At 68.0% G+C, this 56,121-nt stretch carries 52 protein-coding genes, 1 tRNA gene and 2 pseudogenes; 21 read left to right on the top strand and 34 right to left on the bottom strand.

Translation table 11 applies throughout. The features are described 5' to 3' along the window. Window positions 1-66 precede the first annotated feature (66 nt). Entirely contained in the window at window positions 67-1,077 is a 1,011-nt protein-coding gene (locus AC5Y7E_RS20320; RefSeq protein ID WP_499950541.1) for a 4-hydroxy-3-methylbut-2-enyl diphosphate reductase, read from the bottom strand. Between the two features lie 89 nt (window positions 1,078-1,166). On the opposite strand from AC5Y7E_RS20320, the gene AC5Y7E_RS20315 reads away from it, so the two are divergent. Genes AC5Y7E_RS20315 through AC5Y7E_RS20300 form a run of 4 tightly spaced genes read left to right on the top strand, consistent with a single transcriptional unit; the run spans window position 1,167 to window position 4,439 of the window. Continuing rightward, window positions 1,167-1,766, top strand: coding sequence for a lipid droplet-associated protein (locus AC5Y7E_RS20315; RefSeq protein WP_499950540.1), 600 nt, complete (start codon window positions 1,167-1,169; stop codon window positions 1,764-1,766). Beyond that, the gene (xseA, locus tag AC5Y7E_RS20310; protein ID WP_499950539.1) at window positions 1,763-3,019 is read left to right on the top strand and encodes an exodeoxyribonuclease VII large subunit; all 1,257 of its coding nucleotides are present in this window, start codon (window positions 1,763-1,765) and stop codon (window positions 3,017-3,019) included. The genes AC5Y7E_RS20315 and xseA overlap by 4 nt, the downstream gene beginning before the upstream one ends. Then, a complete protein-coding gene (locus tag AC5Y7E_RS20305) occupies window positions 3,009-3,278 on the top strand; it encodes an exodeoxyribonuclease VII small subunit (RefSeq protein WP_499950538.1) in 270 nt (89 codons plus the stop codon). The genes xseA and AC5Y7E_RS20305 overlap by 11 nt, the downstream gene beginning before the upstream one ends. Window positions 3,279-3,338: 60 nt before the next feature. After that, entirely contained in the window at window positions 3,339-4,439 is a 1,101-nt protein-coding gene (locus tag AC5Y7E_RS20300) for a 3-beta-hydroxysteroid dehydrogenase (RefSeq protein WP_499950537.1), read from the top strand. On the opposite strand, the gene AC5Y7E_RS20295 is transcribed toward AC5Y7E_RS20300, so the two are convergent. The 3 genes from AC5Y7E_RS20295 to AC5Y7E_RS20285 are packed head-to-tail and all read right to left on the bottom strand — an operon-like array spanning window position 4,436 to window position 7,528. Next, window positions 4,436-5,974 (bottom strand): carboxylesterase/lipase family protein, encoded by a 1,539-nt coding sequence (locus AC5Y7E_RS20295; protein WP_499950536.1) that lies wholly within the window; start codon window positions 5,972-5,974, stop codon window positions 4,436-4,438. The two genes, AC5Y7E_RS20300 and AC5Y7E_RS20295, sit on opposite strands and share 4 nt — an antisense overlap. A gap of 25 nt (window positions 5,975-5,999) precedes the next feature. Then, complete coding sequence (locus AC5Y7E_RS20290; protein ID WP_499918341.1) at window positions 6,000-6,797, bottom strand: dienelactone hydrolase family protein; 798 nt, start codon at window positions 6,795-6,797, stop codon at window positions 6,000-6,002. 32 nt (window positions 6,798-6,829) lie between these two features. Next, window positions 6,830-7,528, bottom strand: coding sequence for a DUF4245 domain-containing protein (locus AC5Y7E_RS20285; protein ID WP_499918342.1), 699 nt, complete (start codon window positions 7,526-7,528; stop codon window positions 6,830-6,832). 55 nt (window positions 7,529-7,583) lie between these two features. On the opposite strand from AC5Y7E_RS20285, the gene glpX reads away from it, so the two are divergent. From glpX to AC5Y7E_RS20270, 3 genes are read left to right on the top strand one after another with little or no spacing between them, the layout of a single operon-like run. Next, on the top strand, window positions 7,584-8,663 hold the full coding sequence (gene glpX, locus AC5Y7E_RS20280; RefSeq protein ID WP_499918343.1) for a class II fructose-bisphosphatase: 1,080 nt from the start codon (window positions 7,584-7,586) through the stop codon (window positions 8,661-8,663). A gap of 26 nt (window positions 8,664-8,689) precedes the next feature. Next, complete coding sequence (locus tag AC5Y7E_RS20275) at window positions 8,690-10,096, top strand: class II fumarate hydratase (RefSeq protein ID WP_499950535.1); 1,407 nt, start codon at window positions 8,690-8,692, stop codon at window positions 10,094-10,096. 53 nt (window positions 10,097-10,149) lie between these two features. Further along, a complete protein-coding gene (locus AC5Y7E_RS20270) occupies window positions 10,150-11,166 on the top strand; it encodes a hypothetical protein (protein ID WP_499950534.1) in 1,017 nt (338 codons plus the stop codon). A 14-nt stretch (window positions 11,167-11,180) separates the two neighbouring features. Here AC5Y7E_RS20270 and AC5Y7E_RS20265 read toward each other — a convergent pair whose 3' ends face one another. The 5 genes from AC5Y7E_RS20265 to AC5Y7E_RS20245 form a co-directional block, all read right to left on the bottom strand. Then, window positions 11,181-12,623: an adenylate/guanylate cyclase domain-containing protein gene (locus AC5Y7E_RS20265; RefSeq protein WP_499950613.1), complete on the bottom strand. Its 1,443-nt coding sequence runs from the start codon at window positions 12,621-12,623 to the stop codon at window positions 11,181-11,183. 144 nt (window positions 12,624-12,767) lie between these two features. Then, window positions 12,768-13,643 (bottom strand): polysaccharide deacetylase family protein, encoded by an 876-nt coding sequence (locus AC5Y7E_RS20260; RefSeq protein WP_499918346.1) that lies wholly within the window; start codon window positions 13,641-13,643, stop codon window positions 12,768-12,770. A gap of 57 nt (window positions 13,644-13,700) precedes the next feature. Next, a complete protein-coding gene (phoH2, locus tag AC5Y7E_RS20255; RefSeq protein ID WP_499918347.1) occupies window positions 13,701-15,002 on the bottom strand; it encodes an RNA 5'-3' helicase PhoH2 in 1,302 nt (433 codons plus the stop codon). A gap of 246 nt (window positions 15,003-15,248) precedes the next feature. Then, window positions 15,249-16,076, bottom strand: a complete 828-nt coding sequence (locus AC5Y7E_RS20250; RefSeq protein ID WP_499950533.1) for an acyl-ACP desaturase — start codon at window positions 16,074-16,076, stop codon at window positions 15,249-15,251. A 131-nt stretch (window positions 16,077-16,207) separates the two neighbouring features. Then, window positions 16,208-17,677: a glycine hydroxymethyltransferase gene (locus AC5Y7E_RS20245; RefSeq protein WP_499950532.1), complete on the bottom strand. Its 1,470-nt coding sequence runs from the start codon at window positions 17,675-17,677 to the stop codon at window positions 16,208-16,210. Window positions 17,678-17,792: 115 nt separating this feature from the next. Here AC5Y7E_RS20245 and coaA point away from each other — a divergent pair, with 115 nt between their 5' ends. Further along, window positions 17,793-18,731 (top strand): type I pantothenate kinase, encoded by a 939-nt coding sequence (coaA, locus tag AC5Y7E_RS20240; RefSeq protein ID WP_499918351.1) that lies wholly within the window; start codon window positions 17,793-17,795, stop codon window positions 18,729-18,731. A 26-nt stretch (window positions 18,732-18,757) separates the two neighbouring features. Here the strand turns inward: coaA and AC5Y7E_RS20235 are convergent, their stop codons facing one another. From AC5Y7E_RS20235 to AC5Y7E_RS20225, 3 genes are all read right to left on the bottom strand, one after another. Further along, on the bottom strand, window positions 18,758-19,180 hold the full coding sequence (locus AC5Y7E_RS20235; protein WP_499950531.1) for a hypothetical protein: 423 nt from the start codon (window positions 19,178-19,180) through the stop codon (window positions 18,758-18,760). 229 nt (window positions 19,181-19,409) lie between these two features. Further along, window positions 19,410-20,789: a hypothetical protein gene (locus tag AC5Y7E_RS20230; protein WP_499950530.1), complete on the bottom strand. Its 1,380-nt coding sequence runs from the start codon at window positions 20,787-20,789 to the stop codon at window positions 19,410-19,412. 39 nt (window positions 20,790-20,828) lie between these two features. Next, entirely contained in the window at window positions 20,829-21,617 is a 789-nt protein-coding gene (locus tag AC5Y7E_RS20225; protein ID WP_499918995.1) for a (2Z,6E)-farnesyl diphosphate synthase, read from the bottom strand. A gap of 175 nt (window positions 21,618-21,792) precedes the next feature. Between AC5Y7E_RS20225 and trhA the strand changes: the two genes are divergently transcribed. Beyond that, window positions 21,793-22,566: a PAQR family membrane homeostasis protein TrhA gene (gene trhA, locus AC5Y7E_RS20220; protein ID WP_499918354.1), complete on the top strand. Its 774-nt coding sequence runs from the start codon at window positions 21,793-21,795 to the stop codon at window positions 22,564-22,566. A gap of 19 nt (window positions 22,567-22,585) precedes the next feature. Here the strand turns inward: trhA and AC5Y7E_RS20215 are convergent, their stop codons facing one another. From AC5Y7E_RS20215 to mca, 4 genes are all read right to left on the bottom strand, one after another. Next, window positions 22,586-22,969, bottom strand: a complete 384-nt coding sequence (locus AC5Y7E_RS20215; protein WP_499950529.1) for a nuclear transport factor 2 family protein — start codon at window positions 22,967-22,969, stop codon at window positions 22,586-22,588. A 77-nt stretch (window positions 22,970-23,046) separates the two neighbouring features. Further along, window positions 23,047-25,062, bottom strand: coding sequence for a thioredoxin domain-containing protein (locus AC5Y7E_RS20210; protein WP_499950528.1), 2,016 nt, complete (start codon window positions 25,060-25,062; stop codon window positions 23,047-23,049). Continuing rightward, on the bottom strand, window positions 25,049-25,342 hold the full coding sequence (locus tag AC5Y7E_RS20205) for a hypothetical protein (RefSeq protein ID WP_499918357.1): 294 nt from the start codon (window positions 25,340-25,342) through the stop codon (window positions 25,049-25,051). Before AC5Y7E_RS20205 ends, AC5Y7E_RS20210 begins: the two co-directional genes overlap by 14 nt. Beyond that, window positions 25,339-26,211, bottom strand: coding sequence for a mycothiol conjugate amidase Mca (gene mca / locus AC5Y7E_RS20200; protein WP_499918359.1), 873 nt, complete (start codon window positions 26,209-26,211; stop codon window positions 25,339-25,341). Before mca ends, AC5Y7E_RS20205 begins: the two co-directional genes overlap by 4 nt. Before the next feature lie 113 nt (window positions 26,212-26,324). Between mca and AC5Y7E_RS20195 the strand changes: the two genes are divergently transcribed. Both AC5Y7E_RS20195 and greA read left to right on the top strand, forming a co-directional pair. Next, complete coding sequence (locus tag AC5Y7E_RS20195) at window positions 26,325-26,759, top strand: DUF4307 domain-containing protein (RefSeq protein ID WP_499950527.1); 435 nt, start codon at window positions 26,325-26,327, stop codon at window positions 26,757-26,759. Window positions 26,760-26,979: 220 nt separating this feature from the next. Further along, window positions 26,980-27,474, top strand: coding sequence for a transcription elongation factor GreA (greA, locus tag AC5Y7E_RS20190; RefSeq protein ID WP_067348672.1), 495 nt, complete (start codon window positions 26,980-26,982; stop codon window positions 27,472-27,474). Between the two features lie 31 nt (window positions 27,475-27,505). Here greA and AC5Y7E_RS20185 read toward each other — a convergent pair whose 3' ends face one another. From AC5Y7E_RS20185 to AC5Y7E_RS20170, 4 genes are all read right to left on the bottom strand, one after another. Next, window positions 27,506-28,672: a cystathionine gamma-synthase gene (locus AC5Y7E_RS20185; RefSeq protein WP_499950526.1), complete on the bottom strand. Its 1,167-nt coding sequence runs from the start codon at window positions 28,670-28,672 to the stop codon at window positions 27,506-27,508. 11 nt (window positions 28,673-28,683) lie between these two features. Then, the gene (locus AC5Y7E_RS20180; RefSeq protein ID WP_499950525.1) at window positions 28,684-29,418 is read right to left on the bottom strand and encodes an RDD family protein; all 735 of its coding nucleotides are present in this window, start codon (window positions 29,416-29,418) and stop codon (window positions 28,684-28,686) included. A gap of 87 nt (window positions 29,419-29,505) precedes the next feature. After that, window positions 29,506-30,912, bottom strand: a complete 1,407-nt coding sequence (locus AC5Y7E_RS20175) for a cystathionine beta-synthase (protein ID WP_499950524.1) — start codon at window positions 30,910-30,912, stop codon at window positions 29,506-29,508. Between the two features lie 63 nt (window positions 30,913-30,975). Next, window positions 30,976-32,043, bottom strand: coding sequence for an alpha/beta hydrolase fold domain-containing protein (locus AC5Y7E_RS20170; protein WP_499950523.1), 1,068 nt, complete (start codon window positions 32,041-32,043; stop codon window positions 30,976-30,978). A gap of 244 nt (window positions 32,044-32,287) precedes the next feature. Here AC5Y7E_RS20170 and AC5Y7E_RS20165 point away from each other — a divergent pair, with 244 nt between their 5' ends. Both AC5Y7E_RS20165 and AC5Y7E_RS20160 read left to right on the top strand, forming a co-directional pair. After that, window positions 32,288-33,250, top strand: coding sequence for an SGNH/GDSL hydrolase family protein (locus AC5Y7E_RS20165; RefSeq protein ID WP_499950612.1), 963 nt, complete (start codon window positions 32,288-32,290; stop codon window positions 33,248-33,250). Window positions 33,251-33,343: 93 nt separating this feature from the next. Next, window positions 33,344-34,561, top strand: a complete 1,218-nt coding sequence (locus AC5Y7E_RS20160; protein WP_499918367.1) for an acetyl-CoA C-acetyltransferase — start codon at window positions 33,344-33,346, stop codon at window positions 34,559-34,561. A gap of 137 nt (window positions 34,562-34,698) precedes the next feature. On the opposite strand, the gene AC5Y7E_RS20155 is transcribed toward AC5Y7E_RS20160, so the two are convergent. Further along, window positions 34,699-35,556, bottom strand: coding sequence for a Bax inhibitor-1/YccA family protein (locus AC5Y7E_RS20155; RefSeq protein ID WP_499950522.1), 858 nt, complete (start codon window positions 35,554-35,556; stop codon window positions 34,699-34,701). Between the two features lie 215 nt (window positions 35,557-35,771). Between AC5Y7E_RS20155 and AC5Y7E_RS20150 the strand changes: the two genes are divergently transcribed. The 3 genes from AC5Y7E_RS20150 to AC5Y7E_RS20140 are packed head-to-tail and all read left to right on the top strand — an operon-like array spanning window position 35,772 to window position 39,406. Beyond that, entirely contained in the window at window positions 35,772-36,818 is a 1,047-nt protein-coding gene (locus AC5Y7E_RS20150) for an enoyl-CoA hydratase/isomerase family protein (protein WP_499950521.1), read from the top strand. Window positions 36,819-36,832: 14 nt separating this feature from the next. Further along, window positions 36,833-37,615, top strand: a complete 783-nt coding sequence (locus AC5Y7E_RS20145) for an enoyl-CoA hydratase (protein ID WP_499950520.1) — start codon at window positions 36,833-36,835, stop codon at window positions 37,613-37,615. A 9-nt stretch (window positions 37,616-37,624) separates the two neighbouring features. Then, complete coding sequence (locus AC5Y7E_RS20140) at window positions 37,625-39,406, top strand: alpha/beta hydrolase (protein WP_499918372.1); 1,782 nt, start codon at window positions 37,625-37,627, stop codon at window positions 39,404-39,406. Here the strand turns inward: AC5Y7E_RS20140 and AC5Y7E_RS20135 are convergent. Both AC5Y7E_RS20135 and AC5Y7E_RS20130 read right to left on the bottom strand, forming a co-directional pair. Next, window positions 39,403-39,840, bottom strand: a complete 438-nt coding sequence (locus tag AC5Y7E_RS20135) for a rhodanese-like domain-containing protein (RefSeq protein ID WP_499918373.1) — start codon at window positions 39,838-39,840, stop codon at window positions 39,403-39,405. The genes AC5Y7E_RS20140 and AC5Y7E_RS20135 overlap by 4 nt on opposite strands. Continuing rightward, a complete protein-coding gene (locus AC5Y7E_RS20130; protein ID WP_499950519.1) occupies window positions 39,837-40,448 on the bottom strand; it encodes a cupin domain-containing protein in 612 nt (203 codons plus the stop codon). Before AC5Y7E_RS20130 ends, AC5Y7E_RS20135 begins: the two co-directional genes overlap by 4 nt. A gap of 115 nt (window positions 40,449-40,563) precedes the next feature. Between AC5Y7E_RS20130 and AC5Y7E_RS20125 the strand changes: the two genes are divergently transcribed. Both AC5Y7E_RS20125 and AC5Y7E_RS20120 read left to right on the top strand, forming a co-directional pair. Further along, entirely contained in the window at window positions 40,564-41,007 is a 444-nt protein-coding gene (locus AC5Y7E_RS20125) for a lipoprotein LpqV (protein ID WP_499918376.1), read from the top strand. A 102-nt stretch (window positions 41,008-41,109) separates the two neighbouring features. Beyond that, window positions 41,110-42,174 carry a patatin-like phospholipase family protein gene (locus tag AC5Y7E_RS20120; RefSeq protein ID WP_499918377.1) on the top strand — a complete coding sequence of 355 codons (1,065 nt, stop codon included), beginning with the start codon at window positions 41,110-41,112 and terminating at the stop codon, window positions 42,172-42,174. Window positions 42,175-42,206: 32 nt separating this feature from the next. Here AC5Y7E_RS20120 and AC5Y7E_RS20115 read toward each other — a convergent pair whose 3' ends face one another. From AC5Y7E_RS20115 to AC5Y7E_RS20070, 10 genes and pseudogenes are all read right to left on the bottom strand, one after another. Continuing rightward, a complete protein-coding gene (locus tag AC5Y7E_RS20115; RefSeq protein WP_499950518.1) occupies window positions 42,207-43,076 on the bottom strand; it encodes a patatin-like phospholipase family protein in 870 nt (289 codons plus the stop codon). Window positions 43,077-43,099: 23 nt separating this feature from the next. Then, entirely contained in the window at window positions 43,100-43,990 is an 891-nt protein-coding gene (locus AC5Y7E_RS20110; protein ID WP_499950517.1) for a class II glutamine amidotransferase, read from the bottom strand. 25 nt (window positions 43,991-44,015) lie between these two features. Next, window positions 44,016-44,489: pseudogene (locus tag AC5Y7E_RS20105) on the bottom strand (SRPBCC family protein). Between the two features lie 19 nt (window positions 44,490-44,508). Continuing rightward, the gene (locus tag AC5Y7E_RS20100) at window positions 44,509-46,134 is read right to left on the bottom strand and encodes a long-chain fatty acid--CoA ligase (protein ID WP_499950516.1); all 1,626 of its coding nucleotides are present in this window, start codon (window positions 46,132-46,134) and stop codon (window positions 44,509-44,511) included. Window positions 46,135-46,352: 218 nt separating this feature from the next. Next, window positions 46,353-47,471, bottom strand: coding sequence for a WD40 repeat domain-containing protein (locus AC5Y7E_RS20095; protein ID WP_499950515.1), 1,119 nt, complete (start codon window positions 47,469-47,471; stop codon window positions 46,353-46,355). Window positions 47,472-47,851: 380 nt separating this feature from the next. Next, on the bottom strand, window positions 47,852-48,625 hold the full coding sequence (locus AC5Y7E_RS20090; protein WP_499950514.1) for a DUF427 domain-containing protein: 774 nt from the start codon (window positions 48,623-48,625) through the stop codon (window positions 47,852-47,854). 8 nt (window positions 48,626-48,633) lie between these two features. Continuing rightward, a complete protein-coding gene (locus tag AC5Y7E_RS20085) occupies window positions 48,634-48,906 on the bottom strand; it encodes a DUF6295 family protein (RefSeq protein ID WP_499918385.1) in 273 nt (90 codons plus the stop codon). Window positions 48,907-48,915: 9 nt separating this feature from the next. After that, a complete protein-coding gene (locus AC5Y7E_RS20080) occupies window positions 48,916-49,671 on the bottom strand; it encodes a dienelactone hydrolase family protein (RefSeq protein WP_499950513.1) in 756 nt (251 codons plus the stop codon). A gap of 107 nt (window positions 49,672-49,778) precedes the next feature. After that, a complete protein-coding gene (locus tag AC5Y7E_RS20075; RefSeq protein WP_499918390.1) occupies window positions 49,779-50,576 on the bottom strand; it encodes a hypothetical protein in 798 nt (265 codons plus the stop codon). A gap of 135 nt (window positions 50,577-50,711) precedes the next feature. Beyond that, window positions 50,712-51,937, bottom strand: a pseudogene (locus AC5Y7E_RS20070) (methyltransferase). 242 nt (window positions 51,938-52,179) lie between these two features. Here AC5Y7E_RS20070 and AC5Y7E_RS20065 point away from each other — a divergent pair. Beyond that, window positions 52,180-53,361: a serine/threonine-protein kinase gene (locus AC5Y7E_RS20065; protein WP_499918392.1), complete on the top strand. Its 1,182-nt coding sequence runs from the start codon at window positions 52,180-52,182 to the stop codon at window positions 53,359-53,361. Between the two features lie 44 nt (window positions 53,362-53,405). On the opposite strand, the gene AC5Y7E_RS20060 is transcribed toward AC5Y7E_RS20065, so the two are convergent. Continuing rightward, a tRNA-Leu gene (locus AC5Y7E_RS20060) sits at window positions 53,406-53,482 on the bottom strand. A 351-nt stretch (window positions 53,483-53,833) separates the two neighbouring features. Here AC5Y7E_RS20060 and AC5Y7E_RS20055 point away from each other — a divergent pair. Both AC5Y7E_RS20055 and AC5Y7E_RS20050 read left to right on the top strand, forming a co-directional pair. Beyond that, window positions 53,834-54,733, top strand: a complete 900-nt coding sequence (locus AC5Y7E_RS20055; protein WP_499918393.1) for a PPE family protein, SVP subgroup — start codon at window positions 53,834-53,836, stop codon at window positions 54,731-54,733. Between the two features lie 58 nt (window positions 54,734-54,791). Next, window positions 54,792-55,946 carry a PPE family protein, SVP subgroup gene (locus AC5Y7E_RS20050; protein ID WP_499918394.1) on the top strand — a complete coding sequence of 385 codons (1,155 nt, stop codon included), beginning with the start codon at window positions 54,792-54,794 and terminating at the stop codon, window positions 55,944-55,946. Window positions 55,947-56,121 lie beyond the last annotated feature (175 nt).

Raw genomic sequence — 56,121 nt, 5'->3', positions numbered from 1 at the left:
CGATCGCAAGCGCGGCGTAGCCGGGCGTAGCGGGTCGTCACGATCGCCCGAGGCGCCGCGCGGCCCCTAGCGAACGGACCGGATCTCGCGCGGTAGAGCGAACACCAGGGTCTCCTGCGCGGTCGTGACCGGCTGCACCATGTCGAAGCCGCACTCGGCGAGCCGTGCCAGCACGCCCTCCACCAGGACCTCGGGGACCGATGCCCCCGAGGTGACGCCCACGGTGGTGACGCCTTCCAGCCACGCCGGGTCGATGTCGTCGGCCCAGTCGACCAGGTGCGCGGCGGCAGCCCCGCCACCGAGCGCCACTTCGACCAGCCGCACCGAATTCGATGAATTGCGCGACCCGACGACGATCACTAGCTCACACTCGGGCGCCATCGCCTTGACCGCGACCTGCCGGTTCTGGGTTGCGTAGCAAATGTCGTCGCTGGGCGGGTCCTGCAGCTTCGGGAACCGTTGCCGCAGCCGCTCGACGATCTCCATGGTCTCGTCGACCGACAGGGTCGTCTGCGACAGCCACACCACCTTGTTCTCGTCGCGCACCGTCACGTTGTCCACGGCGGCGACCCCGTCGACCAACTGCACGTGGTCGGGCGCCTCACCGGCGGTACCGACGACCTCCTCGTGGCCCTCGTGGCCGATGAGCAAAATGTCGTAGTCGTTGCGCGCGAATCGCCTGGCCTCGTTGTGCACCTTGGTCACCAGCGGGCAGGTCGCGTCGATGGTGTGCAGGTTCCGGTCGGCGGCCGCGGCGTGCACCGTGGGGGCGACACCATGCGCGGAGAACACCACGATCGCGCCCTCGGGGACCTCGTCGGTCTCCTCGACGAACACGGCACCGGCCTTCTCCAGCGTGGTGACGACGTGGCGGTTGTGCACGATCTCGTGACGCACGTAGACCGGTGGGCCGTGCTTTTCCAATGCGCGCTCCACGGTCTCCACGGCCCTGTCCACGCCGGCGCAATAGCCGCGCGGTTCGGCCAGGAGCACTCGCTTACGGACTGGGTCGCCGGCTGCCGATCGCGCTGGTCCTCCCACACGGCCGGGAATCCCCATGTCGATAGTCGGCGGCATGCCGTCCAGGGTACTGACTGCCGACACAGGGTTGCCAGCTCGCGCCGGTGGGCTTGGAGTTAGCCGCCGCTTAGGGCAATCTTGGACCCATGGGCACCGCACCGTATGGAGTTCGGCTGCTGGTCGGCGCGGCAACAGTCGCTGTCGAGGAGACCATCAGGCTGCCGAAAACCATCCTGATGTACCCGATGACACTGGCCAGCCAAGCGGCGCACATCGTGATGCGCTTTCAACAGAACCTCGCCGAGCTGGCAATCAAGGGCGACAGCACCCTCGAATCGATCTTTCCGCCCAAGGACGAGAAGCCGGAATGGGCGACCTTCGACGAGGACATCAACGACGCGATCGACAGCGCCTACCTCCCCGCGCAAGACGGCGGCGAGGGCGAGCGCCGGGCCGAGGGCCGGTTCGCGCTGTACTCGGTGGCCGACGCGCACGAAGATGCCGGCGCGCTGACCACGTCCGCCCGCCAATCCAAGAAGCCGGCCGCCAATGCCTCGGTTCCGCAACCGGAGGTGGTCACCGAGCTGGACTACTCGTCGTTGACGCTGGCGCAGCTGCGCGCCCGTCTGCAATCGCTGAGTGTGGATGACCTCGAAGCCCTGCTGGCCTACGAGCAGGCCACCAAGGGCCGCGCACCGTTCCAGACGCTGCTCGCCAACAGGATCACCCGCGCGAACGCGAAGTGACCCCGGCCGTTACCTCCGAACCGAACTCCGCCGAGAACCCTTTTCCGGTGCGCGCGGTGGCCATTCGGGTCGCGGGCTGGATCGACAAGCTCGGCACCGTCTGGGTCGAGGGCCAGCTTGCCCAGATCTCGATGCGGCAGGACTCCAAAACCGTGTTCATGGTGCTGCGTGACCCGGCCGCCGACATGTCGCTGACCGTGACGTGCCCGCGCGACCTGGTGCTTGCCGCGCCGGTGAAGCTGGCCGAAGGCACGCAGGTGGTGGTGCGCGGCAAGCCGTCGTTCTACACGGGCCGGGGCACATTCTCGTTGCGGCTCACCGAGATTCGCGCTGTCGGTGTGGGCGAGCTGCTGGCCCGCATCGATCGGCTGCGCCGGCTGCTGGATGCCGAGGGGCTCTTCGATCCTCGACTCAAGCGACCGATCCCCTTCTTGCCCAACAAGATCGGATTGATCACCGGCCGGGCCAGCGCCGCCGAACGCGACGTGACCACCGTGGCGGCCGCACGCTGGCCCGGGGTGCGCTTCGCGGTGCGCAACACCGCCGTGCAGGGACCCAATGCCGTCGCCCAGATCGTCGAATCGCTGGGCGAACTCGATCGCGACGCCCAGGTCGACGTGATCGTGATCGCCCGCGGCGGGGGCAGCGTGGAGGACCTGCTGCCGTTCTCCGACGAGACGCTGTGCCGCGCCATCGCGGCGTGCCGCACCCCGGTGATCAGTGCGGTCGGCCACGAACCCGACAACCCGCTGTGCGATCTGGTCGCCGATTTGCGCGCCGCGACCCCCACCGACGCGGCGAAGCGGGTGGTGCCCGATACCGCCGCCGAGCAGCGGCTGATCGACGACCTGCGCCGGCGCAGCGCACACGCGTTACGCAACTGGGTGTCCCGCGAGCAACGGGCGCTGGCCCAGATTCGCAGCCGCCCGGTGCTGGCCGAGCCGCTGGCGGCGTTGACGGCGCGCGCCGACGAGGTTCACCGCGCCCGATCGGCGATCCGGCGTGACATCACCCGGCTGGCCGCCACCGAGACCGAACGCGTCGGCCACCTGAGCGCCAGGCTGGCGACGTTGGGGCCGGCGGCCACGCTGGCCCGCGGTTACGCCATCGTGCAAACCACCGTGCAAGCCATCGGGGCGACGAACCGCGTGCTCCGTTCGGTCGACGACGCACCGGCCGGCACACGGCTGCGGGTGCGGGTGGCCGACGGCGCCGTGGCCGCGGTGAGCGAGGGACGCGGCGATGGCGCGTAAAAGCGACGGCGCGGACGACTCCAGCGCCCCAGCGGAGGGCGAATCGATTACACCTATTAGTCACCTGGCTTATGAGGCGTGCCGGGACGAACTGATCGAAGTCGTGCGGGCGCTCGAGCAGGGTGGCCTAGACTTGGACGAGTCGCTGAAATTGTGGGAAAGAGGCGAACAGCTGGCTAAACGCTGCGAAGAGCACTTAGCTGGCGCCCGCAAGAGAATCGAAGACACGCTGGCGGCCGGCGACACCGACGACACCTGAATTCGGGGTCGCGGAGGGTCGAATTGAGAATTTCTTCCCAAACTGGAACACGTTTCAGTTATGCTTTCGGCCATGGGTGATGCATCACTGACGGCCGAACTCGGCCGCGTCCTGGTCACCGGGGGCTCCGGATTCGTCGGCGCCAACCTGGTGTCCACCTTGCTCGACCGTGGACATCAGGTCCGCTCCTTCGACCGTGCGCCCTCGCCGCTGCCTCCACATCCGCAACTTGAGGTACTGCAGGGCGACATCACCGACACGGCCGTGTGCGCCCAAGCGGTCGACGGCGTAGACACCGTCTTCCACACCGCGGCGATCATCGACCTGATGGGCGGCGCCTCGGTGACCGACGAGTACCGGCAGCGCAGCTTCGGGGTCAACGTCGGGGGAACCGAGAACCTGGTCCGGGCCGGGCAGGCCGCCGGGGTGCAGCGCTTCGTCTACACCTCGTCGAACAGCGTCGTCATGGGCGGCCAGAACATCGCCGGCGGCGACGAGACGCTGCCCTACACCAACCGGTTCAACGACCTCTACACCGAGACAAAGGTGATCGCCGAACGATTCGTACTGGGCCAGAACGGCGTTGACGGCCTGTTGACGTGTGCGATTCGCCCCAGTGGCATCTGGGGCCGCGGCGATCAAACGATGTTCCGCAAGCTGTTCGAAAGCGTGATCGCCGGCCACGTCAAGGTGCTGATCGGGCGCAAGTCGGCCCGGTTGGATAACTCCTACGTGCACAACCTGATTCACGGATTCATCCTGGCGGCGCAACACCTGACGCCCGGCGGCACCGCGCCCGGCCAGGCCTACTTCATCAACGATGCCGAGCCGATCAACATGTTCGAGTTCGCCAGGCCGGTGGTCGAGGCCTGCGGGGAGAAGTGGCCGCGGGTCCGGGTGAACGGCCCCATGGTGCGTGCGGCGATGACGGGTTGGCAGCGGCTGCATTTTCGGTTCGGGATACCGGCGCCGCTGCTCGAGCCGCTCGCCGTCGAGCGGCTGTATCTGGACAATTTCTTCTCGATCGCGAAAGCCTCCCGCGATCTCGGGTATCAACCCCTGTTCAATACCGAGCAGGCCCTGTCGGAATGCCTGTCGTACTACGTCGAGATGTTCGGCGAAATGAAGCGACAGGCCCTGGCGGACAAGGCATCCGCCTAGCGAAAGCTGACCATCTCGCTGCCCCACGCGGCACGGATGTTGGCATCGACGTCGTGCGCCAGGGCGTCACGGCGATCGATGATCAGGCAGGAGCGCTCGTCCGTATACGGCGTCCATTGCGGCTCACCGGTGGGTCCCGCGGGCGTGGCGTTCGCGGCGAAATTGATCCATCGGGTCCGCACCCTCTTGGACACCGCCTTGGCGGACTTGGTGCCGCCCAGCATCAGCGTCGGATCCTTGGGCGCACCGAGATTGCCCCAGACGTAAGGCAATTCGGTGGCATGCGCGGCCCCGATCGTGAGCTTCAGCAATGGGGTGGCGTAATCGAACCGGTACAGATACACCGGTGCCACGCGGGCGTGCCCCTCGGCGAGCCACACCGACGGCATCCGGAAGCCGACGTCCGTCGCGATGCTCAGACTCCTTGCCCGGCGCCGCAATCCCGAATACGTCGCGACGATCTCCTCTTCGGTGGGCAACTGCAGATCGGGTTGTTCGGCGGCGATCTGGTTGAACAACGACGTGATCGCTCTCGGAGTGATCGGCATCAGCGGCGATCTCAGCAACCGGAAGAGCATCGCCTCGTGCTTGTTGGTGCCGATGATCAGCGGGACCGGATGTGAGCGGCCCTCTTGCGCCCGCTTGACCGGGTAGTCGGTCAGAACGTCGCCGTCGACGATCGGGACGAACGCCAGCGTCCCCGGGTTGCGCACCGGCACGTCGTCGAACACCCGTTGCGACGCGGCCAGGATCGCCGCCGTCGGGATCTCCACCAGCCGTTGGGATTCCGACGGGGTGATTCCGAGCCGGTCGAGGAATGCCCTCGCCACCCGCCCCGCACGCTCGCGGTCGTACACCGAAGTGGCCGGCGAGCTTTGCGCGATCGCCCGAGCGAACAGACCTTCGGCCGCGGGGCTGGCCAGCAGCGTGGTGACGATGGCGGCACCCGCCGACTCGCCGAACAGCGTCACCCGCCGCGGATCGCCGCCGAAGGCAGCGATGTTGTCGCGCACCCACTCCAGCGCCGCCAGCACGTCGCGCAGCCCGACGTTCGAGTCGAAACGCGGGCCCGCGATGTCCAACGATGACAGGTCGAGAAAGCCAAGCGCCCCGAGCCGATAGTTGACGGTCACCACCACCACGTCGCCGCGGCTGACCAGTCTGCGGCCGTCGTAGAGCGTCTGGCTGCTCGACCCCAGGACGTAGGCGCCGCCGTGCACCCACACCATCACCGGCTTGGCGTCACCCGGCTTGGTACCAGAGGACGCCCAGACGTTGAGCCGCAGGCAATCTTCACCCTGCGGCGCACCCAAATCTATTGGCAGGTTGGGAAATACCGGTTGCGGGCAGGCCGGCCCGAAGGCGGTGGCATCGGCGACCTCGGCGCACCGCGCGGGCGGTTCGGGCGCGCGGAACCGCAGCTCACCGACGGGCGCGGCCGCATACCGCAGGCCTTTCCACGCCTTGACGCCCTCCTCTTGCCCGCCCCGGACCGGGCCGTAGCTGGTTTCGACCACGAGGTCGTCGATTGCCATGCGCGCGCGAAATCTCCTGAGGGACCTAGAAAAGGCGTTGCGTGAGGAACTCGACCACGCGCTTGCGGGCTTCGTAGGCGGGGTGGCCGTCGACTTCGCGGACCTCGTCGGTGAGCACCGAATGCGCCATCTTGCCGAAGCCGTGCTGATTGCCGGGGCTCGAATCGATGTCGATCACCTCGAAGGCGTCGCCGAGGCGCTCCTTGAGCGTCACGAACCGCTCGCGCGGTACCGCCTTGTCCTCGCTGAACCGCAGCCCCATCGCGCACAGGCCGTCGTTGGCGCACCGATCGGCCACGGCGGCCAGTTCTGATTCGCTCAGGCCGGGATCGCGACGGCGCGCGGCGCCCAGCGGAAACGGGACCGACGGCTGCGAAAGCACCGGCGCCAGCACGCTGTCGTCGACCGCGGCCGCCAGCGCGAACCCGCCGGTGAAGCACTGGCCGATCACGCCGACGCCCTTGCCGGGCGTCGACGCGTTGAGATCACGGGCCAGCGCACGCAGGAACAGCGACACCGGCCGCTGCTTGTTCAACGCGAACGCCGCGAATTCCCTTGCCACACATGCCCGCCCGATCGTACTGGCGATGTAGCCGGCCGTCTTGGCCTTGCCCGGCTCGCCGAACAGAGACGGCATGGCGACGGTGAAGCCGTTGTCTACCAGGTGATTACCCAGGGCTAGCACACCGGGGTGGATTCCGGGAATCTCGGGGATCAGCACCACACCCGGGCCACTGCCCTTGCGGTAGACGTCATGGGTGTATCCCTCACCGCTGAACGGTGCCGCCGACCATCCGGACAGATCAGCCTCTGGTGCAGTCACGTTGACAGGATCCCTTTGCTCGCGCGGGTGAGCTAGCGGCTCGGCAAAGGCGGTTGCGATTGCGTCGCCGACGCCAGCGTACGGAACTGATCGGTGTTTCCGGCGCCGGTTATCGCAATTTGGGTGGCGCCGCCGGGAGCGTTGAGTCGGGTCGTCCATACCGGCTCGGCGTCCGCGCCGTCTTGGCCGGAACCTTGATAGACCACCCAGCTGGTTCCGCTGACATCGACCGCTCCGGTCGGGTAGGCCGACGGGTGGATCGAATTGACGAGCTTGTCCTCGTCGGCGTTGCTCTGGGTCAGGCTCAGATACATCCCGGTCGGACTGATGTAGCCGACGACCGAGATGGGCGCGTTCACCCGTTGACCGCTCGCCGGGTCGGTCCGTCCGCCCTGGATGCCGCCGCGGTGGCCGGAGTTGGCCTGCCAGCCCGCGGGAAGCCGCGGTTGCCGGACCGGAAAGCCGAGCGCGGACGCGTCGGCACGCAGGGCCGCGCCGGCGTCATACGACGGGGCGGGGCCTTGGTGGCTGCCCAGCTGAAAGGAGCACATGCCCAGCATGCCGGCCAGCACAACGCACCCGATGACCAGCGGAATCAGGGACCAGAACATGTCCCGGCCGTCCTGCAACAGCCGGGGCTTCGCCGGCCTGGGAGCGGGTCCGGCCTGCGGAGACGGCGCGCCGGCCACGTTCCCATCGAGCTGGGCATTCAGCGGCGGCTCCTCCGTCATCCCCCAAGTATCCCAGTTCCAGCGGACCGATCCGCTTCTGGGACAATCGACAACCATGACAGTTGAGGGCGACCGCTCGACCGCCGCCGCCGGCCAGGCCTCAGCGCAGGGCCGACCGCGTGGTGAGGCTCCGGACCGCAACCTGGCTTTGGAACTGGTGCGAGTCACCGAGGCCGGCGCCATGGCCGCCGGTCGCTGGGTCGGACGCGGCGACAAAGAGGGCGGCGACGGGGCGGCCGTCGACGCGATGCGCGAGCTGGTCAACACCGTGTCGATGCGCGGCGTCGTCGTCATCGGCGAGGGCGAGAAGGACCACGCTCCGATGCTCTACAACGGCGAGGAGGTCGGCAACGGCGACGGCGCGGAGTGCGACTTCGCCGTGGACCCGATCGACGGCACCACGCTGATGAGCAAGGGCATGCCCAACGCCATCTCGGTGCTGGCGGTGGCCGACCGGGGCGCGATGTTCGACCCGTCGGCGGTGTTCTACATGAACAAGATCGCCGTCGGGCCAGAGGCCGCGCACGTGCTCGACATCACCGCCCCGATCTCCGAGAACATCAAGGCCGTCGCCAAGGTCAAGGCGCTGTCGGTGCGCGACATGACCGTGTGCATCCTGGACCGGCCGCGGCACGCCAAGCTGATCGAGGACGTGCGGACCACCGGGGCGCGGATCCGGCTGATCACCGACGGCGACGTCGCGGGTGCGATCTCGGCCTGCCGGCCGCACTCGGGCACCGACATGCTGGCCGGGATCGGCGGCACGCCGGAAGGCATCATCGCCGCCGCCGCGATCCGCTGCATGGGCGGCGCCATCCAGGCGCAGCTGGCTCCCACGGACGACGACGAACGCCAGAAGGCCATCGACGCGGGCTACGACCTGGATCAGGTGCTGACCACCGAGGACCTGGTGTCCGGCGACAACGTGTTCTTCTGCGCCACCGGGGTCACCAACGGCGATCTGCTCAAGGGCGTGCAGTACTACCCCGGCGGCTGCACCACGCAGTCGATCGTCATGCGGTCCAAGTCGGGAACGGTCCGGATGATCGAGGCCTACCACCGGCTTTCGAAACTCAACGAGTACTCCGCCATCGACTTCACCGGCGACACCTCCGCCGCCTATCCCCTGCCCTGACCGACCGAGAGCGAGGACGCCACTCAATGGCCGCTGACGACACCGAGTACCGCATCGAGCACGACACCATGGGCGAGGTCCGCGTGCCCGCAAAAGCGTTGTGGCGCGCCCAAACCCAACGCGCGGTCGAGAACTTCCCGATCTCGGGTCGCGGCCTGGAGCGCACCCAGATCCGCGCGTTGGGCTTGCTGAAGGGCGCTTGCGCGCAGGTCAACAAGGACCTCGGGCTGCTGGCGCCCGAGAAGGCCGACGCGATCATCGCCGCGGCGGCCGAGATCGCCGACGGCCAGCACGACGACCAGTTCCCCATCGATGTCTTCCAGACCGGTTCGGGCACCAGCTCCAACATGAACACCAACGAGGTGATCGCCAGCATCGCCGCCGCCAACGGTGTCACGGTGCACCCCAACGACGACGTCAACATGTCGCAGTCGTCGAATGACACCTTCCCCACCGCAACCCACATCGCCGCCACCGAGGCCGCCGTGCGTCATCTGATCCCGGCGCTCGAGGTGCTGCACGACGCCCTGGCCGGCAAGGCTCGCGAGTGGCACACCGTGGTCAAGTCGGGCCGTACCCACCTGATGGACGCCGTCCCGGTGACGCTCGGTCAGGAATTCAGCGGATACGCCCGGCAGGTCGAGGCGGGGATCGAACGAGTACGCGCCACGTTGCCGCGGCTGGGTGAACTGGCGATCGGTGGCACCGCGGTCGGCACCGGCCTGAACGCTCCCGACGGTTTCGGCGCGAAGGTGGTCGAAACGCTGGTCGCCTCCACCGGCCTGAGCGAATTGCGCACGGCGGCAAACTCGTTCGAGGCACAGGCGGCGCGCGACGGGCTGGTCGAGGCTTCCGGCGCGCTGCGCACCATCGCGGTGTCGCTGACCAAGATCGCCAACGACGTTCGCTGGATGGGGTCGGGCCCGCTGACCGGCCTCGCCGAGATCCAGCTGCCCGACCTGCAGCCGGGCAGCTCGATCATGCCCGGCAAGGTGAATCCCGTTCTGCCCGAGGCCGTTACGCAGGTCGCCGCGCAAGTGATCGGCAACGATGCCGCCGTCGCGTGGGGCGGTGGCAACGGCGCGTTCGAGCTCAACGTCTACATCCCGATGATGGCCCGCAACGTCCTCGAGTCCTTCAAGCTGCTGACCAACGTGTCGAAGCTGTTCGCCGAGCGTTGCATCACCGGGCTGGCCGCCAACGTCGAACACCTCCGCGAGCTGGCCGAGTCGTCGCCGTCCATCGTGACGCCGCTGAACTCGGCGATCGGCTACGAGGAGGCCGCCGCGGTGGCCAAACAAGCGCTCAAGGAGCGCAAGACGATTCGGCAGACCGTGATCGATCGCGGCCTGATCGGCGACAAGTTGTCGATCGACGAACTCGACCGGCGGCTCGACGTGCTGGCGATGGCCAAGGTCAAGCCCGAAGACTGAACCGGCCGTCATCCGGTGACGGCTGTGGTCGACGAGAGTAAGGGTGGTTTTCCATGACGGCTCCTCCCGGCGGTCCCTACGGCCAGGGACCCTACGGAACCAATCCGTATGGGCAGGACCCGAATTGGGGCGGCCAGCCGCAGGGCGGTACCGGCCCCTACCCGCAAGGCGGTCCGGGACCCTACCCGCCGGGCGGTCCCGGTCCTTACCCGCCGGGCGGTCCATACGCGTACCCGCCGGGTGGCGCGTACCCCTACCCCCCGCCCGGTGGCGCCCCCTACCAGCAATATCCCCAACCCGGACAGCAGTTCCCGCCGGGCGGCCCGGGCGGGCCCTACCCCCCGGGGCCGCCGCCGGGTGGTCGCGGCTCGAAGCTGCCGTGGCTGATCGTCGCCGGTCTGGTCGTGCTCGCGGTCATCGCGCTGGTGGTGACGCTGTTGGTGATGCGAGGCGGCCATGACAACAAGCCGGCCACGGCGCCCTCGACAACGAGCACCTCGGTCTCGCAGCCGAAGAACTCTGCGCAGAACGCGACCGATTGCACCCCGAACGTGTCCGGCGGCGAGATGCCACGGACCGACTCCCTTGCCGCGGGCAAACTTTCGTTCCCGGCCAGCGCCGCGCCGGGCGGGTGGACGGTGTTCTCCGACGACCAGGGCCCGAACCTGATCGGCGGACTGGGAGTTGCCCAGGACGTGCCCGGAGCCAATCAGTGGATGATGACGGCGGAGGTCGCCGTCACCAATTTCGTTCCCAGCATGGACCTTTCGGCCCAAGCCACGAAGTTGATGCAATGCATCGTCGCGGGCCCCGGATACGCGAACGCGCAGCCGACGCTCGGACCGACGAAGTCTTCGTCGATCACCGTCGACGGCACCAAGGCCGTGCGGGTCGACGCCGACGTCACGATCGCCGACCCCAGTCGCAACGTCAAGGGCGATTCGGTCACCATCATCGCCGTCGACACCAAGCCGGTCACCGTCTTCATCGGCAGCACACCCATCGGCGATGCCGCCTCGGCCGATCTCGTCGGCAAAATCATTGCCGCGCTGAAGGTCTCCAAGCCCTGACGCAGGTCGGCCGGCTAGCCCGCCGAGCCCGTCGGCGCCGAGACGTGGGTGGCCTCGGATCGTCCGCGCAGTACCGTGGAATAGCACTCGGCCCACTGCGCGCGCTCGGCCTCGCCTGCGGCTTCGACGGCGCCCGCCGAGCACAGGATCCGCCGGTCGGAGGTTTTGGCGAGGTCGGCCAGTCGCGCGGCTTCGTTGACGGCGTCACCGATCACGGTGTATTCGTACCGGTTTTCGGCGCCGACGTTTCCGGCGAACACCCGCCCCGCCGAGACGCCGATGCCGAAATCGACCGGCAGCCGTCGCAATTGGGAGCCCAGCGCACGGGCGGTCGCCAGGGCCGACGAGGCCGGCTCGTCGGCCGGCAGCGGCACCCCGAAGACGGCCAGCGCGGCATCGCCGGCGAACTTGTTGACCAGCCCGTGATGTTCGTCGACGGCGTTCACGACGATGCGAAAGAAGTCGTTGAGCACCTCCGCGACCTCTTGCGGGGGGCGGCTTTCCGCGAGCCTGGTGGATTCCACCAGGTCGATGAAAAGCACGGCCGCCTCGACCACGTCGCCCGACAGGGATGCGCCCTCGTTGAGGGCGCGCTGCGCGACGTCGGCCCCGACATGACGCCCGAACAGGTCGCGTATCCGGTCCCGCTCAGCGAGCCCCGCCACCATCCGGTTGAATCCCGTTTGTAATCGCCCGATCTGGGAGCGTTCGTAGGCGCCGACATAGGTGTCCATGCGGCCGTGCTCGACCTCGGCCATCGCGTCGACGACCTCGCCCACCGGATCCGAGATCGACCGCGACGTCAAGATCATGGTGGGCAGTCCCAGCACCAGCGCCGCCAGCGACACCACCAGAATCGGCACGTCCAGCGACGCCGACTTCTCGATCAGCCACCCGTACGAGCGCAGAACGACCATCGTCGCAATGACCGCGATGGGAAATGCGCTGCACAGAAACCACAGCAGGACCAGGCGGGCATACACGCTCGGCACCGCGAGCCGCGGCTCGGCGCCCAACGTGGCGGCGCGCATGATGGGTCGCAGGGTGCGCTGCGCGATCAGCATCCCGGTGCCGGCCGCGGCCGATCCGCCGAGCAGCACGCCGAGCACGATCGGCAGCAGAAGCTGCGGTCTGTCAGTGAGATTCAACAGGATGAAGATCCCGCCGGTCAGCGCCCAGGACGTCACCAGGATCGCCGACTGGCGCCCGGCCAGCTTCATCACGGCTTCGCGTTGCTGCGGGGTGGGGTCGTCGCCCGCGACGAACCAGCGCACTGTGGGAGCCAGGCTGATGGCGCCGGCCACCGCGACACTGACGATGCCCAGCACGACGAGCAACACCACCGGCACCGTGTTCTGCCGCGCGAAGTCGGCGTTGGCGCCGACGGAAGTGTGGCCCCGCAGCGGAATCAAGATGGCGGCCGCTTCGACGACGGCCAGGACGTAGGACAGGCTCAGGTCGAACCCGTACTGGATCAACCACCGCCGAACAGACTTTCGTTGCCCCGTGGCACGTTGCCGCGCCTGGCCACGCCATGACGGCGGGAGCCGATCCCGAAGCCAGCCCACGGTGATCATGTAGAGGTAGGTTCGAAATCCGTGCTAGGCACCGTTGTTCGGCCCTCCGGAGTTCTGCCCCGGGATGTCGGTGATCGGGAAGTTGGGCATCGGTTTCGGCGAGGGGGTGTTGGGCAGCGTGGGGATGTCGCCGGGCGGGATGTCGTGCAATGCGTTGACGGGCGGACCGTTCTCCCGGCCGCCGTAACTGCTGCCAGGGGCGCGTGGCCCCAGCAGGTCGCTGACCGTCACCAGCCGGTAGCCGTTGGCCTTGAGCACCGGAATGAACTGGTACACCAAGTCGACGGTGCTCGAGTACGTGTTATGGAACAACACCACCGAGCCCGGCTTGAGGTAAGTCATCAACATGTAGCGTGTCGCGGCCGTGTTCGAGTCGTTCGCCCAATCGAAAGGGATGACATCCCAGAGGATTTCGGCCAGCCCGAACTGGCCGGCGGTCTGTCGGACCACCGGATCGGACAGCCCCCCGGCGGGGCGATACAGGTTCGGGGTGCGCCCGGTCGCGGCGGTGATCGCGTCGTTGGCCTTGGCGAACTGGGCGGCGATGTCTTCGCGTGGGATCGTGGTCATGTTGGGGTGTTCCCAGGTGTGGCTGCCGATTTCCATCCCCGCGTCGGCAATGCGCTTGGCACCCGCGGGGTTGGCGGCCACCTTGTTGCCGATCAGGAAGAAGGTGGCCTTGGCGTCGTTCTGCTTCAGGATCTGCAGCAGTCGCTCATCGAACGGCCCCGGCCCGTCGTCGAAGGTCAACGCGACGCACTTGACGACCGAGCAGCTCAGATCGTCGGCGCGCGTCACGTGGCCCGTCAGCCCGCCGATCACCAGCACCGCGACGGCAGCCGCCACACCGACAACCGTGCGCCAGTAGCGCCAGGCTTGGGTGTCGGGTCGTTTCGCCACCGCAGAAGTTTATCGAAGACGCCGTTACCCGGGTTCAAGCGCGCTGGTCAGGCACCCTCACTGCGGGCCGGCGATCTCCTCGAGCATCTCGGTGACCAGGGCCGCGATCGGCGATCGCTCGCTGCGCAGCAGGGTGATGTGGGCGAACAGCGGGTGGCCCTTGAGCTTCTCGATCACGGCCGCGACGCCGTCGTGGCGGCCCACGCGCAGGTTGTCGCGCTGCGCGATGTCGTGGGTCAGCACCACCCGCGATCCGGTGCCCAGCCTGGACAGCACGGTCAGCAGGACGTTGCGCTCCAGCGACTGCGCCTCGTCGACGATGACGAACGAGTCGTGCAGCGACCGGCCCCGGATGTGGGTCAGCGGAAGCACTTCGAGCATGCCGCGGGACAGCACTTCCTCCAGCACCGCCGGGCTGGCCAGGCCCTCGAGGGTGTCGAAGACGGCCTGCGCCCACGGGCCCATCTTCTCGCTCTCGCTGCCGGGCAGATATCCCAGCTCCTGGCCGCCGACGGCGTAGAGCGGGCGGAAGACGACCACCTTGCGTTGGGTGCGCCGCTCCAGCACCGCCTCCAAACCGGCGCACAACGCGAGCGCCGACTTCCCGGTGCCCGCCTTGCCGCCCAGCGACACGATGCCCACCGATTCGTCGAGCAGCAGGTCGAGCGCCACTCGCTGTTCGGCGGACCGTCCGCGCAGCCCGAACGCCTCGCGGTCGCCGCGCACCAGCTGGACGCGTTTGTCCGCGTTCACCCGGCCCAGCGCATGAGAGCTGCCGCCGAGCAGCCGAACACCGGTGTGGCAGGGCAGGTCTCGCGCTTCCACCAGATCGATCTCGCCGTCGGTGAACAGGGCGTCGATGTCTTCGGTGGCGGTCTCGATCTCGCGCATCCCCGACCATCCGGACGCGACCACGTCCTGCGCGTGGTATTCGTCGGCGGCCAGCCCCACCGCGGCGGCCTTGACCCGGAGCGGAATGTCCTTGCTGACCAACGTAACTCGTTTGCCTTCGGCCGCGAGGTTGGCGGCGCAACTCAGGATCCGGGAGTCGTTGCTGTCGTTGCGGAAGCCGCTGGGCAGCACCGTCGGGTCCGTGTGGTTGAGCTCGACGTGCAACGAACCACCCTGCGCCCCAACGGGAATGGGCTGATCCAGCCGTCCGTGCACCAGCCGAAGGTCGTCGAACAGCCGCAGCGCCTGGCGGGCGAACCAGCCCAGCTCGTGGTGGTGGCGTTTGGCCTCCAGCTCGCTGATCACCACCAACGGAACAACCACCTCGTGTTCGGCGAACCGGCTGCACGCCCAGGGGTCGGACAGCAGCACGGAAGTGTCGATCACGTAGGTCCGGATATCGGTCACGTAGCGCTCCTCGAGCGGGATGAGCCCGCGCGGACCCGCACAGGCATGTCGACGGGAACCGCAGCACCAGGACCGGGGCCGGTCCTTCCGTTGTGGTGACGGGAGGTGCCGCCCTGGCAGCAGAGCATGACGCTGACCATCGAGAACGACGCTACTCCGGTGGCCGCGTGCCCGCTGTGCAGGCGCGCCGACGTGGCGAGCCGCGACCACCTTCATCCGGTGGCCGGTATCGAGAGAGGCGCGCGTTCAGCCGACGACGAAGTGCCGCAGTTGGGGGTCGTCCGCGACCCCCCATGCGGTGATGCGGTCGGAGATCGCCTGGCGCAGTTGCTCAGGACCGAAAACGCCTGCCTTTTCGACGTTCTGCACCTTGTCCCGGTACGCGTCGATGTCGGCGCCGGGCACCTGCAGGTCGGCCGCGCGGGCGGCGATCGCCGCTATCGTCTCGTCGCGCGTGTACTCGAGGCAGTGCGCGACGAGGTTCGAGAAGAAGACTTCGTGGCGCCGCTCGTCGCGGGCGATCCGGTCGATGAGGCCGGCCAGGATGGGCTCCTCGAGTTGCGCGGCCAGGTTCTCGCAGAACACCGCGTGGGTGCGTTCGACGAACGCCATGTGCACCAGGGTTTCCACCTGCGAGTAGGTGTCGGCGCGGTAGCCCTTCATGACGTACTGGACGCGGGCCTCTTCGTTGGCGGTCGGATCGACCTCTCGGGTCACCACCAGATACTCACGCAGCGCGATCGCGTGCAGGTGCTCCTCGGCGGTCCACCGGCCCAGCCAGCGGCCCCAGTAGTCCTCCAGGATGAAGTGCTCTACCAGCTCGCGGTGGTGCGCGGCGAGGTTGTCCTTGAGCAGGAGCAGGATCTCGCACGCGTCGGTCAACGGCCTCGGCAGCGTCATCGACGACGGATCCCAGTCGCGTCCACCCAGGAAGGCGAAGTTCTCGCCCCGGTCGAAGGGCACGTAGTCGTGCGCGAACCAGATTTCTTCGGTGGACAGGTGGCGGTCGATGTTCGCTTCGACGACCGGCTCGAGTTCCAGGGTCAGCGCGTTAGCGACAGGTCTTTCGGCCATGAGATAACTGTAACCCGCGTACACAGGTTCATGAAATCGACCGGGCCGTGTCGCGCCAACTGGTGACTTTCGTCCCCGAGCGCGCCGTCCGGCCGGGCTCCACTCCCAGAGGCCCCTCGTACGGCGGAAACCTACAGCGCGAGGCCGGGGTAGAGCGGGTTGGCGTCCAACAGTTCGGCCGCGGCCGCGCTGACCCGTTCGACGGTGCCATCGGCCAGCGAGTACTTGGCCTTGGAGGTGCCTTCCGGCTTCGTGTTGGACAGAACGTCGACCATCAGCTCGGCCACCCGGTCGAAGTCGGCCGGACCGAAGCCGCGGGTGGTGAGCGCCGGGCTGCCGAGCCGGATGCCGCTGGTGTACCAGGCGCCGTTGGGGTCGGCGGGGATGGCGTTGCGGTTGGTGACGACGCCGGCGTCCAACAGGGCCGACTCGGCCTGGCGCCCGGTCAAGCCGAACGATGTGACGTCGAGCAGTACGAGGTGGTTGTCGGTGCCCCCAGTGACCAGCTGAGCATCGCGCTTGAGGAAGCCGTCGGCCAGGGCCTGGGCGTTGTCCGCAACCCGCTGCGCGTAGGCCTGGAACGCGGGCTGCCTCGCCTCGGCGAGCGCGACGGCCTTGGCCGCCATCACGTGTGACAGTGGCCCGCCGAGCACCATCGGGCAGCCCTTGTCGACCGCGTCGGCGTATTCGGGTTGGCACAGGATGAGGCCGCCGCGCGGACCGCGCAGCGACTTGTGCGTCGTCGTGGTCGTGACGTGGGCGTGCGGCACCGGATCCTCGTCGCCTGTGAACACCTTGCCCGCCACCAGCCCGGCGAAATGCGCCATGTCCACCATCAGGGTGGCACCGACCTCGTCGGCGATCTCACGCATCGTCGCGAAGTTGACCCGGCGCGGGTAGGCGGAGTAGCCGGCCACGATCACGAGCGGCTTGAACTCGCGCGCGGCGGCCGCGACGGCGCCGTAGTCGATGAACCCGGTGTCGGGGTCGGTGCCGTAACTGCGCTGGTGGAACATCTTGCCGGAGATGTTGGGCCGGAAGCCGTGGGTCAGGTGGCCGCCGGCGTCCAGCGACATGCCTAACAGGCGCTGGTTGCCCAACTTGTTGCGCAGCTTCTCCCAGTCCGCCTCGGACAAGTCGTTGACGTGCTTGACGCCGGCGTCGGCCAGGCCCGGCGCCTCGACCCGGGTAGCCAAGATCGCCCAGTACGCAACGAGGTTGGCGTCGATGCCCGAGTGCGGCTGCACGTAGGCGTGCGGCGACCCGAACAGCTCACGAGCGTGCTCGGCGGCGACGCTTTCCACGGTGTCAACGTTCTGGCATCCGGCGTAGAACCGATGTCCGACGGTGCCCTCGGCGTACTTGTCTGACAGCCAGGTCCCCATGGTCAGCAGGACCGCAGGCGACGCGTAGTTCTCGCTGGCGATCAGCTTGAGCGAATCACGTTGGTCGGCGAGCTCTTTGCGCGTCGCCGCGGCGATGCGTGGTTCGACGGACTCGACCACCTGCAGTGCTGCTCGGTAGGCAGCGGTCGCGGTGTCGGCGTAGTCGGCGCCCGGTGACGCGGTCGAGATGGCGGTGCGGGTCAAGTCGGCTGACATGAGAACGAGACTAGTCGGCCGACTAACCCCACAGTGAGGGCGCTCGCGCTATCCAGCGCTGACTTTTCGCCAGCCCAGCCGTTCGGCATTTCATCGCTCCTGTAACACTTGCACTATGCCGCGGCTTAGCGAGCCGAGCCCATATGTGGAGTTCGACCGAAAGCAATGGCGCGCGCTTCGTATGTCGACGCCGCTGGCCCTCACCGAGGAAGAACTGGTCGGCCTGCGGGGCCTGGGTGAGCAGATCGACTTGCTCGAAGTCGAAGAGGTCTACCTGCCGCTGGCCCGGCTCATTCACCTGCAGGTCGCCGCGCGGCAGCGACTGTTCGCCGCCACCGCCGAATTCCTCGGCGAACCCCAGCAAGCCCCGGACCGGCCGGTGCCGTTCATCATCGGGGTGGCCGGCAGCGTGGCGGTCGGCAAGTCGACGACCGCCCGTGTGTTGCAGGCGCTCCTGGCGCGCTGGGACCATCACCCCCGGGTGGACCTGGTCACCACCGACGGCTTCCTGTACCCGAATGCCGAGCTGGATCGCCGAAACCTGATGCACCGCAAGGGGTTTCCGGAGAGCTACAACCGCCGGGCGTTGATGCGGTTCGTGACGTCGGTCAAATCCGGATCGGACTACGCCTGCGCGCCGGTCTATTCGCACCTCAAATACGACATCATCCCCGGGGCCAAGCACGTGGTCCGCCACCCCGACATCCTGATCCTGGAGGGCCTCAACGTTCTGCAGACCGGTCCGACCCTGATGGTGTCGGACCTGTTCGACTTCGGCGTTTACGTCGACGCCCGAATCGAAGACATCGAGCAGTGGTACGTATCGCGATTCCTGGCCATGCGCAGCACCGCCTTCGCGGATCCCGAATCGCACTTCCACCACTACTCGGCGTTGAACGACACCAAGGCGGTGGCCGCCGCGCGCGAGATCTGGCGCTCGATCAACCGCCCCAACCTGGTCGAGAACATCCTGCCCACCCGGCCACGCGCCACCCTGGTGCTGCGCAAAGACGCCGACCACTCCATCAACCGGCTGCGGTTGCGCAAGCTCTGACGCCCCGCACCCGGCCGGGCGGCAGATCACGCCTCGAGGCGACGCACTCCCAGGTATTGCAGTCCCGCGAACGCAGCGGTGTATGCGCCGGTGGCCAACGTCAACGCGACGCCCGTCAGGGTCAGCGGCAGCGCTTCCGCGGCCACGATCGAGGCCAGCGTGAACACCACATTGACCACCATGACGCTGATACCGACGCGGCGCAGTTCCGGTAGCGCGCCGAGGCTGAACACCAGCAGGCCGGCGAGCACGAAAACGACGCCCACGCAGTATTCCTGGAAGGACGTCAGGCCGGTCAGCGACGAAATCGGGTCGGCGAGAAAGGCGATGGCCAAGCCGAACATGCCCGTCAGGGTTGCGTCGGCACGCACGGCAAAACGCAACAGCGAGTCCGTCGAGTCGTAGAGGGGCCGGGTCGGGATTGTTGATACGCCGGTAATAGAGCTCATCTGCTTACTCCTCGCGATGGCGGGTTGGGTCGAACAGCTTTGAGGGTGCCGCCAGTGCACTGCCATATCGACTCGTGGCGCTGCCAACTAGTGCCACGGATACAACGACGAGGGGGTTCACCCGACTTATTCCCATCGGCGGGTAAATATTTGACACGCGCCAACCAATGGGCCTCAGCGGCCCCAGGAGCCACAGATGTGCTCTGCCAAAGGCGACCGCGGTGGACTGCTACCCGTTCGAGTCGCTGGGAACCGGGATCCGCCCGCGAAGATCGGCGGCGATCAAGCGGGCCGCGGCGTTCTGCCAGTTGTGCAGCGAACGCTGCGGCACCTCGGTGACGAACCAGTGCCAGGCTTGGCGCGCGGTCGGATCCAGCCCCGAGGCGGTGGCGTTCTGCGCGTAGGCACGCACCCCGACGACGTAGGGGAAGTACAGCGAGTTGTAGTAGCGCCACTCTTCGCTGGTCCCGAAGTCGCCGCCGTCGCGCGGTTTGAGCCGCGCTATGCCGTCGGCCAGCACGGCCTTGAGTTCGTTGGCCCGCTCGATCGGTTGGTCGGGGGCTCCCCGGGCCGCCAGCCGCTCGTCGATCAGCGGTAATGCGGTCAGCGGGCTGGCGACCAGCTTGGTGAGGTCACCGTAATGGCCCAGCGCCCGCCGGGTGAGTCTGGCGAAGGTGACGTCGTCGACGTCGGCGAGCGGGTGCTCCTGACGCAGGGGCAGTGCCGCACCGGTATGCCGCAGCGCGGCCCGATCCGCCCGCAGCGCAGGCGATTTCGAGAATGCGAGCCGGTCGAGCAGGCCGGCCAGCGGATCCGCGAGCACCTGCACGGTGATCGCGATCGCGAGGCTGGTGAACAGCAGCACCGTGAGCGCGGTCTGCGCACCGGGATCGTTGCCGGTCACCGCCAACCCGATCAGCGCCTGACCGCCGAACAGCACCGCCACCGCCACCGAACCGGAGAACGAGCGGAGCATGTCGGCGCGCAGCGCGTGACCCTCGTCGAACGCGTCCCACAGGGCGACGGCGACTCCGAGCCCCAGGACATCGCAACTCGTGGACGCCAGCGCGACCCAGCTGGGCACCAGGCCCAGCGGAATGATCAGGATCGCGTTGCTCAGCGCGAAGAACAGGGTGGCCGTGATGGCCAGTCCCACCGCGGGCCTGGGGCGCCGCGGCCGGCGCAATACGGCAGCCATCGCGCCGAGCGTCGACAGCGAGATCACCGCGAACATCAGCCAGTGGCCCGGCCGCAGCGGCCCGTCGACGCCGCCGGCCAGCGTCGCCCCGAACAGGGTCAGCGCGGCAACCGCGGCCACGAGCAGCACCTCGCGGGTGCGGCCCCGGGACACGTCGCTGGGCCGGCACAACTCGACGAGCACCGCGAACCACGCCACGCCGGGGACGGTCGCCAGGTAGATCTCGGCTCTGCTCAACGCCGGAGCGTACGCGGGACTGGCGATCCGGACCGCGTCCAGCCCCACCACGAGCGCGAACCCACACAGTCCGATCGCGGTGAGCGCGAGGACGGGCTTGCGCGGATCGCGGGCCGCCAGATAGAGGCCCAGCCAGGCGCTCAGCGTGAACACCACCGCCGACAGCGCAGCCATGCACTCAGTGTGGCACGCGGGCGCTTGAGACCTTCGGGGTTACTTGCCGTGCCGGCGATCCCGCCGGCTGTAGTCGCGCAGCGCGCGCAGGAAGTCGACGCGGCGGAACGCGGGCCAATGCGTTTCGCAGAACCACATCTCCGAATACGCGCTCTGCCACAGCAGAAACCCGGACAACCGTTGCTCGCCCGACGTGCGGATCACCAGGTCGGGGTCGGGCTGGCCGGACGTGTAGAGGTTCTCGGAGATGGCGTCGACGGTCACGGCGTCGACGAGCTCCTCGGCGGTGGCGCCGTTGGCGAGTTCCTTGTTGAGCAACGCGCGCACCGCGCCGACGATCTCCTGCCGGCCGCCGTAGCCGACCGCCACGTTGACATGAAAGGACGCGACGCTGGGCGTGGACTCGACGGCCCCGCGCAAGCGGCGGGCCGGCTCGTCGCCGAGCAGTTCCAAGTCCCCCACCGTGCGCACGCTCCAGCGGTTGGCCGGTGCGCAGATCTCCTCCACGACATCGGTGATGATCTCGATCAGCCCGGCCAACTCGTCGGGATCGCGTTGCAGGTTTTCCGTGGACAGCAGGTACACCGTCGTCATTTCGACGCCGGCTTCCTGACACCAGCGCAGCATCTCGGCGATCTTGGACGCACCCATCCGGTAGCCGTAGCTGACGTCTACGTATCCCGCGTCGCGGGCCCATCGCCGGTTCCCGTCGCACAGCACGGCGATATGCCGCGGCAGCTGTGACTTCGAGGCGGCCAGGCCCTGCCGCAGCCGCAACTCGTAGACGCGATACAGCGGCTCTTTGAGGCGCGGTGGGATAATTTCCACGAACATCCACCCTACTGCCAGCGGTGATCAATTCACCGGTCTCATTTCGGCTCGGTGCCTGAGAAACCTGAGAAGTCGAGACTGCGCCGTAACCATCCCTCGCTACTGTGGATTCTGAGCAGCCTTGGGCGACTTCCGCCGGTATCCATCGTTGCGAGAACAAGACACAGGAGACATGAGCAGCCAGACCAGCACCGTCCCCAACCCGGAGCCCGAATCCGACTCGATCGTTCCGGGGAACACCGTCGAGCAGTTCGCCGAGGGTGCCGCCCAGGTCTTGGGCAAGCCCCGGATGCGCGGCTGGATCCACTTCGTCTCCGCGTGGCTGGCCATCATCACCGGCGCCACGCTGGTGTCGGTGTCGTGGGCGGCCTCCTCGCCCCGCGCCGGCCACTCGACGCTGGTCTACGCAGCGGCGACGGTGGCGATGTTCGCGGTCAGCGCGACCTATCACCGGGTGCAGTGGAAGTCGGACGTCGCGCGCAGCCGGATGAAGCGGCTGGACCATTCGATGATCTTCGTCTTCATCGCCGGTAGCTACACCCCGTTCGCGCGGCTGGTCATGCCGCAGGACACCGGGGTGCTGGTGCAGTGCATCGTGTGGGGCGGCGCGGCCGCCGGCATCGCGTTGAAGATGTGCTGGCCGACGGCGCCGCGCTGGGTCGGCGTGCCGCTGTATCTGCTGCTGGGGTGGGTGGCCGTCTGGTTCGCGCCCACGATCCTGCACCAGGCCGGCGTGGCCGCGATGGTGCTGCTGGCCGTGGGCGGCGTGTTCTACAGCGTGGGCGGCATCTTCTACGGGCTGCGCTGGCCCGACCCGTGGCCGAAGACGTTCGGCTATCACGAGTTCTTCCACGCCTTCACCGCGATTGCGGCGATTCTGCACTACATCGCCATGTGGTTCGCCGTCTTCTACACGGGCGACCACGCCTGGCTATTGGGCGGCTAGGGCTGCCTCATCACCCCGATCAGGCGGGGGTGACGTCGTCGTCCGGCGACCAGTAGGCCTTCATCGAGGCGATCTTGCCCCGGCTGTCGAAGACCATGACGTCGATCGGCTCGATCACCATGCGGTGCTCGCCCGCGGTCACGGTCAGCCGGAATTGGAAGGCCGCCTCGTTGCCTGCGACGCGCAGCGTCACCAGTTCGCACTCGCGCTGCAACTCGTTGATCGCGGAGTAGAAGCCGTGGATCGCCTGCCGGCCGATGTGCACCTCGCCGCCGACCGGATCTTCGACGGTGGCGTCGTCGGCGTACAACTCGACCAAGTCGTCGGCGCTGCCCTTGGCGACCAGTTCGATGTAGCGGTTGACCGTGTTCCTGATCGCTTCGGTCTTGGCGGCATTCGGCATGGGACGCAGGGTAACCCCGCGCTAGTGGCGATCGCCAGCGCGGGGTAGCCGGGCGTGGCGGGTCGCCGCCATCGGCTTCAGTGACCCGCAACACCCAGGGCGGCGGCCAATTCGGTTGCACCGGTCACCGGCAGGTCGCAGACCTGGCCGCGGCACACGTAGGCGGCGTCGGCGCCGCCCACACGGGGCCGACCGGCCAGCAGCGGCGACGAATCCACCTCCCCGCCCATGACGATCGCCCCGCCCGGCGCCAGCCGTCGCGCGTCGGCCAGCAGCGTCGAAGCCGACGGGTCGCAGGCAACCGCGATCTGCAGCGGTCCGCGCACCGCCGCTTCCGCGACGGCCAGCCAATGCCCGGCCGACCGCGGCGCGCGTTCCAGCAGCACCGAGTGCGCACCCAGCGATTCGGTGGCCGCGCGCAGGTACCGCTCGGCACGGTCACCGTCGACCAGGTGCGCGGCGGTCAGCAGCGCCTCGGTGATCGACGACGCCCCCGACGGGGTCGCGCCGTCCAGCGGGTCGGCCGGCCGGAGCACCAACCGCTCGGCGTCGTCGGCGGTGTCGAACCAGCGGCCGGGTTGTGCATGATCGGCGAAGTGCGCCAGCGCGGTGTCCAGCAGATCGGTTGCCGTCGTCAGCCAGATCGCCTCGGCTGTCAGCTGATACAGCGCAAGGAGCCCGGTGGCAAGCATCGCGTAGTCCTCGAGGATCGCAACGCTCTCGCCGACCACGCCGCCCAGGCTGGCGCGCCGCAACCGGCCGTCGACCACATGCAGGTCCAGCAGCGCACGCGCGCAACGCCGCGCGGCTGCGGCCAGTTCGGGCTCGCCCAGCGCCACGCCGGCTTCGGCCAGCGCGGTGATCGCCAGCCCGTTCCAGGACGAGACGACCTTGTCGTCGCGTCCGGGCTGCGTTCGGGTGCGCCGGGCGGCCAGCAGCGCGGACCGCACCCGGTGCAACCGCTGCGAATCATCGGCATCGGCGCGGGCCTGCAGCACCGAGGTGCCGTGCTCGAACGTGCCGCTCTGGGTGACGGCGAAAATGCTTGCCGCCCAAGGCCCGTCGTCGGGTCCGAGCACCTCGTTCAGCTGCGCCGGTGTCCACACATAGGTCGAACCCTCGCGGCCGTCGGCGTCGGCGTCCAGCGACGAGGTGAACATGGCACCGTCGGCCAGATCGTCGAGCAGGAATCGGGCGGTCTGGGCGGTGATCCGGCGCGCCAGCGGGTCATCGGTGCGCCGCGCCCAGTGCGCGTACGCGCGCAGCAGCAGGGCGTTGTCGTAGAGCATCTTCTCGAAATGCGGTACCACCCAGGCATTGTCGACGCTGTATCGGGCGAAGCCGCCGGCGAGTTGGTCGTAGATGCCGCCCCGTGCCATCGCGTTGCCGGTGTGCGATACCGCCGCAAGGGCCGCCGGCGAACCGGTGCGCTCGAAGTGGCGCAGCAACGCCTCGAGCAACGCCGACGGCGGGAATTTGGGCGCGCCGCCGAACCCGCCGTGCACCGCATCGCGCTCCTGCAGCAGCGTGGCGACGGCGTGGTCGCACAGCTCCGGCGCCACCGAAGGACCGGCGCCGGGCAGACCGGACGCCATCTGGCGTAGCTCGCCGGCGATATGGTCCGAGGCCTCCTCCACCTCGCCACGACGCTCCCGCCACGTCGCGGATACCGCCGAAAGGAGTTGCAGGAACCCATCTTTCGGATAGTAGGTGCCACAGAAGAAGGGGCGGCCGTCCGGAGTGAGGAAACAGGTCATCGGCCAGCCGCCATGCCCGGTGAGGGCGACGGTGGCGTTCATGTAGACCGCGTCGATGTCCGGGCGTTCCTCACGGTCGACCTTGATGCAGACAAACCCCGCGTTCATCGCGGCGGCCACTTCGTCGTCTTCGAATGATTCGTGGGCCATGACATGGCACCAGTGGCAGGCGGCGTAGCCGACGGACAGCAGGATAGGCACGTCACGGGCGGCGGCATCGGCCAGCGCCTCGGGGGTCCACTGGTGCCAATGCACCGGATTGTCGGCGTGCTGGCGCAGATACGGGCTCGTCGCCAGGCCAAGGGTATTCGTCGAAGCGGAGTCAGCCGGGCTCATCGCCGGGCCCCGGGGCTCGCGGCGAGCCGTCCGCCTCATCCCGGTCGACCGCGTCGGTGCCCTCGTCGGCGGCCTGGTCCGGTTCGGGGTGCTTGGGATCAAACGTGTCCGGCACCTTCTTCAACTGCCGGTTCATCGAACGCAGCAGGAACAGCGTGCTGATCAACAGCAGCACGACGATCAGCAGCCCGATCGGGCTGGCCTTGCCGAAATCGGGGCCGGTGTGGTGCGGCTGGCCGTCGGCTTGCCAGCCGAGGGCGGCGAGAAACAGGTGATTCACTCGTCGCTCTCGATTCCGGCGAACAGGTCATCCTCGGGTAGGCGGACCGGAACCCGCGACCGCGCCAACTCGAATTCCTCAGTGGGCCAGAGCCGTTGCTGCCACTCGATGGGAGCGGCGAAGAAGTCGTGGTCCGGGTCGATCTGCGTGGTGTGCGCCCGCAGCGCGTCGTCGCGTTGGCTGAAGTACGCCGAGCACTCGACGCGCGTGGTCACCCGGGACGCGAACGGGTCGTGCTTGGCGTCCCAGTGCTCGAGCCACTTCTTGAACGGGGGTTCATGTCCGTGCTTGATGGCTTCGTCGTGCAGCAACTGCATCCGGGCGCGCAGGAAGCCGTGGTTGTAGTAGAGCTTGGACACCGTCCACGGCTCGCCGGCGTCGGCGAAGCGCCGATAATCGCCGGCCGCCTCGAAAGCGCCGACCGAAACCTGATGGCAGCGAATGTGATCGGGGTGGGGATAGCCGCCGTTTTCGTCGTACGTGGTCATCACGTGCGGACGGAACTCGCGGACCACCCGGACCAGCGCCTCCACCGACTCCTCCAGCGGCACCAGCGCGAAACAGCCCTCGGGCAGCGGCGGCGGGGGGTCGCCCTGGGGTAGGCCGGAGTCGACGAAACCCAGCCAGGTGTGCTCCACGCCGAGTATCTCGGCGGCCTTGGCCATCTCGTCGCGGCGAATTTCGGCGATGTGTCCGTGCACCTCGGGCAGGTCCATCGCCGGGTTGAGGATGTCGCCACGCTCACCGCCGGTCAGCGTCACCACCAGCACTCGATGGCCCTCGTCGGCGTAGCGGGCCAGCGTGGCCGCGCCCTTGCTGGACTCGTCGTCGGGGTGGGCGTGCACCGCCATTAACCGCAATTCGCTCACGTGCCCCCTTGTCTCACCTGCTGGTCGCCCGGTCTGACCCTATAATTCCAGTTTCGAGTTCGTTGCATGCTGTCGGCCGGTGCCGGGCAGCCGACAACCAGGCATAACCAGCTATGACCGAAACTCCTGCCTCGCGTCCGGAGACCCGCTACGGGCGCTCCCGGCTGTCTCGTATCCCCCGGCGGTGGGTGATCCTCACGCTGAGCGTGCTGGTAGTCGTGGCGGGGCTCGTCGTTGCCCTCATCGGTTATCACCGGTTCGGCACCAGCGACGTCAAGGGGACGATGGCCGGCTATCGGGTGATCGACGACCAGACGGCGTCGATAACGATCAGCGTGACGCGATCGGATCCGTCGCGGCCGGTGGACTGCATCGTGCGGGTGCGATCTCAGGACGGCAGCGAGACGGGCCGGCGAGAGCTGCTGGTCCCGCCGTCGGACGCGGCCACCGTGCAGGTGACCACGACGGTGAAATCCTTCGAACCGCCGGTGGTGGCCGACATCTATGGCTGCGGCACCGATGTGCCCGCCTACCTGCGCCCGGCGTGACCTTCTAATCCGCGACCGAACTGCGAATATCGGGTCATCAAGTGTTTGCGCGGTGGTAACATGGATTAATACACGGTTCCGGTTGGGACCGTGTTGCTGCATTAGCGGCCGTGAGCAAAACGGAGCGGCAGCACACGGGGCGGGACGCACACGTCGGGAGCGGCGGAGCTAACAGGACTCAACGCGAACTCGCGGAACAACATACGAGGAGCACGACGAGATGACGGACACTTCCGTGACCTGGCTTACCCAGGAGTCACACGACCGACTCAAGGCCGAGCTCGATCACTTGATTGCGAATCGTCCGGTCATTGCCGCGGAGATCAACGACCGCCGCGAGGAAGGCGACCTGCGCGAGAACGGTGGCTACCACGCCGCCCGCGAAGAGCAGGGCCAGCAGGAGGCGCGCATCCGCCAGCTGCAGGACCTGCTGAACAACGCGAAGGTCGGCGAGGCACCCAAGCAGTCCGGCGTCGCGCTGCCGGGCTCGGTGGTGAAGGTCTGCTACAACGGCGACGAGTCCGACACGGAGACCTTTTTGATCGCCACCCGCCAGGAGGGCGTCAACGACGGCAAGCTCGAGGTGTACTCCCCGAACTCCCCGCTGGGCGGCGCTCTCATCGACGCCAAGGTGGGCGAGACCCGCAGCTACACCGTGCCAAACGGCAACACGGTGAAGGTGAAGCTGCTCAGCGCGGAGCCCTACCACTCCTGATCCGATGGCGGCGGGCCGCCCGCGCCCGCCATTAGCTCAGCGCCCGATCGAGATCGGCCAGCAGGTCGGCGATGTCCTCGATGCCGACCGACAGGCGCACCAGATCGTCGGGCACTTCCAATTGCGACCCGGCCGTCGAGGCATGCGTCATGGCGCTGGGATGCTCGATCAGCGATTCGACCCCGCCCAGCGATTCCGCCAGGATGAACACCGTTGTCTTGGCGCACAACTCGCGGGCGGCGTCGCGGCCGCCGCGCATGCGCACCGACACCATGCCGCCGAAACCGCGCATCTGCCGTGCGGCGACCTCATGTCCGGGGTGTGATGGCAGACCTGGGTAGAGCACGGTGCTCACCGCGGGGTGGCCGGCGAGGAATTCCGCTACGGCCGAAGCGTTTTCGCTGTGCCGCTGCATGCGCAGCACCAGCGTCTTGAGGCCGCGCATCGTCAGGTAGGCGTCGAACGGGCCGGGCACCGCGCCGGCCCCGTTCTGCAGGAAGGCGAACGCCTCGTCCAGCTCCTGGTCGTTGGTGGCCAGCGCACCGCCCACGACGTCGGAGTGCCCGCCGATGTATTTGGTGGTGGAGTGCAGCACGATGTCGGCGCCCAGCGTCAACGGCTGCTGCAGAGCGGGTGAGGCAAAAGTGTTGTCCACCAACACCTTTGCCGAATTCTGCCGGCCCAGTTCGGCCAGGGCCTCGATGTCGGCGATGGACAGCAGCGGGTTGGTGGGGGTTTCCGCCCAGATCAGCCGGGTCCGCGGCGTGATCGCGGCGGCGACGGCGTCCAACTCATGGAGCGCCACCGGGGTGTATTCGACGTTCCACTTAGTGAAGACCTTGTCGATCAATCGAAAGGTGCCGCCATAGGCGTCGTTCGGGATCACCACGTGGTCCCCGGGCCGCAGCACCGCGCGCAGCGCGCAGTCGGTGGCGGCCATGCCCGAACCGAAGGCTCGCCCGTAGGCGCCGTCTTCGACGGCGGCCAGCGCCGCTTCCAGTGCGGCCCGCGTCGGGTTGCCGGTGCGCGCGTACTCGAACCCGCCGCGCAGGGAGCCGACACCGTCCTGGGCGAACGTGCTGCTGGCGTAGATCGGTGCGTTCACCGCGCCGGTTGCCGGGTCCGGCCGATAGCCGGAGTGAATGGCTTTGGTGGCCAGCCCGGTGAACTCGGCATGGCGGTTCGGGTCGTCGCTCATCGACGATCAGCCTAGGTGACAGCGGGCCTCTCGGCGCCGTCGATCGGCAGGCACACCGTCGTCATGATCTTGTCCGCCAGCGTTTGACGCTTCGAATCCCACAGCGGGAAAAGGAAACCGATGAAGCAGATGACGGCGTCGACGAAGTGCGCCAGCGAGCGCACCACCGACATTCCGAAGCCGATGGGCCGGCCGGTGACTTCGCTGACCACGTGGAACTTGAGCACCGATTTGCCGACGCTCGAGCCGGTGGTGCCCTGACGGTAGCCGAAATTCCAGATCAGATAGAACAGCCCGATCATCGACGCCAGCCACTGCGCCACCATGCCGGCGGTCGAGTTCTGCGTGGCGCAGTACTGGTTGACGGCGTACTGCGTGACGTCGGTGATGCAGGCGGTCTGTTGGGTGGCGACCAGGATCGCGGTGCCGATGCCGTGCACGACGACGTACGGGAGGATGTCGATGATGAATGCCAGCGCCCGGGTGAGCCAGGGCGTGTAATCCTGCGTCGGCAGCGTGCGGATCGCCGGTCCGGGTGGTGGCGGCGCGTATCCCCCCGCCGAGGGTGGGGGCGGCGGGTAGGACCCGCCGGGCGGCGGCGGGGGCGGCGGGTAGGACCCACCGGCGGCGGACTGCGGAGGCGGCGCGGTCTCCTGCCCGCCCGAGGGCGGCTGCTGACCACCCGAGGGGCCGGACGACGAGGGAGGTGACGGGTAAGCGCCGCCGGGCGGCGGTTGATCGGTCATGGGCAACCTTCCACTCGCGTCCAGCCGAACTAGGCCGAAACAGTACCCGAGCGCGTCGCGGCCGGGCGAGACGCGCGGCGTCGCGAATCACCGGCGCCCGGACAGCCCCCGAGGACCGTCGGAGAGGAAACCCAGCAAGTCATAGCGGGTGATCACCCCGACCGGTTTGCCTTCCTCGACCACCATCAACGCATCCCAATCGCGCAGCGCCTTGCCGGCCGCGCTGACGGACTCTCCGGCCCCGATCATCGGCAACGGCGGGCTCATGTGCTGCGCGACCGCGTCCGCCAATTTCGCCCGGCCCTCGAAGACGGCCGAGAGCAGTTCGCGTTCGGAGACGCTGCCGGCCACCTCCCCCGCCATCACCGGCGGCTCGGCCCCCACCACCGGCATCTGCGACACGCCGTACTCGCGCAGGATGCCGATGGCGTCGCGCACGGTTTCGGACGGGTGGGTGTGCACCAGGTCGGGCAGCTCCCCGGACTTGCGGCGCAGCACGTCGCCGACCCTGGACTGGTCGGTCGAGCCGTCGAGGCGGCTGCGCAGGAACCCGTACGACGACATCCAGGCGTCGTTGAAGATCTTCGACATGTAGCCCCGCCCACCGTCGGGCAGCAACACCACCACGATCGAGTCGGGCCCGGCCTGCTCGGCGACCCTGAGCGCGGCGACCACCGCCATCCCGCACGACCCGCCGACCAGCATCGCCTCCTCGCGGGCCAGCCGCCGGGTCATGTCGAACGAGTCGGAGTCGGAAACGGCGATGATCTCGTCGGGAATCGTGGGGTCGTATGCCTGCGGCCAGAAGTCCTCGCCGACGCCCTCCACGAGGTAGGGCCGGCCGGTGCCGCCGGAATACACCGATCCCTCGGGGTCTGCGCCGATGATGCGCACCGCGCCGCCGGACACCTCTTTGAGGTAGCGGCCCGCGCCGGTGATCGTTCCGCCGGTACCGATGCCGGCGACGAAGTGGGTGACCTTGCCGTCGGTGTCGGCCCAGACCTCCGGGCCGGTGGTGGCGTAGTGGCTGGCCGGGCCTTCCGGATTGGCGTACTGGTCGGGCTTCCACGCGCCGTCGATCTCCGTGACCAGCCGATCGGAGACGCTGTAGTAGCTGTCCGGATGATCGGGCGGCACGGCCGTCGGGCAGACGACGACCTCGGCGCCGTAGGCCATCAACACGTTGCGCTTGTCCTCGCTGACCTTGTCGGGGCAGACGAACACGCACTTGTAGCCGCGGTGCTGGGCGACCAGGGCCAGCCCGACGCCGGTGTTGCCCGAGGTGGGTTCGACGATGGTGCCGCCGGGGCGAAGCTGCCCGCTGGCTTCGGCGGCGTCGATCATCTTGACCGCGATCCGGTCCTTCGAGCTGCCACCGGGATTGAGGTATTCGACCTTGGCCGCCACGATGCCGGCGCCGTCGGGGACGACGGAGTTCAGACGCACCAGCGGTGTGCCGCCGATGAGGTCACTGATGTGCTGCGCGATCCGCATGCGTTCATCGTCTCAGGCGGTTTCGCGCGGCGCACAACCACACTCCGCGGAGTTTGCGCGCGCCTACTCGGTGGCTTCGCGGATGTAGTCGCCGATCTGCCGCAGCGAGCGGATGGCCTCGGGCACCATCGGCGCCGCGAGCTGAAAGTCGTGGACCTGTCCGGGCCATACCCGCACCTCGGCCGGCACGCCCACCGCGGCCAGCCGGCTCGCCGCCAGCCGCGCGTCGTGCAACAGCACCTCGGAGCCCGACACGTGGATCAGCGTGCGCGGCAATCCCGGCTTGATGTGGTCCAGCGGCTCGTAGATCTCTTCGGGCTTCCCGTCGACGATGTTCTTCTCGGCCGCGCCGGCCACCAGCTCGGCGAGCGCATCGAACGCCCCGGCGGTGAACATCGCATCCGTCTCGATGTTGGGGTGGGCCTGCTTGGGTTCCTTGGCCAGCTGCAGCAGCGGCGAGATTCCCACCAGCGCCGCGGGATCCTCGCCCTCCTCCTGGAGGCGTTGGGCCAGGGTGAGCGCCAGGTAGCCGCCCGCGGAGTCGCCGGCCAGCACGATCTGGTCCGGTTCGTATCCGCGCCGCCGTAGCCACCGGTACGCGTCATGGCAGTCGTCGATCGCCATTCCGACCGAATTCTTCGGCAGCAGACGGTAATTGACCACCAAGATCGGCGAGTCGGCGAACTTGGAGAGGGCTTCGACCAGCCGGCCATGCGAGTTCGCCCCACAGGTCAAAAAGGCACCGCCGTGCAGGTAGACGATCACGCGGCGGCTGCCGTCGGCGGGCAGCACCCCGGGAGCGCGCACCAGCTGCGCCGACGCGTGGGGCAGCTGCACCGTCTCGCGAACCGTGGCCGACGCCGGGATCAGCACCCGGGCCGTGAGATCGATGAGACCCCAGGGCCACGGCAGGTTGGGGACGTGGCTGCCGACGGACAGAATCGGCCGGATGGTCAGCCGCGAGGTGAGGTTCGCCAGTCGCGCGGCGACGCTGGGCCCCGATTCCAGGACCTCGACCGGGGCGCCGTCGCTGATCGCGAATTTGCGCGCCTGGGCTCGACGCGTTCGCAGGACGTCATGGGGCCGAACGGTATTTGCCGATAACCCCGATTCCTTACTAGGTGCGGTCATGCTCAACACTTCCTACGCCGTTGTAGTGCGATACAGCATGTGACGAGGAGCCCGAGCGTCTGGTTCAGCCGTTTGCCAGAGCGCTCAGCCAATCCCTTGTCTTCAGCTTGACAGGCGTTGCTTAGTACAACGTATGAAATAGCTGATTTGATACCAGTTTTGCTTCGCACCGTGATCAGTTCGTTTTCCAGCCGCACGCCGAGAACTCTTAAGTCGCACTAAACTTGATTGCGTGACCATGCGTGTGCCACGTCGTTCGGCAATCGCTCTGGCCACAGCAGGCGCGCTGGCCTCAACAGGAACCGCCTACCTGGGGGCGCGGAGCCTGTTGGTCGGCCAGGCCACGCACGCGCGCACGATCATTCCGAAAGCGTGGGACATCCCGCCCCGCGCCGACGGCGTGTACGTGCGCGGCGGCGGCCCGGTGGAACGCTGGCACCGCGGCATGGCGGTGGACCAGCACCTGATGATCTTCGGTGACTCGACCGCCACCGGATATGGCTGCATGAGCGCCGACGAAGTGCCCGGGGTGCTGATCGCCCGCGGCCTGGCCGAGCAGACCGGGAAGCGAATCCGGTTGAGCACCAAGGCGATCGTGGGCGCCACCTCCAAGGGCGTGTGCGGTCAGGTCGACGCGATGTTCGTGGCCGGCCCGCCGCCGGACATCGCGGTGATGATGGTCGGCGCCAACGACGTGACCGCGCTGAACGGCATCAGCCAGTCGGCGCAGCGGCTGGGGTTGACCGTACGCAAGTTGCGCGCCCGCGGCGCCGTGGTGATCGTCGGGACCTGCCCGGACCTCGGATTCATCAGCGCCATCCCGCAGCCGTTGCGGTCGATCGCGCACGAGCGCTGCCTGCAGCTTGCCCGGGCCCAGACCGCGGCGGTCCGCTCGGCCGGCGGTGTGCCGGTGCCGTTGGCGCAACTGATGGCGCCGCAATTCCGCGCCACCCCCGACGTGATGTTCTCCGCCGACGGCTTCCACCCCTCCGCACCCGCCTACGCGCTCGCGGCCGACGCGCTGCTGCTCGCCCTCTGCGACGCGCTGGGTGAGGAGGTCCAGCGGCCGCCGCTGACTCCGGCGGTGCCCGCGGCGGCACCGGTGCTCGGTCAGGGGCACACCCGCACCAGCGTGATGTCGCGGCTGTGGCGGCGCCCGACGCTCGGACCTGCCCCGTCTTCGTGCCCCGAGGTCGGCAGCGACTAGATTTGATCTCGCCCGTCGCGGTGGACCTACCGCCCAACGGTGAAGCGAGCCAGCCCCATCTGTGGGATCTGCAGTGATCTGAAGGGAACCGCCATGCCTGAAGCCGTCATCGTCTCAACTGCTCGCTCGCCGATCGGCCGCGCGATGAAGGGGTCGCTGGTCAACATGCGCCCCGACGACCTGACCGTCCAGATCGTGCGCGCCGCCCTCGACAAGGTGCCCGCGCTGAATCCGCACCAGATCGACGACCTGATCCTGGGCTGCGGCCAGCCCGGCGGGGAATCCGGATTCAACCTGGCGCGGGTCATCGCGGTCGAGCTCGGCTTCGACTTCCTGCCTGGCACCACCGTCAACCGGTATTGCTCGTCGTCGCTGCAGACCTCGCGGATGGCCTTCCACGCGATCAAGGCCGGTGAGGGCGACGCCTTCATTTCCGCGGGTGTGGAAACCGTGTCGCGCTTCGCCAAGGGCAGCGCCGACTCGTGGCCGGACACCAAGAACTCGCTGTTCGATGAGGCTCAGGAGCGGTCGGCCGCCGCGGCCCAGGGCGCCGAGGAGTGGCACGACCCCCGCGCCGACGACAACATCCCCGACGTCTACATCGCCATGGGCCAGACGGCCGAAAACGTCGCGCTGCTGACCGGCATCAGCCGCGAAGACCAGGACCACTGGGGAGTGCGCAGCCAGAACCGCGCCGAGGAGGCGATCAAGAGCGGATTCTTCGAGCGCGAGATCACCCCGGTGACCCTGCCCGACGGCACCACGGTGAGCACCGACGACGGCCCCCGCCCCGGTACCACCTACGAGAAGATCAGCCAGCTCAAGCCGGTGTTCCGGCCCAACGGCACGGTAACCGCGGGCAACGCGTGCCCGCTCAACGACGGCGCCGCCGCGGTGGTGATCACCAGCGACACGAAGGCCAAGGAACTGGGCCTGACTCCCCTGGCGCGCATCGTGTCCACCGGGGTCAGCGGCCTGTCCCCGGAGATCATGGGCCTCGGTCCGATCGAGGCGACCAAAAAGGCGCTGGCGCGCGCCAAGCTGTCGGTCAGCGACATCGACCTGTTCGAGATCAACGAGGCGTTCGCGGTCCAGGTGCTGGGTTCGGCGCGCGAGCTGGGCATCGACGAGGACAAGCTGAACGTCTCCGGCGGTGCGATCGCGCTGGGCCACCCGTTCGGCATGACGGGTGCCCGCATCGCCACCACGCTGCTCAACAACCTGCAGACGCATGACAAGACGTTCGGTCTGGAGACCATGTGCGTCGGCGGCGGCCAGGGCATGGCGATGGTGATCGAGCGGCTGAGCTAGGCCGCTCGCCGCGTCCAGTGTGAAGCTGCGGCGGCGACACGCCGCGTGTGCGCGCCATAGCTTCACACTCGACGCAGGCGCACGACACGAAAAAACCGGCACGCAAAGCGGCGTGCCGGTTTTTCTCTGTAGCGGAGCTAGTCGTTCTGCAGGTAACTCAGCAGACGCAGGATCTCGATGTACAGCCAGACCAGCGTCACGGTCAGGCCCAGCGCGATGCCCCAGGCCGCCTTCTCCGGCGCGCCGGCGCGGACCATCTGGTCGGCCGCGTCGAAGTCGATCAGGAAGCTGAAGGCCGCGATGCCGATGCACACCAGCGAGAAGATGATCGCGATCGGACCGCCGCTGCGCAGCCCCAGGCCGGCACCACCGTTGACGTGGAACATCGCCAGCACGAAGTTGCCCAGCATCAGGGCCAGCACGCCGAACATCGCGGCGACCAGCATTCGGGTGAACTTGGGCGTCACGCGGATGGCCCCGGTCTTGTAGACGACGAGCATGCCGAAGAACACCCCGAAGGTGCCCAGCACCGCCTCACCGATCAGCGCCCCGGCGTTGGCGTTCGACACCGAGAAGTTGGCGAACACGAACGAGATGGCGCCCAGGACCAGGCCCTCGAGCACGGCGTAGCCCAGCACGATGCCCGGGTTGTCCTGCTTGCGGCCGAAGGTGGCCACCAGCACCAGGACCAGACCGCCCAGCCCGCCGACCAGGGCCAGCGGCATGGCCAGCGCCACGTCGCGGGCGACCAGGAAGTAGGAGACCACGGCGGAGACCGCCAACACGGCCAGCGTGATGCCGGTCTTGGTGACGACGTCGTCGATGGTCAGCGGCCGCGAAGCTTTGGCCTCCTGATACGGAGCCTGATACGGAGCCGCGTAGGGGTCGGCCCCATAGCCATAGCCCTGCATCGGGGGCGCGCCAGTGCCGAATTGCGCGTATCCGCCCCTCTGCTTTGGCAGCGAACGAAATACCGGGTTGCTTGTCTCCCGCACCGTCGGATCCTCTCTAATTGGCTTCGAGCTGTGCGAACACAATCTCAACGATTGGCGTTGCACCCCGGTTCCCAGCGGACCTGGGCGTTTCGGGGGTGGATATGGCCTGCGCCGTTGTCGTCGCGTTAAAGATAACCCTTACCCGCGGGTACCGCGCCGGTCGTGACGATCTAGATTTCTTGCTCGGGGCTGGAGCGGCGATGGGAGGCGAGGGCGTGACCGACGAATCCGATGAGGTTCTGACCCGAGTCGAGGGAAGCGTCGGCTCGATCACCCTCAACCGCCCCAAGGCCATCAACTCGCTGAATCAGCAGATGGTTGACGCGCTGAGCGCCATCCTCACCGGCTGGGCGGACGACGACGCCGTGGGCGCGGTCGTGCTTTCCGGCGCCGGCGAACGCGGACTGTGCGCCGGCGGCGACGTGGTCTCGATCTATCACAGCGCGCGCAAGGACGGGGTCGAGGCGCGACGCTTCTGGCGCGACGAGTATCTGCTCAACGCGCAGATCGCCGAGTTCCCCAAGCCGTACGTGGCCCTGATGGACGGCATCGTGATGGGAGGTGGCGTCGGCGTCAGCGCCCACGCGAACACCCGGGTGGTCACCGATACCTCCAAGATCGCCATGCCCGAGGTCGGCATCGGCTTCATCCCCGACGTCGGCGGCGTCTATCTGCTGTCGCGGGCCCCCGGCGGGCTGGGCCTGCACGCGGCGCTGACGGGGGCGCCGTTCTCCGGCGCCGACGCCATCGCCATGGGTTTTGCCGACCATTACGTCCCGCACGGGGACGTCGAGGCGTTCCGCCGCGCGGTGGTCACCGACGGCGTCGGCAAGGCGCTCGAGAAGTACGCCGTCGAGCCGCCGCCCAGTGAGCTTGCCGCGCAACGAGACTGGATAGACGAATGCTTCGGTGGCGACACCGTCGAAGACATCATCGCGAGTCTGCGGGCCCACCAAAAAGGAGGAACCGGGCCGGCCAACGACGCGGCCGACCTGATCGCCACCCGCTCCCCGATCGCGCTGTCGGTGACCCTGGAGGCGGTGCGCCGCGCCGCCGAACTCGGGACACTCAAAGACGTTCTGACACAGGACTATCGGGTGTCCTCGGCGTCGCTTCGCTCACACGATCTGGTGGAGGGCATCCGCGCACAGCTCATCGACAAGGATCGCAACCCCAAGTGGTCACCGCCGCTGCTGTCCGCGGTCACCGCGGCCGACGTCGAGGCGTATTTCACCCCGGTCGACGACGACTTGAGCTTCTAGAAAGGCGGTTGTAGATGGCAGACGCAGACTACGAGACCATCCTCGTCGAACGCGAAGAGCGGGTCGGCATCATCACCCTTAACCGGCCGAAGGCCCTCAACGCGCTCAACACCCAGGTGATGAACGAAGTCACCCGCGCGGCAGCCGATTTCGACGACGACCCGGGCATCGGTGCGATCATCATCACCGGCTCGGCCAAGGCGTTCGCCGCCGGCGCGGACATCAAGGAGATGGCCGGGCTGACGTTCGCCGACGCCTTCGGCGCCGACTTCTTCGCTCCGTGGAGCAAGCTCGCCGCGGTCCGCACCCCGACCATCGCCGCGGTGGCCGGGCACGCACTAGGGGGCGGCTGCGAGCTCGCCATGATGTGCGACGTGCTGATCGCCGCCGACACGGCGAAATTCGGCCAGCCCGAGATCAAACTGGGTGTGCTACCCGGCATGGGCGGCTCGCAGCGGCTGACCCGCGCAATCGGCAAGGCCAAGGCCATGGACCTCATCCTGACCGGCCGGACCATCGGCGCCGAGGAAGCAGAACGAAGCGGCCTGGTCTCGCGAGTGGTGCCGGCCGACGATCTGCTGACCGAGGCCAAGGCCGTCGCGACCACCATTTCGCAGATGTCGCGCTCGGCGGCCAGGATGGCCAAGGAGGCCGTCAACCGCGCTTTCGAGTCCACCCTGGCCGAGGGACTCCTGTACGAGCGCAGGCTGTTTCACTCGACTTTCGCAACCGAGGATCAGTCCGAAGGGATGGCGGCCTTTGTCGAGAAGCGCCCGCCGAACTTCACCCACCGCTAGGACGCCTGGATGAGCGAGCCGATTTCCGCGACACCCACCGAGGCGGAGCAGCCCGCGGCCGACGTCGCCGAGAAGGCCGAGCCGGACGTCGCACCGCAACGGGCACCGGCGCCACGAGCCGGGCGCGCGGCGCCCACCCTGCCGTGGACTGAAAGGCCTTGGTGGGTAAGGCATTACACGTTTACGGGCACCGCGGTCGGCCTGATCTTCATCTGGCTTTCGCTGACCCCCTCGCTGCTTCCGCGCGGCCCGTCGTTCCAGGGGCTGGTCAGCGGACTCTCCGGCGCCATCGGCTATGGGCTGGGGGTCTTTTCGGTCTGGCTGGTGCGGTTCATGCGCGAGAAGGATCACAGTCCGCCGCCGCCATCGTGGGCATGGAAGGTGCTGATCCCGATCGGCGTGGTGGGCCAGGTGCTGATGGCGATCTGGTTCCACGTGTGGCAGGACGACGTGCGCGACCTGATGGGCGTGGCGCATTTGCAGTGGTACGACTACCCGCTGGCGGGAGTCTTGTCGCTGGTGGTGCTGTTCACGGTGGTCGAACTGGGCCAGTTCACCCGCTGGCTGGTGCGCTTTCTGGTCGGCCAGGTGGACCGGTTCGTTCCGTTTCGGCTTTCGGCGACCATCGTGGTCGTCACGCTCGTGGTCATGACCGTCGCCGTGCTCAACGGTGTCGTGCTCAAGTTCGCCATGCGCACCATGAACGACACCTTCGCCTCGGCCAACGACGAGATGAGCCCCGACAGCGCCGCGCCGAAAACCCCGCTGCGCTCCGGTGGGCCCCAGTCGCTGGTGTCGTGGGAATCCCTTGGCCACCAAGGGCGCATCTTCATCGAGGGCGGACCGAAGCTCGCCGATCTGACCGCGTTCAACGGAACCCCCGCGGTCGAGCCGATCCGGGCCTACGCCGGGCTGGACTCGTCCAAGGGCATCACCGCGGCCGCGGAGCTGGCGGCCCGGGAACTGCAGCGCACCGGCGGACTGCAGCGCGCCGTCGTCGCGGTGGGCACCACCACCGGCACCGGCTGGATCAACGAGGCGGAAGCCTCGGCGCTGGAGTACATGTACAACGGCAACACCGCGATCGTGAGCATGCAGTATTCGTTCCTGCCGAGCTGGCTGTCGTTCCTGGTGGACAAGGAAAACGCCCGGCACGCCGGACAGGCGCTCTTCGAAGCCGTCGACAAGCTGATCCGCCAAATGCCCGAGGCGCAGCGACCCAAGCTCGTCGTGTTCGGCGAGAGCCTGGGATCGTTCGGCGGCGAAGCGCCGTTTTTGAGTTTGAACAATGTGCTGGCGCGCACCGACGGGGCGTTGTTCAGCGGACCGACCTTCAAGAACACCATCTGGACCGATCTGACGTCGACGCGTGACAGCGGATCGCCGGAGTGGTTACCGATCTACCAGGATGGTCGGTTCGTCCGATTCGTCGCCCGCGCAAAGAATTTGACGCGCCCCAACGCGCCGTGGGATCACCCGCGGGTGGTGTATCTGCAGCACGCGTCGGATCCGATCGCCTGGTGGACGCCGGACCTGTTGTTCAGCAAGCCCGATTGGCTGAGCGAACCGCGCGGCTATGACGTGCTACCTCAGACGCGCTGGATTCCGGTGGTCACCTTCCTCCAGGTTTCGGCCGACATGGCCGTGGCGGTGGACGTACCCGACGGGCACGGCCACCGTTATGTCGCGGACGTCGCCGACGGCTGGGCGGCCGTGCTGCCACCGCCCGGCTGGACGCCGGACAAGACGGCGAAACTGCGTCCGCTACTGCACTCCGGCGACACGGGTTAGAGCCAGCGGCGGGCGGCGCCGCCGGTGTCCGCGAACACCGGATCGACAGCGCCCCCCGCCAGCTCGCTCAGCACGCCGGCCCCGGCCAGCGCGTGATAGCCGCCGATGACGTCGGTGGCGCGATGCAGGCCGATGTCCAGCAGCGCGGCCGCCGCCAGGCTGGACGTGTAGCCCTCCGAACACAGGATCACCCATTCGACGTCGTCGCCGACGGCCTCGGGCAGCTTGGCCTCGCTGGTGGGATCGCAGCGCCACTCCAGCACGTTGCGTTCGATCACCAGCGCCCCGGGCACCTCGCCCTCGCGAAAACGTTGGGCCTGCGGCCGAATGTCGACCAGCACAGCGCCGCGGCGCAGCGCGTCGGGCACCTCGACCGCGGGCAGGCGGCGAAACCGGCGCCGGGCGGACCTCAACACGACGTCGATGCGGCTCAAAGCGATCCCTCCGGCTGGTCGGTCAGTTCGGTGCGCTCGCGCCGCAACGTCTTGCGGTCGGTGACCTCGTAGTACGACATCGCCGTCAAGGGCGGCGAGTAGGCGTGCACGCTCAGGGTTGGCCCTACCGCCGCGGCGCCGACGCCGGGCGCCTCCGCGACGGGCCGGGAAACGGGCACCGTGACCGGCCGCGGCGCCCAGACCACGTCGTGCACCCAGCCCAACGGGAACCCGGCCTGATCGCCTGCGTCGAGCCGACGGCGCCGCAACGCCCTTCCATCCCAACGGTATTCATTCAACGATCCGGACAGGACGGTCAATGCGCCCAGCGAGCCACCGTGATCGTGCAGTTCGGTCGGCTGCCCGGGCACCCAGCTGATCAGCCACACGTCGAGTTCCTCGTCGCCGTGGATCCGGGTGAACCAGCGCCGCGACTCGGGTATGCCGCCCTCCGGTAACAGGTGGTCGCAGCGCCCGCTGAGCACATCGTCGGCGGCCCGGTCGGTCGCGTAAAGCAAATCGGGCACGCGCAGCCGGGTGGGACCGGAGGACGGGGCGGAAAGGGGCCGCGGGCGCGGGGCAGCAGCGGTGAAGACGGGCACAGACATCGGAGGGCTCCAGGACGGAAAACGGATGGGACAAGCGGCGGCGTGTTACGGCCGACAACACTCGCAAAATCCGAAGCGCTCCATCACGGCCGCCAGTGTTGCATAGATTGAGAGCGTGCGCTTCAGCGGCGATCGGTCCCGGCGGTGGTGTGTGGTTGTCGCCGCAGCCGGGGCGCTGGCCGTCGCGGGGTGCGCGCACGGTTCCCACAGCGGTGCCCCCTCGGGGCCGCCAACGCGGCAATCCGGCAATCCCAACGGCCCGCGTTCAGCGCCGCCGGGCTCAGTCGGGCTGTCCCCCGCCGGCGTGACGACCAGGGTCGACGTCCCCGCCGACTCGACCGAGGAGGAGTACTACCAGGCCTGTCACGCCGCGCACGAGTGGATGGACGCGCAACCCAAGACCGGCGCGTCGCTGTTCGAGCCGTATCTGTCGATGGTCCAGGCGTCGCCGTCGGGCACCGCGGGCAGCTGGAATGCGCCGTGGTCGACGTTGACGCCGGCGCGGCAGGCCGCCGTGATCGTCGCCGCGCGGGCGGCCGCGAACGACGAATGCGGGTAGCGGCGCGTCCCGGCAATTCTTCGCCGCCGCGCAATTGCGATCACGGGTGAAAAAAGTGCCCGCGCCGCCCGCCGGGCAACGTCGTCCGCGCAAAATGGAGGGGTGCCTGACGAGACTCCGCGTCGATCCGAACCGACCCGGGTGGCACTCGCGCTCGGCAGCGGCGGCGCCCGCGGCTACGCCCACATCGGGGTGATCGAGGCCCTGACGGCGCGGGGCTACGACATCGTCGGCGTCTCCGGCTCGTCGATGGGTGCCCTGGTCGGTGGCCTGCAGGCGGCCGGGCGGCTCGACGAGTTCGCCGACTGGGCGAAGTCGCTGACCCAGCGCACCATCCTGCGGCTGCTGGACCCGTCCATCAGCGCGGCCGGCGTGATGCGGGCGGGCAAGATCTTGGACGCGGTGCGCGACATCCTGGGGCCGGTCGCCATCGAAGAACTGCCCGTCCCCTACACGGCGGTGGCGACCGACCTGCTGGCGGGCAAGTCGGTGTGGTTTCAGCGCGGCCCGCTCGACGAGGCGATCCGGGCGTCCATCGCGATCCCCGGCGTGATCGCACCCCACGCTGTCGACGGTCGGCTACTCGCAGACGGGGGCATCCTGGATCCGCTGCCGATGGCCCCGCTCGCCGCGGTCAACGCCGACCTGACCATCGCGGTGAGCCTGTCCGGCAGCGAGACGATCGCCAACCGCGAGCCGGAACCCGGCGCCACCATCGAGTGGTTGACCCGCATGGTGCGCAGCACCTCCGCGCTGCTCGACACCGCCGCCGCCCGTTCGCTGCTCGATCGGCCGACCGCCCGGGCGGTGCTGAGCAGATTGGGCGGGCCGGCCGGCGAACCGGACGACTGGTCGGACACCCCGGACGACGAGCAGCCGGTTGACGACGCCGCCGAACTGCCCGGTGCGGGCACCGAGGTGCCGAAACTGGGCAGCTTCGAGGTGATGAACCGGACCATCGACATCGCCCAGGCCGCGCTGGCGCGCCACACGCTGGCGGTCTACCCGCCCGACCTGCACATCGAGGTCCCTCGGTCGACGTGCCGGGCCCTGGAATTCCACCGGGCCGTGGAGGTGATTGCCGTCGGCCGCGCGCTGGCGGACGAGGCGCTGGACGCACTGGAAGTCGAGGACGACCAGGACGTCCCACCCGCGATCCAGCGCTGAGCACTCTCAACTCGGTTGTGCGCCAGGCACTTTCATAGCCCCAGGAAGTGGGCGATGGCCGCGGTCTCGCGGCGGCCCTGCGCGCGCCCGGCCACTGCCGACGGGATGCGGCAGCCCGGATCCAGGGCGTTGGGCCCGAAGGCGGCCAGCGATTGGCCGTCGGCGAAGACGGCGAAGGCGGCGCCGGGGAACGCCGAGACCTCGGCGGCCGGCCCGGCACCGAACGGCGACGGCGCATCGACGCCCGCGGGCACCAGCACCACAGCGGTGTCGCAGTCGGTGGCCACCGCGAGGTTGACGGAGCTGGCGACCCCGCCGTCCATGTAGTGGCGGCCGCCGATCGTCACCGGCGGCCACGCCCCGGGCACCGCGCAGCTGGCCGCGACGGCATCGACCAGGTCGACACCGGAATCGCGGTCGAACACGGTCAGCTCGCCGGTTTCGACGTCGATCGCGGTGAGCCGCAAGTCGCGATCCGGCCAGCGGTGCGACGGCAGGCGACGCGCGATCACGTCCCGGCGCACCGGCGCGGGAACGGTTTTGGTCGCCAGCGCCACGGCCCCGATCCGCTGCATCTGTTGGCGTGTTTTGTCCAGTGTCTCCTCGTACGGCTCGCCCAGGGCCGTCAGGAACAGTTCGGTGATGGTCTCGATGTCGACCCCGGAATCGATCTCTGCCGACGACTCGGCGACCTGGCGGTCGAACAGCTCGTCCAGTGTGCGGCCGCTGCTCAGCTGCGCCGCGACGGCCGAGCCCGCGGACGTCCCCACCAAAACGTCCGACTCGCCCAACAGCCGGGCCACCGTCGGCGACTCGTCGGCGATGCCCCGCAGAACACCTGTCTCCCAGGCGATTCCCGCTATCCCACCGCCGGCAAGCACCAACGCGCGTTTGGTTGTCATGCCGTTCACCTTGCCAGCACGGATCACGCCAGCTGCCGGGTGTTCGGCAGGGCGTGCTGCGATTCCTCCACCGGCGAGCTCAGGTCCTCGCGGCGCAGCAGATGTTCGGGCGGGTCGGGCAGGATCATGCTGCGGTGGATTTGCAGATTCGCATCGACATGGAAGAGTTCGCCGGCCGGCAGCAGCCGCCAGCGCGGCTCGTCGTCCATCACCTCGGTGGCGAACACCACCGACGGCCGCTCACACAGATGCTCCGACCGGGCGTGAATCCTCTTGGTGCACAAGTCGAATTCGGGATCGCGCGAACCCCTATCGCCGGATCGATCCAGAATGTAGAGCTGATGGGTCTCCGGGTATCGCAGCGCCCACATGTCGGTGGCGGTGCTCAGCAATACGTTGACCGCATAGATCGGGGCGTGCTCGGCGAGCCATCGCATAGCGTCGGTGAGGCCGGCCGTGATGTCGCCGTCGCGCGCCCGGATCGCGCCGGTGATCAACGCGAAGACGCGCTCGGAGTCGGTGTCGCCCAACACCAGATCGTCGGTGCCGACCTCACGCAGGCGCTCGTCGATGATGTCCAATCCCTCGAGGACGCCGTTGTGCGCGAAGATCCGCCCGTCCTGCAGGAACGGGTGGGTGTTGTGGATGTCGAGCGATCCGGTGGTCGCGTAGCGGACGTGGGCGATGACGGTCGTGCCGGTCATCCGGTGCGCCTCGGTCGCGAATTCGGCGTCCTGCCAGGCAGCTATCGGCTCCTTGTATACGTGCGGCCGGCCGTGCTCGTCGAAGACGCCCAGGCCGGTGCCGTCCGGATTTCTTCTGCTCTGTTCGGCCAGGCTGTCCGGCGCATCCAGCAGCCAAAAGGTCGCGGTGCAGGCGTGGGTCCCGGCGTGTACGCCAAAGAGTCGGCACATGGCTTTCCACGCTAGCGCTCGACGGTCAACCCGTCAGCAAGGCAGACAGGTGACGCAGCGCGCGCCGCGCGTAACCCTTCCACATCATGCCCAGCAGCGGCAGCGCCCGGGCCGTCAGCGCCGAGCGCGGGTGGATGTCTCAGCGCCAGGTGATAGCGGTGCCACCCGATGCGGGTGTGAAGATCCATTCGCCCAGGATGTGGTCGACCAGCATGGCCATCGGGCCGGTGATTTCGGAGAGCCGGTAGCCGAACGACCGTGGCGGGTCGACGCTGGTCAGTTCCTCGCGCATGCTGGCGCCGCCGGCCAGGTGCACCACGCGGGTCTGGCCCGCCGCGTCCCAGGCGCCGGTCTGTCCGCGCACTTCCCTGATTGGGGGGAACGGTCCGTACCAGCGGTGAAAAAGGGTCGGGAGCGGAATCGGCAGCGTCCGGTCAAACGCGTGCCTTACCTCGACCGGGGCCACCACGGATTGGTCGACGACGAGCGAATGTGCCACTGGGGTCCAGCCTTTCAGCTCAGCGCGCCTCGATCACCTGGTATTCGTCCGCGGCGTATCGCGACCGAATGCTTTTCTTGTCGTACTTGCCGACGCTGGTGCGGGGAATCTCGTCGATGAAGGTCCACCGTTCGGGCAGCCACCATCGAACGACCTTGTCGGCCAAGAAGTTTCGCAGCTCGTCGGCGCTCACCGATGCGCCCTCTTTGGCAACGATGACCGCGAGCGGCCGTTCCTCCCAGCGCTCGTCGGGAACGCCGACGACGGCGGCCTCGAGCACGTCCGGGTGGCCGATCAAGAGGTTTTCCAACTCGACCGATGAGATCCATTCCCCACCGGATTTGATGACGTCCTTGGCGCGGTCGGTCAGGGTGACGAATCCGCGCTCGTCGATGCGGCCCACGTCGCCGGTGCGCAGCCAGCCGGAGTCGAACTTCGACTCGTCGCGGCCCAGGTAGTACGAGCCGGCGATCCACGGCCCGCGCACCTCGACCTCACCGACGGCGTTGCCGTCGTTGGGCAGCACCTGCCCCTCGTCGTCGACGATGCGCATCTCCACCCCGCAGACCGGCTGGCCCTGCGTCCCGCGATAGGACCAGTGCTGATCCGCACTGGTACCCGGTGGGGGCCACGCCATGGTGGCCAGCGGCGACGTCTCCGTCATGCCCCACAGCTGACGAATCTGCACGTCGTGCTTTTCCTCGAAAGTGCGCATCAGCGAAATCGGGACGGCCGAGCCGCCGCAGACCACCAACCGCAACGAGGACAGGTCGTGGTCGGGCTCGTCCTCGAGGTGGTGCAAAACGCCGTTCCAGATGGTCGGCACCGCGCCGGTCACGGTGGGCTTCAAGTCCTCGATCATCCGGACCAGCGACGGCGGATCGAGGTGGCAATCCGGCAACACCAAATCGGCGCCGGCCATCAGCGCCGCATACGGCAGCCCCCAGGCGTTGGCGTGGAACATCGGCACCACGGGCAGCACGCTGTCGGTCGACCCGACGCCGATGCCGTTGGTGGTACACGCGCCCATGGTGTGCAGATAGCTCGAACGGTGGCTGTAGACAACGCCTTTCGGGTTCCCGGTGGTGCCGCTGGTGTAACACATCGCGGCCGCGGAGTTCTCGTCGATGTGTGGCCAGTCGAACTCGGTGGACTCGGCGTCGAGGACGTCGGCGTAGCGCAGCACGGTCTTGCCGGACCCCTGCAGCGGATCGGTGTCGTCGCCGACGACGATCACGGTGTGCACCGTCTCCAGGTCCGGCAGCACGGGTGCGAGCAGTTTGACCAGCGCGGCGTCGACCAGCACCACCTGGTCTTCGGCCTCGTTGGCGACGAAGGCGATCTGCTCGGGGAACAGCCGGATGTTGAGCGTATGCAGGACGGCACCCATCGACGGCAATGTCAGGTATGCGGTGAGGTGCTCGGCGTTGTTCCACATGAAGGTGCCCACCCGCTGATCACCCGTGATGCCCAGCCGGCGCAGGCCATTCGCCAGTTGCGCGGCCTGCTGGCCGAGCTCCCGGTAGGTCGTGCTCCGGTAGCCATCCCCGGTGGCTGTCGTGACGGTCCGCTCCCCGTGCACCGTGCAGCCGTGACGCATGATCGCGGTGATGGTCAACGGAAAGTCCTGCATCGTGCCGTCCACTGAGCTACCGCCTTACTCTCGGCGCGGCACCGCATGTGCCGCCGGCCGCCTCTACCCTAAGCCTGAAATCGGCGCGCGTGGCAGCACCTGAGGAGACTGCTGGTCGACTGCGTGGATCCCGTTCGGCCGGGGCAGCTTTGGGCCTAGGCATTGCCGCACGTTCGCACCGAACGCCCACGGTTCACACCCGGCGCGCCGGGCCCGCCCCTGCGGCGGGGCTAGGCCAGGACGGGCTCCCACTCCGGAAGTTCCGGCAGCCAGCCGGCAATCGACAGGTCCGGGTAATGCGCCCCGCGGTGGGTCTGCGTCGGTGTCGCGGAGGCGATCCGCGCCGCGGTGACCACACCGGAGTGGTCGGCGACATAGAGATGGCCGCCGTCGGGGCTTTCGACCACGCACGACGGGTTCTTGGACAGCGTGACCTCGCCGACGACATCCTGCTGGCGGGTGCTCAGCACCGTGATGCGGTCGTCGCTGACCAGGTAGGCGCGCGCGCCGTCACGACTGAGCGTCATCCGGGTGAGGGGGCCGGTGATCTCCGGGACCTTGTGAGTGCCGACGATTTTGTTGGACCGGGTGTCGACCACATCGAGCACCGCGCCCGCGACCGGATCGCAGCTCGCGACGTACGCCGTGCCGCCGTCGGTGCTCAACGCCACATCGCGGACAGGCAGACCGAGATCGACGACGCCGACGATGCGCGACCGTCCGCCGACCCGGCGATTGTCGGACCGCGTCCGGGTCTCGATCATGGCCAGACTGCCGCCGGTCGGGGCGTTCATGCCGACGTAGAGCCGGCGTCCGTCGGCGCTGATCCGCACGCATGCGGTGGTGGCGCCCGGCGCGGTCGCCAGGTCGATGACCTCGAGCTCGCCGGTGGTGGTGTCCAGCACCGTCACATCGGCGCCGCGAACCGCGTTCCGGCTGGCGTAGAGATAATTTCCGTCCGGGCTCACCGCCAGGCCGCTCACGCTGTTCGCGAGCTGGTGTGTGGCGATGCGCCAGCTCGTGACGACGTCGATGACGTCGATGGCGTCATAGCCGGGGGTCGCGGTGCTGACGTAGGCATAGTTGGAGTCCGCACTGCTCATGGCGACCGCGAACGGTTCGGCCAATTCGGTCACGATGCTCGAGACGCGACACGTGTGGGCGTCGACGACCGAAACCACGTCGCGGGCGTAATTCGTGACGACCAGCCTGCGCCCGTCGGGGCTGATGTCGAGATCGCTGATCGGACCGTTGTGCAACGGGACTCGCCTCACCGAAGTGGTGTCGAGCTCGAAGACTCGCCGGTCTCGATCGCCGTGCGCGGCCGTTGGGCCGTTCACATCGTTCACGCTGGCACCGCCTTTGCTGTGTGTTTCGGCGCGGAGGCGAAGCCGCCGATACGTGTGCGACGGACTGGCCTTCCGGAATCACCGGCTTTCAGCACCGAAAGGCGCTGACGAGACTGGTTTTCGGTAGTCTACTGGCCAAAAATCGCCCCACCGCGGTTCGAAGTGCTCGACGTTAGCTACGTCACTCCGCGTACTCAGGTTCTGCTCAGACTTCCAATCGAGCTGTACCGCAGTCGCTTACCCGTAGCGAAAGTCAGGCAAACCCGCTTCCGGCGGATTTCGCCCGCGCCGCTAACAGCCCACGTGAGGGCGATATCGGTACAGAAGTACGGAATTCTCAGGTTTGTCGGCCGACGAGGGATAGATCACACCGCTCGACGCTAGCTGAACTGCGTCTGCGGCCGCGCCAGCCTCACCCCGTCGACGGTGATGTCGACCTTCTCGTTGTAAAACGCGATGAGACCGGCGATCTGTCCGACCGCCGGAAGCGGATAGTGATAGGTCCACGCCAGGTCCGCCCGCAAGTCTTGCTCATCGGCGGATCCCACTCGCACCGACCAATACGCTGACGTCACTCCCTTGTAGGGACACAACGTCTGCGTCACGCTGGGTTCCAGGTGCTCGAAGGCGACATCGGCCGGATCGATGTAATACCTTGTCGGCAAACCTGTTTCGAATAGCAGAACGGGACAACTGGTGTCGGCCAAGGTGATTCCGCCGAGTTCCACTACGACGTGCCGGTGCGAACGCAGGGCGTCGACGCGCGAATAAGGGTTGCGTGGGTGACCGTAAATCGGCTCATCTTCTTCGAACCAGCGCAACGGATTCCACTCGAATCGCACCGTACCGGCCAGCGGGCCGTCGCCGTCGGCGTCGAACACCCGCGCCGCGGCCTCGTACGTCTGGCCGGCGCCGATCAGGGAGTACAACCGCGACGGGCCGAATTGCACCTTCTGGGCGTGGTTTTCGTCGCGCAGGAACTCCGAGCGGACGTCGTCGAGCGGGATGTAGTACTGCGGGTAATACGGGACTTCCCACACGTACCGCGCGGAGGTGGTGTCGAACACCAGGGCATCGCCGAGATAACCACGGACCCGGCGCGGGGCGGGTTCGATCCTGCCCCGCTCGGCGGCCATCTGCGGGTAGTCGGTCATCGCGTGGCCTATTGGTTCTTGGAGGCCAGCCCGGCGGGTGCGTGACCGATGGCCTTCCGGATGGCGTCGGCCAGCGCGAGCGCGCTCTCCTCGGTCAATTCCAGGGCCACCCGCGCCGACGGGCCGAGCTGCGGATTGATCACGTCGATGTTGACGGTGTGACCGTAGGGCGCGTGCACCGGATGGTCGACGTATACCGTCGCGCGGTCGGCGCCGAACCATCCCGTCGCGCCCTTGCCGCTGCCGTCGATCTCGACATGTTCGGTGAGATAGGTGCACATGGCGCGTGCCTAGCCTTTCAGGTAGGTGGCGAAGAACTCGTCGATGCGCCGCCAGCCGTCCACCGCGGCCTCCGGCCGGTACGCCGGCCGGTCGACCGAGAAGAACGAATGACCCGCGCCCTCGTAGGAGTGGAATTCGTGCGGCTTGTCCACCTTGTTGAGCTCGGCATCCAGCGTGGCCACCGCAGCGGGGGCCGGGAAGCGGTCATCGAGTCCGAACAAGCCGAGCAGCGGACAGCTGAGACTGGCGGCCAGATCCAGGATCGGCTTCATCACCTTGGGCATGCCCTCGGGCGGGTCCTCGACGATGAACGCCCCGTAGCAGTCCACCGCCGCGTCGAAGGGCAGCGAGCAGGCCGCCAGATAGGCGTGGCGTCCGCCCGAGCAGTGCCCGATGACACCGAACTTGCCGTTGGCGCCGGCCAACGAGCGCAGGTGCTCGACCGCGCCCGCGACGTCGCCGACCAATCGTTCGTCGGGCACTCCGCCCGCCGCCCGCGCCGCGGCGGCCGCGTCATCGGGCGCGGCACCCGGCGCTTCCCGCGAGTAGAGGTTGGGCGCCACCGCGTTGTAGCCGCTGACGGCGAGGCGGCGGACGAACTCCTTGGTCTCCCGGTCATATCCGGGCATGTGGTGGATCCACACCACGCCGCCCCGCGAGCCCGGTGCCAACGGCACGGCTTGGTACGCCTCGATCTCGTCGCCGCCGTGGCCGGCGATGGTGATGGTTTCTGCGCGGATGGCGTCCGCGCTGAATGCGTTCATCACGACTCCTCGTCTCCGCTCCGATGGCACTCCCGCGCCACCCGGATGCGGAGCGCCGCTGCAGTCGGTCCGCTCCGCCGAGAACCAACGTAGCGCGCCGCGGGTTTTCAGTGCCGCTTGTCGCGCACCTTGTAGGTCGAGGGCCACGACTTTCGGGACTCGTCTCCGGTCAGCGGAGTTCCCATCCCGCCGACCTTGACGGCGTAAGCCTCCTTGCCGGGCCCGACCTCGCGGTTGGCGTGCTCCTGGGCCAGGAAGTAGAGCTCATCGATGGTGGCTTCGTCGTAGGCGACAAACGAGGTCTCCCGCGCGACGTCGTCGATGCCGACGAGCAATCGGTCGGGCAGCAGCCGCGACGCCACCGCCGCGAGCCCCAGCAGCCCGAAGGGAATGATCCAGTAGCAGAGAAACGACAGCGGGGTCTTCGTGTCCAGCATCCAGGCCGCGGTGGTCCCGGTAGAGCTTTGCGCGACCGACGGGATGACCGACGACACCGTCATCCCGGCGAAAGTTGCGACCCACAGGCAACTGAGGATCTTGACGACCCGGCCGAACAGCTCGGTTTTGACGACGTCGGGAGCTTGTTCAGCCGCGGCGAACTCGGCCACGAAGGGCTTGCCAACCAGCACCCCGAGGAGCGTCACCAGCAAGATCCCGGCGTTGCTCAGCGGCAGGATCCACCGCTGCAGGAACGACTCGCTGAGCGTGAAGGCCAGGACGGCGAGAATCAAAAGCACTGCGACGGAAGCAAAATCGAAGAACTGCCATTTCCTGCCCACCGCACCCCCCACGCCCAGGCTGGCGGCGGCGATGGCCAGGGCGACCAGCACGGCCGCGACGAACGGAACGTTACCGACGAGCACCCAATACACGATCCACGGCGCGAGGCCGAACAGCATCCCCATGCTGCGTCAGTGTATGAGTGGCGCTTTGCGGCGCCGTCGGCGGCTAACCCAAAGTATTGGTCCGCGCGCCGAACACGGCGGCCGGCCGTGGCACGCAGGACTTTCAAAAACCTTGCGCCGCAACCTAACCCGGGTCTACGCGGGGGCCGGCGTGTTGAGCGCCATCGCCAGGAAGTCGAGCCGCCACAACGAGCGGAACAGTGCCAGCCCGAATTCCTGCACGCGCTCTCCATCTTGCGGTCTGACGTCGCCGCGCCGCGCCACGCAGTCGATGATTTCTGTGATCGTGCGACGGCCGTCGACGTGCTGAACGAAGGGTAACTGGGCCGGGTTGAGTTTCAGCGTCGCGCCGGCAGGTGGATCGTCTCGCCGGACAGCAGGCACGCGGTGCGCAGCAGCGGGACGTAGTCGAGGCAAGCCGGCGCCGAGAAGTCGACCGCATAACCCGCTTTCGGGCGTTCGGGGCGGCAGGCGAGGAAGAAGTGGGTGGCGTTCGCCGGCTGCAGCCGCTCCATCACCGACCACAGTTTGGTGTCGGGCAGCTGGTTGACGAGCGACTGGAATTGGCTCGCCGGCGCGACGAAGTCGTGCGGGTAATACGGCGCGTTGCGCAGCCAGCCCTGAAACGCCAGCCCGGCCGACGCGACCAGGTCCAGGCATTCGTCGACGGTGTAGCTGCGTTGGCGGGCATGCAAGAAGGTGTCAACAAGGGCACCCTCGGACATCAGGTCGCGGGCAGCCTGCAGGTAGGAGCGGACCGGATGGTCGGAAGGTAGCGTCGCGATCGCCTGGACAACCAATTGCACCGACGCGGCGTCCTGGGACAGCCCCAGGTCGCGGAACGCCGATTCGAGCATGTCGACGCCGATTCGGCCGTACTTCGCGTAGAGCATGACGCCTAGGGCCCCGTCCCGGCGCAGACACTGGCCGAGCGCCGTGAGCCCGGCCAGCGGATCGGCCATATGGTGCAGGACGCCGCTGCAGACGATGAGGTCGAAGTCGCGGGAGAGCGCCGAGACCTCTTCGATCGGAAGCAGATGCAGTTCCAGGTTGTCCAGACCGTGCTTGTCTTTCAGCTGCCGATGGTGATTCAGCGCAGACTGGCTGACGTCGATCGCGACGACTCTGGCGCCGCGGTTCATGTAGGCCAGCAGGGCCGCCTGGAAGGTGCCGCATCCGGCAACGAGAATGTCCAAGTCCGCTTTGTAGTCCCGATCGGGCCACAGCATCCGGTGGGACCAATAGGGGTCGAACCAATCCCAGTGATTAGACGTCCACGCCGCGAGATCGGTTACCGGAGGCGGATATTCCCACCGATCGTATTGACGGCTGACACCGTCGACCCGCGAATCCTCGGTCACTTCGGCGCTTGCTCCTTCGCGGTGGCGGATCGCCCAACGGTACGACGAACTTACTGCGCCCGCCGATTCTGTGCGCGCGATGACGCACCGCGAAATTCCGTTCATCGCAAACGACATCGCCTGGTGTGGGTACGTGTTTGTGCGCTTGCGCGTGCGGGTCGGGGATGAGCGTTTTGAGCCGTCGCTGTTCGGGTAAACGACGGCACGATTGTGACCGCAGGGGCACGGAGTTAGCAGGGCGAATGGACACCCGCGTGTTGCTCGCCGGCCGTTATGAAGTGCGCGGCAGGCTGGGTCGTGGTGGCATGGCCGAGGTTTGCGACGGCTGGGATACCCGATTGCGCCGACCGGTCGCGATCAAGCTGATGCATCCGGACGTGAGCGCCCAGAGCGGCATGCGGAACCGGTTTGATGCGGAGGCCCGCGCGGCCGCGGCGCTCAACCATCCGAATATCGTCGCGATCTACGACACCGGCGAGCACGACGGCAGGCCGTTCATCGTGATGGAACGGTTGCCCGGCGGAACCCTGGCTGACGAGGTGCGCCAGGGCCCACTCTCGCAGCAGCGGGTCCACGCATTGCTCGACAGCGTCCTGGCGGCGCTGACTGAAGCGCACCGCGCCGCCATCCTGCATCGCGACATCAAGCCCGGAAACATTCTGCTTGCCGCGGGCGGCGAAACCATGAAGGTTGCAGACTTCGGGATTGCCAAGACTCCGGAAGCCACCAAGACGCTCACCGGCCAGATCCTCGGCACCATCGCCTATCTGAGCCCCGAGCGACTCGCCGGGGCGCCTGCGTGCGTGGGTGACGATCTGTATGCGGTCGGCGTGGTGGGCTACGAAGCACTCGCCGGGCACCGCCCGTTCCCACAGGAGAATATGGCGGCGCTGGCCGGGGCCATTCTGCACGGACGCCCGCCGCGGCTGGCCGGGCTGCGACCCGACGTCGAACCCAGCCTGATCACGCTGATCGAACGCGCGATGGCGCACGACCCACGACAGCGGTTCGGTAGTGCCGAGGAGATGCGCGCCGAGCTGCACCACGGTCGCAACGCGGCCGCAGCCATGCCGGTCGCGGCGCCACCCTATCCGGCCACCAAGCTGCTGGAAGTGCCGGTAGCCGGCCGGCCCACGAACACTTTCTTCCCGGCGCTGGTCGATTCGACGACGAGCCGCAGGAGAAAGTTGCTGGGCATCATGGCGGTCGTGGCGGTACTGATCCTGGTGCCGCTCGCCCTCGCGCTTGACGCGTCGTCCTCGCACGCACCCCAGGAGCCCGCCACCACCAGCACGCCGGCGCCGGTCCCTGTCAATAGCGCCGCGCCACCGCCTTCCCCGCCCCCGCAACAGCCGCCGGTCCCCGCCTTGCACGGCCCCGGCAAAGGGCACGGCAAGGGAAACGGCGGCAACCGGGGAGATTAGGGCGACCACGCGGAGCAGAGCGGCCGCGCGGTTCCCGGCAAACTTGGTGCCCCCAGTCGGACTCGAACCGACACTGGGCGGATTTTAAGTCCGCTGCCTCTGCCAATTGGGCTATGGGGGCCCGGCGGCGAATCTAGCGCGCCGCCGCCGAATTCAAGGCATCGCATCCCGCTCGAATCGCCACAAATTCGCAAGATGCATTCGGGATGAGTCTGGGCTAAGATCCGCGCCCGCTCGCCTTAACGGTGGCTTTCCGTCAGATGACAGATGACGCCGCTATGTCATCCGGCAAGGCCGTGTTAAAACTGCCGGCTCCATCGTTAAAAAGCCGTAAACGGCTGTCAACCTGGCCCTTTAGGCCGGGAACGTGGACGTGTGGCTCGTTAGTGTTACGCCAACGCACAGGGGCCGTTACGCAAACACACAGGTCGACCAGCACATGTGGTCGGCTCGTTCCAGCTTAGGAGCAACCGTGGCTTTTCTGACAACACAGACCGAAGAGATGCTCGCCGCCGAGGGGCTGCTCTCGGGCATCAACACGAATCTGGCGGCGCAGAACGCGGGCGCCGCGGCGGCGACGACGGTCATCGCGCCCGCCGCAGCAGACCCGGTGTCGGTTCAGCAAGCGGCAATCTTCTCGGCGTACGGCACCCAGTACCAAACGATCGCCGCGGAGGCGCAGACCCTTCTGCAGAATTACGCGCAAACCCTCGGCATCAGCTCCGGCAGCTACGGGGACACCGAAGCCATCAACGCCGCCCAGGCCACGCTTTCGAGTGCCGCATCTCCTCTCGCTGCCGCTGCGGCCACACCCTCGAACACTCCGCTGGACTTCCTCTCCTACCTGCTCGGCAGCACCGGCAACGGCACCAATCCGAACATGCTCGGCGGGATCTTCGGCCTTTCGAGTAACGGCGCCAACATCCTGAACATCGGCGCCGGTAACTGGGCGTCTGCGGGGTCGGACCTGCTAGGTCTGGCCGGTGGCGGTCTGCTCGACACCTCTGCGGCCGACGCCGCCGGTTCGGCCGCCGACGCGGCGGGCCTCGCCGACTCGACAGCGCCGATGGCGCCCATGGCCGGCGGCGGCATGGCAGGCCTGGGCGCGCCGATGGCCGCAGCAGGACAGGCCACCATGGTCGGCAAATTGTCGGTGCCGCCGACCTGGGCCGGCTCGGCCACCCCGGTCGTCGGCACCAGCGCTGCGCCGCTGGAGACGGTGGGCTGGACTGCCGCCGCACCGCAGGCCGGCGCGGGGACCATCATCCCCGGGATGCCCGGGATGGGCGCGGCCGCGCGCAACAGCGCCGGCTTCGGCGCGCCGCGCTACGGCGTCAAACCGATCGTCATGCCGAAAGCGGCGACCGTCTAAGCAGCGAGCACGGTTAAGCGAAGCAGTTTCCGAACGGATAAAGGGAGCGAGAAGACAAATGGTTTTTGATTTTGCCGCCATGCCGCCAGAGCTGACCTCCACGCTCGTCTACACCGGTCCGGGCGCGGCGCCGCTCATGGCGGCCGCGGCGGCGTACGCCAACCTGGCCGCGGAGGTGAGCTCGACGGCGACCCAGTGGGAGTCGATCATCTCGTTGCTGACCACAGAGAGCTGGACCGGCGGTGGGTCGGCGGCGGCCGCCGCCGCGGCCCAGCCGATCATCACCTACCTGACCGAGACGGCGACGACGCTCGAGCAGACGAGCGCACAGGCCACGGCGTCGGCGGCAGCCTTCGAGGCGGCATACATGGGCGTGGTGAACCCGGCGCTGGTCTATGCCAATAGAGCCGCCTTCTACGCCGCACTCGCGGGGCTGCCCTTCACGCTTCCGCAGGTGGCTGCGCTGGAAGCCGAGTACGAGGCGATGTGGGTTCAAGACGCCACCGCGATGGGCGCGTACCAGGCCGCCTCAACCGCGGCCGGGGTCCTGACGCCCGTCACGCCACTGACGTCGGCTGTCAACCCGGCTAGTGCCGCGGCCGCGGACAGCACCGCCCTCGCCGCGGACTCAACCGGCGGCACGGTCCAGGCGTTGGCGGCCCCCATCTCCAATGCGGCCGCGGCCGCCCCGACCCTCCCCTTCACCACCGACGGCTTGCTGTCCTCGATCGACAACTTCCTCGGCACGCCGTCCGTCTTCAACGCCATCAACGGCGCGGTCAACACCGGGGCCTGGTTCACCATGAACGCCATCCCGACGGCCGTATCACTCGGGCACACCCTGGGTACCGTGCCATCGATCCCCTTCGCGCTGACCGACTCTGTCACGCCGCTCGCCGGCGGGATGATCCCCGGCACGATGGTGGGTTCGGTGACCGGCGCCGGGGCGTCGGCCGCGGTGGGTGAAGCCTCGGCGGTCGGCGGCCTGTCGGTGCCGGCCAGTTGGTCGGCGGCCGCGCCCGCGGCGTCGGCGGCTTCCTCCACCGCTCCCCTGGCGGGCTCGGGGTGGACGGCGGCGGCCGAGGCCGAGCCGGTCGCGGCGATGCCCGGTATGCCCGGAATGGCGGCCGCCGCAAAGGGCGCCGGCGCCTATGGCACCGGACCGCGGTACGGCTTCAAGCCGATCGTCATGCCCAAACAGGTTGTCGTCTGAGAGCGGACCGCTGATATGGCAAGAAGGGGGTACCTGTCACCCGTTTGAGGCGAGCAATTAACCGGGGCGCCGTAATCTCTTTACAACGCGGCCACCACGGCATTAAGTACAACTGTTAAGACTTCGGCGAACTGAAGCTTCACGATAGGAGACAGCCGACATGGCAACACGTTTT

The organism is Mycobacterium sp. NGS17 (genome assembly GCF_059813205.1).
This window is presented reverse-complemented; position numbering and strand designations above follow the sequence as displayed.

Coding starts and splice junctions, on each gene's coding strand:
- AC5Y7E_RS20170 (WP_499950523.1), bottom strand. CDS start 32,043: ATGACCGCACCTAGTAAGGAATCGGGGTTATCGGCAAATACCGTTCGG.
- AC5Y7E_RS20130 (WP_499950519.1), bottom strand. CDS start 40,448: ATGTCTGTGCCCGTCTTCACCGCTGCTGCCCCGCGCCCGCGGCCCCTT.
- AC5Y7E_RS20080 (WP_499950513.1), bottom strand. CDS start 49,671: ATGAACGCATTCAGCGCGGACGCCATCCGCGCAGAAACCATCACCATC.
- AC5Y7E_RS20250 (WP_499950533.1), bottom strand. CDS start 16,076: ATGGCCGAAAGACCTGTCGCTAACGCGCTGACCCTGGAACTCGAGCCG.
- AC5Y7E_RS20175 (WP_499950524.1), bottom strand. CDS start 30,912: ATGCGGATCGCGCAGCACATCAGTGACCTCATCGGCGGCACACCGCTG.
- AC5Y7E_RS20210 (WP_499950528.1), bottom strand. CDS start 25,062: ATGAGCCCGGCTGACTCCGCTTCGACGAATACCCTTGGCCTGGCGACG.
- AC5Y7E_RS20270 (WP_499950534.1), top strand. CDS start 10,150: ATGACGGCTCCTCCCGGCGGTCCCTACGGCCAGGGACCCTACGGAACC.
- trhA (WP_499918354.1), top strand. CDS start 21,793: ATGAGCAGCCAGACCAGCACCGTCCCCAACCCGGAGCCCGAATCCGAC.
- AC5Y7E_RS20230 (WP_499950530.1), bottom strand. CDS start 20,789: ATGGCTGCGCTGTCGGCGGTGGTGTTCACGCTGAGCGCCTGGCTGGGC.
- AC5Y7E_RS20160 (WP_499918367.1), top strand. CDS start 33,344: ATGCCTGAAGCCGTCATCGTCTCAACTGCTCGCTCGCCGATCGGCCGC.
- AC5Y7E_RS20185 (WP_499950526.1), bottom strand. CDS start 28,672: ATGAGCGACGACCCGAACCGCCATGCCGAGTTCACCGGGCTGGCCACC.
- AC5Y7E_RS20065 (WP_499918392.1), top strand. CDS start 52,180: ATGGACACCCGCGTGTTGCTCGCCGGCCGTTATGAAGTGCGCGGCAGG.
- AC5Y7E_RS20050 (WP_499918394.1), top strand. CDS start 54,792: ATGGTTTTTGATTTTGCCGCCATGCCGCCAGAGCTGACCTCCACGCTC.
- AC5Y7E_RS20140 (WP_499918372.1), top strand. CDS start 37,625: ATGAGCGAGCCGATTTCCGCGACACCCACCGAGGCGGAGCAGCCCGCG.
- AC5Y7E_RS20320 (WP_499950541.1), bottom strand. CDS start 1,077: ATGCCGCCGACTATCGACATGGGGATTCCCGGCCGTGTGGGAGGACCA.
- AC5Y7E_RS20245 (WP_499950532.1), bottom strand. CDS start 17,677: ATGTCAGCCGACTTGACCCGCACCGCCATCTCGACCGCGTCACCGGGC.
- AC5Y7E_RS20075 (WP_499918390.1), bottom strand. CDS start 50,576: ATGGGGATGCTGTTCGGCCTCGCGCCGTGGATCGTGTATTGGGTGCTC.
- AC5Y7E_RS20085 (WP_499918385.1), bottom strand. CDS start 48,906: ATGTGCACCTATCTCACCGAACATGTCGAGATCGACGGCAGCGGCAAG.
- AC5Y7E_RS20195 (WP_499950527.1), top strand. CDS start 26,325: ATGACCGAAACTCCTGCCTCGCGTCCGGAGACCCGCTACGGGCGCTCC.
- AC5Y7E_RS20315 (WP_499950540.1), top strand. CDS start 1,167: ATGGGCACCGCACCGTATGGAGTTCGGCTGCTGGTCGGCGCGGCAACA.
- AC5Y7E_RS20090 (WP_499950514.1), bottom strand. CDS start 48,625: ATGACCGACTACCCGCAGATGGCCGCCGAGCGGGGCAGGATCGAACCC.
- AC5Y7E_RS20305 (WP_499950538.1), top strand. CDS start 3,009: ATGGCGCGTAAAAGCGACGGCGCGGACGACTCCAGCGCCCCAGCGGAG.
- glpX (WP_499918343.1), top strand. CDS start 7,584: ATGACAGTTGAGGGCGACCGCTCGACCGCCGCCGCCGGCCAGGCCTCA.
- AC5Y7E_RS20180 (WP_499950525.1), bottom strand. CDS start 29,418: ATGACCGATCAACCGCCGCCCGGCGGCGCTTACCCGTCACCTCCCTCG.
- AC5Y7E_RS20215 (WP_499950529.1), bottom strand. CDS start 22,969: ATGCCGAATGCCGCCAAGACCGAAGCGATCAGGAACACGGTCAACCGC.
- AC5Y7E_RS20300 (WP_499950537.1), top strand. CDS start 3,339: ATGCTTTCGGCCATGGGTGATGCATCACTGACGGCCGAACTCGGCCGC.
- AC5Y7E_RS20235 (WP_499950531.1), bottom strand. CDS start 19,180: ATGAGCTCTATTACCGGCGTATCAACAATCCCGACCCGGCCCCTCTAC.
- AC5Y7E_RS20285 (WP_499918342.1), bottom strand. CDS start 7,528: ATGACGGAGGAGCCGCCGCTGAATGCCCAGCTCGATGGGAACGTGGCC.
- coaA (WP_499918351.1), top strand. CDS start 17,793: ATGCCGCGGCTTAGCGAGCCGAGCCCATATGTGGAGTTCGACCGAAAG.
- AC5Y7E_RS20275 (WP_499950535.1), top strand. CDS start 8,690: ATGGCCGCTGACGACACCGAGTACCGCATCGAGCACGACACCATGGGC.
- AC5Y7E_RS20145 (WP_499950520.1), top strand. CDS start 36,833: ATGGCAGACGCAGACTACGAGACCATCCTCGTCGAACGCGAAGAGCGG.
- greA (WP_067348672.1), top strand. CDS start 26,980: ATGACGGACACTTCCGTGACCTGGCTTACCCAGGAGTCACACGACCGA.
- AC5Y7E_RS20110 (WP_499950517.1), bottom strand. CDS start 43,990: ATGTGCCGACTCTTTGGCGTACACGCCGGGACCCACGCCTGCACCGCG.
- AC5Y7E_RS20115 (WP_499950518.1), bottom strand. CDS start 43,076: ATGACAACCAAACGCGCGTTGGTGCTTGCCGGCGGTGGGATAGCGGGA.
- AC5Y7E_RS20295 (WP_499950536.1), bottom strand. CDS start 5,974: ATGGCAATCGACGACCTCGTGGTCGAAACCAGCTACGGCCCGGTCCGG.